The organism is Microbispora rosea, assembly GCF_900156315.1.
Classification (GTDB): domain Bacteria; phylum Actinomycetota; class Actinomycetes; order Streptosporangiales; family Streptosporangiaceae; genus Microbispora; species Microbispora rosea.
In genome coordinates this window covers 1-57671 of the sequence record NZ_FTNI01000003.1, presented here as the reverse complement: position 1 = coordinate 57671, position 57671 = coordinate 1, and the positions used below count along the sequence as shown (strand labels likewise).

The window sequence follows — 57671 nt, the reverse complement described above, 5'->3', positions numbered from 1 at the left end:
AAGCGCGACCACCGCAAGCTGGGCGCCGAGCTCGACCTGTTCTCGTTCCCCGACGAGCTGGGCTCCGGACTGCCGGTGTTCCACCCCAAGGGCGGCGTGATCCGCCGGGTGATGGAGGACTACTCCCGCCGCCGGCACGAGGAGGCGGGTTACTCCTTCGTCAACACCCCGCACATCACGAAGGACAACCTGTACAAGATCTCCGGCCACCTCGACTGGTACGCCGACGGCATGTTCCCTCCCATGGAGCTGGAGGGCGCGCGCTACTACCTCAAGCCGATGAACTGCCCGATGCACAACCTGATCTTCAGGGCGCGCGGGCGGTCCTACCGTGAGCTGCCGCTGCGGCTGTTCGAGTTCGGCACGGTCTACCGCTACGAGAAGTCGGGCGTCGTGCACGGCCTCACCCGCGTACGCGGCCTGACCCAGGACGACGCGCACATCTACTGCACCCGCGAGCAGATGCGCGACGAGCTCACCTCGCTGCTGCGGTTCGTGCTCGACCTGCTGCGCGACTACGGCCTGGAGGACTTCTACCTGGAGCTGTCCACCAAGGACCCGGAGAAGTTCGTCGGCTCCGACGAGACCTGGGAGGAGGCCACCCAGACGCTGCGGGAGGTGGCCGAGTCCGAGAAGTTGGAGCTGGTCCTCGACCCGGGCGGCGCGGCCTTCTACGGGCCCAAGATCTCGGTGCAGGCCCGGGACGCCATCGGCCGGTCCTGGCAGATGTCGACCATCCAGCTCGACTTCAACCTGCCCGAGCGCTTCGGCCTGGAGTACCAGGCTCCCGACGGCACCCGGCAGCGGCCCGTGATGATCCACCGCGCGCTGTTCGGCTCGATCGAGCGCTTCTTCGGCGTGCTGGTCGAGCACTACGCGGGCGCGTTCCCCGCGTGGCTCGCCCCGGTGCAGGTCGTCGGCATTCCGATCGCCGACGCCCACGCGCCCTACCTGCAGGACGTCGCCAAGCGGCTGCGTGAGCACGGCATCAGGGTCGAGGTCGACGAGAGCGACGACCGCATGCAGAAGAAGATCCGCAACGCCCAGAAGGCGAAGGTGCCGTACATGCTCCTCGCGGGCGACGACGACATCGCGGCCGGCGCGGTCTCCTTCCGCTACCGCAACGGCGAGCAGAAGAACGGCGTGCCGATCGACCAGGCGATCGACGAGATCGTCGACGCCATCCGCCGCCGCGTCCAGGTCTGACCGCTCACCACGTCGAACGCGGGTGCCCGCCACGGGCTCCCGCGTTCACGCTTCTCCGGCGCGTGAGGGGAGGTCAGGGGTCTCCCGCGCGTAGGGGGCGGTCAAGGGCAGCCCTCCGGCGCGGGCCGGCTCAGGACGTCGGGGTGGCCTCGGCGGGGGAGTCCTGACCGGGAAGGCGGACGTCGTCGACGGTCACGTTGACCTCGACCACGCGCATGCCGAGCATCCGGCTCACCGACCGGGCGACGTTGACCTTGACCTCGGTGGCGACGTCCATCACCACGTGGCCGTACACGATGACGAGGGTCACGTCGATCGAGACCTGCTGGTCCTGGATGCTGGCCTGCACACCCTGCGTCGCCCGCTTGGCGCCCACGCCGATGCGGTCGCGTACGGATTCGAAGGCGCGTTCGAGGTCGCCGCCCAGGTCGGCGACGCCGGGAATCTCCAGGGCGGCCAGCGCGGCGACCTTCTCCACGACCTCGTCGGCGACCTTGATCCGGCCCTTGAGCACGTCGACAGCCGGTGCCACGGGCCTCGGCGCCGGCGCGGGGAGCTCCGGCTCCGAACGATCGGCCGCCTCCACGTCCACCGGGTCGCCGAGGCTAACCTCGGCGTACGCGTCGGTCTGCTCTTCCACTCGCTCCTCGACGGCGGCGGCCTCGCTCATGTGACGACTCCTCGGGGGGGGGGGGGGTGGGCGTCCGGCAGGTGCATTCTGCCCCATGATCGAGCAGGCCGTCCGGCGTCCGCGCATATCGGCCGGCGCCGGTCGTGGCGCCGGTCGTGGCGTCGGCGCAACCCGGCCGGTGAGAGGAGATCCGCGAGGTCATATGCTGCTGCCGGTGTTGTTTTCGCGCCGGTGCCGACCTCGCGCTGCTGCGCGGTGCCGAGCTCGCGCCGGTGCGCTGGTGATGTCGCGCCGGTGCGCGTGCCGCCGGGGCGGAGGCGGCAGCACCTGGGACAACGGGAGCGGAGGAGATCGCGGACGTGGACTCAGAGCCGATCGAGCAGGCGGGCGCCGGGGTTCCCGACAGCTTCCAGCGCCTGTGGACCCCGCACCGGATGGCCTACATCAAGGGCGAGAACAAGCCCAGCGGCTCCGGCGCGGATGACGGCTGCCCGTTCTGCGAGATTCCCGGGCTCTCCGACGAGGACGGGCTGATCGTGGCCCGGGGGTTGGCCGTGTTCGTCGTGCTCAACCTCTACCCGTACAACTCGGGGCACCTGATGGTCTGCCCCTACCGGCACGTGTCCGACTACGCCGACCTCGACGGGCCCGAGACGGCGGAGCTGGCCGAGTTCACCAAGCGCGCGACGCAGGCGCTGCGCAAGGCGAGCGGGGCGCAGGGCTTCAACGTCGGCATGAACCTGGGCGGAGTGGCGGGCGCGGGCATCGCCGCCCACCTCCACCAGCACGTCGTGCCCCGGTGGGGCGGCGACACCAACTTCATGCCGGTGGTCGGACGCACCAAGGTGCTGCCGCAGCTGCTGCGCGACACGCGTGACCTGCTCGCCGACGCCTGGCCTGCCGCCTCCTGACCGCTTCCCGGCCGAGAGCCGGACGCCCGGACGGTGTCAGGCCGTCGCGGGGCTCGGAGGCGTGCCGGGGTATCCGGCGGCCGGGACCGGCTCGCCGTGCTGCAGGGCGCGGATCCCGGCGCTGAGGACGAGCGGCACGGCCAGGGCCAGCGCCATGGACAGCACCGCGGCTCCCGAGTCGTTGACGAGCATGCCGACCAGGCCGCTCACGAGCGCGCCGAGCAGGCCCGCCCTGAGCATGGGCGCCCGTTCGAACGCGATCGGCAGGACGCCGGCGCTCGCCGCGCCCGGCCGCAGCAGCGCGAAGACGAGGAACGCGAACGCGGCGAGCACCACGGGCATCAGGTTCGGGCTGAGCAGCGTGGAGAGCATCGCGCCGAGCTTGCGGGAGATCACCGGCAGGAACGTGCCGTCGGCCACCTGCCCCACGAAGCGGCCCAGGTGCGTCTGGCTGGCCGGGGGACGCAGGTAGTCGAGGTAGGCGATCGCCATCACCAGAACGCCGCCCGCGGCGCAGAACGCGCCAAGCTTGACGATCGACACCCGCCTGCCCGCCACGATCAGCGCGGTGACCGCGATGCCCGGGACGAAGGCGATGACGCCGCCGAAGTCGCTGCCCACGCCCGGCCAGCCGTCGAGCAGCATGGCGAAGGCCCCGAGCGCGGCGACCAAGGCCACCGCGAGGGCCTTGCGGCCCGCTCTGACCAGCCGGTCGGCGGCGGCCGTGGTGACGAGCAGCACGGCCGTGGCGAGCAACGCGAAGGGGATGTTCCCCAGGCCGTAGTAGCGGGCGCCGACCACGCCCGTGTAGCCCATCAGGCTGTTGAGCTGCAGGGGCGTTCCGGTCAGCAGGTCGCCGAGCAGCACGGCCGCGGTCACCGCCGCGATCACGGTCAGCGGCCCGAGCACGCCCCGCCGCCACGGCCCCGCGAGGGCCGCCACGGTCAGCGCCACGGCGATCGCCGCGATCGAGACGAAGAGCGTGACCGCGGGCTGTGCCGCACGGGCCCACGGGGTGAGGTTGACGAGGTAGGTCGAGACGGGGATCGAGGCGAGCGCCACGGCGGCGGCCCGAACGGCGGGCAGCCCGTCGCGGCGGCGCAGCAGCAGGAACGCGGTGATGTAGAAGACCACCTGGAGCACGGCGAGCGTGGTGAAGAAGACGCCGGTCGCGTCGCGGATCGTCTGCCCGGCGACGTCGGCGGTGCGCAGGGCCTCGACGCGTTCGTTCAGGTTCCCGCCCGTCGGGTGGGTGTCGACCGGCACGCCGACGACGGCCGGGGGAGCGGCCACCCCGGTCCTGGCCAGGATCGTGGCGGTGAGATCCGGAACGATGACCATGTCGTCCCGATGGGTGGACCGGGCGCCGAGCGTCCCGGCCGCACCGGTGCCAGGATCGCTGCCAGTCCCGCTGCCAGGGCCACTGCCTGGACCGCGCAGCATGGCGGTCCTGAGGTGGGGGACGGAACCGTGGTCGGACAGCCCGGCGACCAGCACCGTCGCCGATCCGAGCCGCGGCAGGAACGACCCGAGCTTCGCGTCGGCCGCCCGGGCCGCGGCTCGCCGCGCGCCCGCGGACAGGAGCTCGGGCACCTCGCTCAGCCCGTCGCCGGAGACGTAGGGCGCGACGAGGTCGGGGATCTCCACGGCGACCACGTCGCCGCGCGACCACTGCGTGACCTCGGCGGGGGAGGGGGCGTAGAGGTCCACCCGGCCCTCGCGGTCGGCCAGCGCGAGCGCCGCTCCGGGGCCGACGGCCATCGTCGTCCGACCGGCCGCGTGCAGGGCCTGCCCCAGCGTGCCCGCGTCGTCCTGCTCCCGCACCTCCCAGAGCCAGGAGAACTCGGGGACGACCGCCCCCTCGCCGTCGGCCTCGGGGGTGGGAGCCATGCCGCACGCTCCCCCCACCGCCGACCGCACCCCGGCCGAGACCGTGAGCCAGGCGTCGTACGGGCAGGTGTCCTTGCGTACGGCCCGCACCGACAGGGAACCGAGGGCGGACTCGCCGGCGAGCCTCCAGAGGTTCGGGGTGTCGGCCGGGGTGATGTCGCTCCACATCAGGCCGGGGATCCCGACGAGCACGATCCGTTCACCGGCCGCCGTCGCCGCCCCGGTCGCGAGCCCGGCGGCCGCGGCCGCCGAGGGAGCGGAGGCCACGACCGACACGCCGAACGCGACGGCGACGACCGCGCGCTTCACCCAGGTGCCTCTCACCGGCGACCCCCAGTCTCCGTATGCGCACTCTCCGTACGCGGAGTCCCCATACGTGATCTTGTAAAAACTCGCGACCACGCTATCGGACCCGCCGACGGCCGCGCAGCAATCCGCGGCGACCTGTTTTCCCGGAGGACGGGCTTCCGGCCGGGGTCAGGCGGCCCGGGTGGCCGGGCTCTCGTTGCCGAGGCGGTCGACGGCGGTGACGTAGTAGGCGCCGGGGGCCCCGGCGGCGTACGACGGGGCCTGGGACGCCGGCACGACGGCCACCAGGTTGCGCGCGTCCGCCGTGGCGCACGAGGCGTCCTTGCCCGTCACACGGTAGATCCCGTAGGACTGGGCGCCCGGCTGGGCCTGCCACCTCAGCGTCCCGCCGGCCGCCTTCACCCCGCGCGGGGCCGCGGGCGCGGACCCCTGCCTGAGCACCGGCGGCAGCGCCGGGCGGGCGTAGTGGCTCTTCACGATCCGGTCGAGCACGCCCAGCGGGTTCTTCACCAGTTGCGCGGCGCTGAAGTAGACGTCGCCCGCGATCTCCGGATATTTGCGATTCAGCGTGAGGTGGGCGGGCAGCTCGCCCGCCTTGGTCCACGCCGGGGTGTCGGCGGTGCCCACCCGATAGAGCGCCTGCCCGATGTAGAGGCCGACGTCGGTGCCCTTCACCGCGTCGGCCCACCACTTGGCGAGCACGGAGTAGTCGGCCGCGGCGAACCCGCGGGGCCAGTAGAGCTGGGGCATCACGTAGTCGACCGAGCCCGCCTTGATCCACGCCTTGGCGTCCGCGTAGATCGAGTCGTAGGCCGACATGCCCTTGGTGGCCGAGCCCGCCGGGTCCTCGGCCTTGTTGCGCCAGATGCCGAACGGGCTGATCCCGAAGGCGGCGTACGGCTTGGCCGTGTGCACCGCCCGCGAGACCTGGGCGACCAGCTGGTTCACGTTGCGCCGCCGCCAGTCGGCCAGCGTCAGGCCCTTGCCGTACTTCTTGTACGCGGCCTGGTCGGCGAACCGCGTGCCCTGGCCCGGATAGGGATAGAAGTAGTCGTCGAAGTGGACGCCGTCGACGTCGTAGCGCTTGACGACGTCCGTCACGACCTTGGTCACCCAGTCGCGCACCTGGGGCAGGCCCGGGTTGTAGTAGAGCTTGCCCTCGTGCTTGACGGTCCAGTCGGGATGCAGACGCGCCGGGTGCCCGTCGGGCAGCTTCGAGGAGGCCGAGTCGGCCGCCCGGTAGGGGTTGAACCACGCGTGGAACTGCAGGCCGCGCTTGTGGGCCTCGTCCACCAGGAACGGCAGCGGGTCCCAGCCCGGGTCCCTGCCCGCCGTGCCGGTGAGCCACTGGGACCACGGCTCCAGCGGCGAGCGGTAGACCGCGTCCGAGGCGGGCCGCACCTGGAAGAACACCGCGTTCAGGCGCCGCTTGACCGCGTTGTCGAGGATTTTCAGATATTCGGCCTTCTGCCGGTCCGGTGACAGTCCCGGCTTCGACGGCCAGTCGAGATTGTGCACGGTGGCGATCCAGACGCCGCGAAGCTGGCGCTTGGGGTAATTCACGCTGGTGGCACAGGTGTCCGCCGCCGTGAGCGTCTCCGCCTCGACCTGCTGCCGCGTCGCCTTCGGCACCGCCGTACGGCCGTCCTTCCCGGCGCCGACCTTCTCGGCCTGGGCGCCGGGGCCGAACGTGTAGGCGGCTCCGACGGCGGCGGCGGCGATGACGGCGGTCGCGATCAACGGGCGGACGACCTGTCTCCGCTCGGTCACGTGGCTACCCCTCTGATTTGCCAGTAAGTCCGGCCATAAGTCTTACATCGGCAAAAGAGCGGTTTAGCCAGAAAAACGAAATGAATTTGTGATACAGACGTGACGCGGGGCACCTTCTGGGGCTCCCCTTACCCGGGAGATGTGAAACCCGGCGTCGACGACGGCATGGGTGAGCTGCGAAAACCCCGGCGGCCGGGAGGCGGGCCGCCGGGGCTGCGAATCGCTTCGCTACTCGCCCGCCGCGGCCACCTTGTCGGCCAGGTGGGCGGGCAGCGGCTCGTACCGAAGGAAGGAGCGGCTGAACGTGCCCGCCCCGTGGGACAGCGAGCGCAGGTCGATCGCGTACCGTGTGATCTCCAGTTGCGGCACCTCGGCGCGCACCAGCGTGCGGCCCGTGCCGACCGGCTCGGTGCCGAGCACCCTGCCGCGGCGGGAGGACAGGTCGGACATCACGGCTCCGACGTAGTCGTCGGACACGAGCACCGACACCTCGTCCACCGGTTCGAGCAGGTGCGTCGCCACCTTGGACGCGGCCTCCTTGAGCGCGAGCTGCCCGGCGATCTGGAAGGCCATGTCGGAGGAGTCGACCGAGTGGGCCTTGCCGTCGTAGAGCGTGACGCGCACGTCGACCATCGGATAGCCGGCGACGACCCCGCGCTCCATCTGCGCCCGCACGCCCTTCTCCACCGACGGGATGAACTGCCGCGGCACCACGCCGCCCACGATCTTGTCGACGAACTCGAACCCGCCGCCCGACGGCAGCGGCTCGACCTCGATGTGGCAGATCGCGTACTGGCCGTGCCCGCCGGTCTGCTTGACGTTGCGCCCCAAGCCCTGCGCCTTGCCGGCGAACGTCTCCCGCAGCGGCACGCGCAGGTCGATCTTCTCGACCTCGACTCCGTGCCGCTTGGCCAGGCGGTCGAGCAGGACGTCGGAGTGCGCCTCGCCCATGCACCACAGCACGAGCTGGCGGGTCTCGGCGTTGTTCTCCAGCCGCAGGGTCGGGTCCTCCGCCACCAGGCGGCCCAGGGCCTGGCTGAGCTTGTCCTCGTCGGCCTTCGACTTGGCCCTGATGGCGACCGGCAGCAGTGGTTCCGGCATGGTCCACGCCTCGACCAGCAGCGGGTCGTCCTTGTCCGAGAGCGTGTCGCCCGTCTCGGTCCGCGACAGCTTGGCGACCGCGCAGATGTCCCCGGCGACGCACTTGCCCACGGTCCGCTGCGATTTGCCGAGCGGCGACGACAGCGCGCCCACCCGCTCGTCGACGTCGTGGTCCTCGTGCCCCCGTTCCGCCAGGCCGTGACCGGAGACGTGCACCATCATGTCCGGTCGCAGCGTGCCGGAGAAGACCCGGACCAGGCTGATCCGTCCCACGTACGGGTCGCTCGTGGTCTTCACGACCTCGGCCACGAGCGGGCCGTCCGGGTCGGCGGTGATCTCCCTGCACGGCTTGCCGTCGATCCCGGTGATCTTCGGCAGCGGGTGCTCCAGGGGCGAGGGGAAGCCCTGCGTGACGATCTCCAGCAGCTCCAGCATGCCGACGCCGGGCGCCGTGGCGAGGACCGGGTAGAAGCCGGCCCGCGCGACCGCCTTCTCCAGGTCGTCGATGAGCACCTTGGTGTCGATCGTCTCGCCGGAGAGGTAGCGGTCCATCAGGGACTCGTCCTCGCTCTCCTGGATGATCCCCTCGATGAGGTCGCCGCGATACTGCTCGATGAGCGCGAGCTGGTCGGCGTCGGGCTCCCGCTCGGTCCTGCGCCCGCCGCCGTAGTCGAACAGCCGGTGCGACAGCAGGCCGAGCAGCCCGGTGCCGTCCACCGGCAGGTAGAGCGGCGCCACGCCGTCGCCGAACGCGTCCTGGCAGGTGGCGAGGACCTCGTCGAAGTTGGCGCGCTGATGGTCGATCTTGGTGATGACCACGGCGCGGGGCATCCCGACGAGCGCGCACTCCTCCCAGAGCATGCGGGTGAGCCCGTCCACGCCCTCCGCCGCCGAGACGACGAACAGCGCCGCGTCGGCCGCGCGCAGCCCGGCCCTCAGATCGCCGACGAAGTCGGCGTACCCCGGGGTGTCCAAGAAGTTGATTTTGATGCCGTTGTGGACCACGGGGGCGACCGACAGGTTGACGGAACGCTGCTGGCGCACCTCCACCTCGTCGAAGTCGCTGACCGTGGTGCCGTCCTCGACCCGGCCGGGACGCTGGATGGTGCCCGTCTCCGCGAGCAGCGCCTCGACCAGCGTCGTCTTCCCGGCCCCGGAATGGCCGACCAGCACGACATTGCGCACCATGTCCGGCCGATCGGCCGCGGGTGCCCTGCCCGCGGCCCCTGTTGTCGCGCCGGTTGATCTTTCGGCCACATCGCCTCCCGAATCTCTGAGCGGTCGGGATGGGCACGTGGCACGCACCCCGCGCCGGCCGCTCGTGCCGTCGCTGTCCGCGCCCGGGGGCCTCGCCCTCTCACGACCGTGCGGCGGCTGACACGGCGGTTCACCTCCGTGACATCTCCGCGCGGCCCTGCGGGCGCGTGCTCTTCACCCTTTACCCATGTGGCGCATATCACAAGACTTTTCGGCGGAATGTGCTTGCGAGGTGCGGCGGCGCTGGATGGCCTACGATCGGACGGCGATGTTGAACATCCTGCGCCCCGCCGTCACCCGAGTCATGACCCCGCTGGGGCGAGCCCTCGCCCGCTGGGGGATCTCGCCCGATGTGATCACCGCGATCGGCACACTCGGAGTGGTGGCCTCCGCTCTCGTCTTCTACCCGCTCGGGCATCTGTTCGCGGGAACGCTCGTCATCACGTTCTTCGTGCTCGCCGACCTCCTGGACGGCGTGCTGGCCCGGATGACGGGCAAGGGGAGCACGTGGGGCGCCTTCCTGGACTCCACGCTCGACCGTCTCAGCGACGCCTCGATCTTCTCGGGGCTGATCCTCTACTTCGTCCTCAAGGACGACCCCGAGATCGTCCTCGCGATCGTCGCGCTCTTCTGCCTCGTCGCGGGAGCATTGGTCTCCTACGCCAAGGCCAGAGCCGAGGGCCTCGGCATGACCGCGAACGTCGGCATCGCCGAACGGGGGGAGCGTCTCGTGGTCGTGCTCGTGGCGGCCGGACTGTCCGGCCTCGGCGTGCCGTACGTCCTGGCGGCCGGGCTCTGGCTGCTCGCCGCCGCCAGCGCCGTCACGGTGGTGCAGCGGATGGTGCACGTCTACAGACAGGCGGTGGTCAGATGAAGGACACGGACGGCCCATCCCCGGGGCGGTCCGCGCGGTCCGCGCGACCCGCGCGACCCGGCGCGGCGCCGCTCGCCGACCGGCTGGTCGCGGCGGCCTACACCGTCGGCTGGGCCGTGGTCCGGTACGTGCCGGAACGGGTGGCCGCGTGGTTCTTCCGGGTCCTCGCCGACTGGCTGTGGCGCAGGCGTGGCAAGTCCGTGCGCCGCCTGGAGGCCAACCTGGCCCGCGTCGTCGGCGGCGACCCCGGCGACCCCGCCGTGCGCGAGCTGAGCCGGGCCGGCATGCGCTCCTACTTCCGCTACTGGATGGAGTCGTTCCGCTTCACCGCCTACACCCGCGAGCGCGTCCTCGACGGCACCCGGGCCACCGGCGGCGAGCACATCTTCGACAACCTCGCCCGAGGCAGGGGAGTGGTGGTCGCGCTGCCCCACATGGGCAACTACGACCTCGCCGGCGCCTGGCTGGTGCACATGGGCCACCCCTTCACCACCGTCCAGGAACGGCTGAAGCCCGAGTCGCTGTTCGAGCGCTTCGTCGCCTACCGCGGGCGGCTCGGCATGGAGGTGCTGCCGCTGACCGCCAAGGGCGGCGGCAGCGCGATGGCGTTCGGCACGCTCGCCAAGCGGCTGCGCGCGGGCAGGCCCGTCTGCCTGCCCGCCGAGCGCGACCTGACCGCCTCCGGCGTCGAGGTCGAGTTCTTCGGAGCCAGAACGCGCATGGTCGCCGGGCCCGCGCTGCTGGCGATCCAGACGGGAGCCGCGCTGCTGCCCGCCGTGCTCTGGTTCGAGGGGAACGGCTGGGGCATCCGCATCCACGAGGAGATCCCCGTGCCGCCCGAGGGGACCAGGCAGGAGAAGGTCGTGGTGATGACCCAGGCCCTGGCGGCGGTGTTCGAGAAGGGCATCGCCGAGCACCCGGAGGACTGGCACATGCTCCAGCGCCTGTGGCTCGACGACCTCGAGCCCCGCCCGGGGGCCGGGTCGTGAACGTCGGCATCGTCTGCCCGTACACCTGGGAGGTCCCCGGGGGCGTGCAGGCGCACATCAGGGACCTCGCCGAGGCGCTCATCGACGACGGGCACAAGGTGTCGGTCATCGCCCCCGCGGCCGACGACGCCGAACTGCCGGCGTACGTGACACCGGCGGGGCGCGCCGTGCCCGTGCCGTACAACGGGTCGGTCGCCCGGCTGGCGTTCGGGTTCCTGTCGGCCAACCGGGTGCGCAAGTGGATCAGGGAGGGCGGGTTCGACGTGCTGCACGTGCACGAGCCCGCCGTGCCGTCCCTCGGCGTGCTCGCCTGCTGGGTCGCCCGGGGGCCCATCGTGGCGACGTTCCACGCCTCCTATGAGCGGTCGCGGGCCATGTCGGTGGCCGCGCCGATGCTGCAGAGCGCGCTGGAGAAGATCACGGGCAGGATCGCGGTCTCCGACGCCGCCCGCAAGACGCTGGTGGAGCACCTCGGCGGCGACGCGGTGCTGATCCCCAACGGCGTGACGGTGCGCAGGTACGCCGAGGGGGAGCCGCTGCCGGGCTGGGGCCCCGACGGCAACGTGATCGGCTTCCTCGGGCGGATGGACGAGCCACGCAAGGGCCTGGCCGTGCTGCTGGAGGCCTTCGCCCTGCTGGCCCCCGAGCGGCCCGCGCTGCGCCTGCTGATCGCCGGGCCGGGCGACCCCGACGACGTGCTCGGGCGGGTGCCCAAGCAATATCGGGACAGGGTCGGGCTGCTCGGCATGGTCAGCGAGGCCGACAAGGTGCGCGCCTACCACTCCGTGGACGTCTTCTGCGCGCCCAACCTGGGCGGGGAGAGCTTCGGCATCGTGCTCACCGAGGCCATGTCGGCCGGGGCGCCGATCCTCGCCAGCGACATCCCCGCCTTCCGGCGCGTGCTGGGCGACGGGCAGGCGGGGGCGCTGTTCGCCACCGGGGACCCCGCCGCCCTGGCCGGGGAGGCCGCCCGGCTGCTCGACGACGCCGAGCGCCGCGCCAAGCTCTCCGACGAGGCTCGCCAGGCGGTGTGGAAGTACGACTGGTCGACGGTCGCGCGGGAGGTCGTGCGCGTCTACGAGACGGTCGCCCACGCCAGCGCGGGCGTGGTTGAGGACGCGCTGCCATGACGATCCGCAGCGATCGGGTCGCGTACGAGGAGGTGCCGGCGTGACCACGACCCTGATCCTCGTGGCGGCCGTGATCGTCGTGCTGTTCGCCGTCTACGTCTCCTGGCGGGCGGGGCGGCTCGACCGTCTCCATATCCGTCTGGAGACCGCCCAGGCCGCGCTCGACGCCGCGCTGCTGCGCCGCGCCGCGGTCTGCCTGGAGCTCGCCGGCTCGCGCATCCTCGACCCCGCCACCTCACTGGTGCTCGCCGCGGCCGCGCACGAGGCCCGTACGGCGGGGCCGGACGAGCGTGAGCACGCCGAGAGCGACCTGTCGAGGACGCTGCGGGCGGTGGTCGACCAGGAGCGGTTCCGGGAGAAGCTGGCCGAGCACCCCGCGGGGGCGGCCCTGCTGGAGGAACTGGACACGGCGGTCGCCAAGGTCGTCTACTCGCGCCGGTTCTACAACAACGCCGCCGGCGTCACCCGTACGGCGCAGCGGCGCTGGCTGGCCCGGTCGCTGCACCTGGCCGGGCACACCGATCCGCCCCGGTTCTTCGATATCGACGACGAACCGCCCGAATCACTCGCTACTGGATAGTCACTTTTTGTCGGGCATTTCGGGTCGATCCCGGTAAGCTCATGCCGTTTCATTGCCATGCTGGTCAACGGGTCCGCGTGGGCCAGGTCCGTCGTGCCTGGTGCCGGGGGCTTTCCATCGGGAGGAGCGGATACGGTGCGGGCAGGGATCGGCTTCACGCTGGCCATGGCGGTCGTCCTGGCCGGAACCGCGTGCTCGGGCGACGACAAGCCCACCGCCCAGTCCGAGGGAGCGAGCGTCGTGGCGTCCCCGTCGCCGACACCGCCTCCCGAGCATCCGTTCACCGGCCGCCCCGTCGCCGCCCGCAAGCCGGTCCTCGCCGTGAAGATCGAGAACACCCACGCGGGCAAGCCGCAGATGGGCCTGCGCAGTGCCGACATCGTCTTCGTGGAGCAGGTCGAGGGCGGGCTCACCCGGCTCATGGCGATCTTCTCCTCGAAGCTGCCCGCCCAGGTGGGACCGGTCCGCAGCGCCCGCATCTCCGACCTGCACATCCTCCCGATGTTCGGCAAGCCCGCCCTGGCCTACTCGGGCGTGCAGACGAAGATGATCCCCTATGTCCAGAAGGCTTCGCTGTTCGACGTGTCCGACAGCCGGGTCCCCGGCGCGTACACGCGCGCGGCCGGCCGGGTCGCGCCGTACAACCTGGTCGGCGCTCCCAGGAAGCTGCTCGCCGCGGCCCCGAAGGCGAGCAGGGCGGACGACATCGGGTTCGTCTTCTCCGACGAGCCGCCGGCCGGGGGCACGCCGCAGAAGAGCGTCAGCGTCCGCTATCCCGCGGCCCGCTTCACCTTCACCTGGTCGGCGGCGCAGAAGCGCTGGCTGGTGACGCAGGACGGCGAGAAGGACATGGCGGCCGAGGGCGGCCAGCAGGGCGCGCCCACGATCGTCGTCCAGTGGGTGAAGACCGACCGCTCGGAGTTCCACGACTTCACCGGCAGCTACACCCCGCTCGTGCACACGGTGGGCAAGGGCACCGGCGTCGTGCTCAGGGACGGCCAGGCCTACCGGGTGAAGTGGTCGCGCGCCTCGGAGAAGGAGGGCACCACCTACACCATGGCCGACGGCACGCCCATGCCGTTCGCCCGCGGTCAGGTCTGGGTCGTGCTCGCCTCGCGCAAGCCCGTCGCGCCGTGATGGACAAAAAGCGTGATCGACTCTGACGAACGGGTGCGTCGGGTGCGGGATCGGCCACCGCCTACCATGGAGAGGAATCCGTAGGCCCGCCGTCGTGAGGTAGCACCGTGTCCAGCAGCGTCCCCGAAGTCAACGAGACCACCGCCGTCGGCACCGCCCGCGTGAAGCGCGGCATGGCCGAGATGCTCAAGGGCGGTGTCATCATGGACGTCGTCACCCCGGAGCAGGCCAAGATCGCCGAGGATGCCGGAGCCGTCGCCGTGATGGCGCTGGAGCGCGTCCCCGCCGACATCCGCGCTCAGGGCGGCGTGTCCCGGATGAGCGACCCCGACATGATCGAGGGCATCATCAGCGCCGTCTCCATCCCGGTGATGGCCAAGGCCAGGATCGGCCACTTCGTCGAGGCCCAGGTGCTCCAGGCGCTCGGGGTCGACTACATCGACGAGTCCGAGGTCCTCACCCCGGCCGACTTCGCCAACCACATCGACAAGTGGCAGTTCACCGTCCCCTTCGTGTGCGGGGCCACCAACCTCGGCGAGGCGCTGCGCCGCATCACCGAGGGCGCCGCGATGATCCGCTCCAAGGGCGAGGCCGGGACCGGCGACGTCTCCAACGCCACCACCCACATGCGCAAGATCCGCGGCGAGATCAAGCGCCTCACCTCGCTGCCCGAGGACGAGCTGTTCGTCGCCGCCAAGGAGCTGCAGGCGCCGTACGAGCTGGTGGCCGAGATCGCCAAGACCGGCAAGCTGCCGGTGGTGCTGTTCACCGCGGGCGGCATCGCCACCCCGGCCGACGCCGCGATGATGATGCAGCTCGGCGCCGAGGGCGTGTTCGTCGGCTCGGGCATCTTCAAGTCCGGCGACCCCGCCAAGCGCGCCGCCGCCATCGTCAAGGCCACCACGTTCTACGACGACCCCGACGTGATCGCCAAGGTCTCGCGCGGCCTGGGCGAGGCGATGGTCGGCATCAACGTCGACGACATCCCCGTGCCGCACCGCCTCGCCGAGCGCGGCTGGTAGACGCCGGGAAAGCCAGGACGCGGACGCCCGGCTGGGGCCATCCCAGCCGGGCGTTCTCGCTGTTCGCGGGGCGGAACGTCCGCGTCGCCCCCCGGCGGCGACGTACGCGACCACGAGGGGCCGCGGGCGTGCCGAGGCGTGATCGGCCGGCAGGTCTTCTTCGCCCAAAGGCCGAGGAGGCGCCGGTGCGGCGACGACGCGGCGCGGCGAAGAGCGCCGGCCAGGGCGTGCGGGCGGCGTCCCCTTTCCGGGGCGCCGCCCGCTTCGTCTGCCCCGGCCCGGCCACCGTTATCGTGGCCTGCTATGACGACCGACGACACGGCACGGCTCGCCGAGAACCTGTCACGTGAGCTGCGCCACCTCGTGATGCTGCTGCGCCGGACGACGGCGGGGCAGCCGGTCACCGCCCAGCAATACTCCGTGCTCGGCTCCCTGGAGGACGGCGCGCGCCGGATGACCGACCTGGCCGAGGAGCACGGCGTGCAGCTTCCGACGATGAGCGTGCAGGTCAACCGCCTCGAGGAGGCCGGTCTCGTCGCGCGGGGCACCGACGCCTCCGACGCGCGGGTGCGCACCGTCGAGCTGACCGTCGAGGGCCGCGACCGCCTCCGGGCCGTACGGCGGGCCAGGATCGCCTACCTGTCCGGACGGCTGAGCGGGCTGACCGCCGAGGAGCGCGCGGCCATCGCCCGCGCCCTTCCCGCCCTCGCCAAGCTGGGTCGTGCCTGACCTATCGTTTTGGGCCCGCAAGACCGTGGCCATACCCTGAACAGGTCACCACAGGAAGGGAAATCGTGACGTCCGCACCCAAGATCGGCGTGCTCGCCCTGCAGGGCGACGTGCGCGAGCACATCCGCGCTCTGGAGGAGTCGGGCGCGACCGCCGTGCCGGTGCGCAGGCAGGAGGAGCTCGCCGCGGTGGACGCGCTGGTCGTCCCCGGCGGGGAGTCGACCACGATGTGGAAGCTCGCCACCACCTTCGAGCTGCTCGAACCGCTGCGGATGCGCATCAAGGAGGGCATGCCCGCCTACGGCTCGTGCGCCGGAATGATCATGCTGGCCGACCGGATCGAGGGCGGCATCGAGGGCCAGGAGACACTGGGCGGCATCGACATTGTGGTCCGCCGCAACGCCTTCGGCCGCCAGGTCGACTCGTTCGAGGCCGATCTCGACTTCGCGGGGCGCGGGACGATCAGGGCCGTGTTCATCCGCGCGCCCTGGGTCGAATCCGTGGGGCCCGACGTGGAGGTGCTGGGCCGCACCGAAGCTGGGGATAGGATCGTCGCGGTCCGACAGGGACCGTTGCTCGCGACGTCCTTCCATCCGGAGCTGACCGGCGACGCGCGGGTGCACTCGTATTTTGTCGAAATGGTGAGGGAGCTCTAGGCGATGTCCGGCCACTCCAAATGGGCGACGACGAAGCACAAGAAGGCGGCGCTGGACTCCAAGCGCGGCAAGCTTTTCGCCAAGCTCATCAAGAACATCGAGGTCGCGGCCAGGACCGGCGGGCCCGACCCGGACGGCAACCCCACGCTGTTCGACGCCATCACCAAGGCCAGGAAGAACTCGGTCCCGATCGACAACATCGAGCGGGCCCGCAAGCGCGGCGGCGGCCTCGAGGCCGGCGGCGCCGACTGGCAGACGATCATGTACGAGGGCTACGCCCCCGGCGGCGTCGCGGTCCTCATCGAGTGCCTCACCGACAACCGCAACCGCGCGGCGTCCGAGGTGCGCGTGGCGCTGACCCGCAACGGCGGCTCGCTCGCCGACCCCGGCTCGGTGTCGTACATGTTCAACCGCAAGGGCGTCGTGATCGTCCCCAAGGGGTCGCTGACGGAGGACGACGTGCTCATGGCCGTCCTCGACGCGGGGGCCGAGGAGGTCAACGACCTCGGCGAGAACTTCGAGGTGGTCTGTGAGGCCTCCGACCTGATCCCCGTGCGCAAGGCGCTGCAGGACGCCGGCATCGACTACGAGTCGGCCGAGATGAGCTTCGTTCCCACGCTCAACGTCCCCCTCGAGGAGGACGGCGCCCGCAAGATCTTCAAGCTCATCGACGCGCTGGAGGACAGCGACGACGTGCAGAACGTCTGGGCGAACTTCGACGTGAGCGACGAGGTCATGGAGAAGATCGAGGCCTGACGCCGGAGCCGGGCGCGGGCCCTTGCCGCCGGATCGGCACAGGGCCCTTGCCCTAATCGACGCAGGGCCCTTGCCCTCATCGACGCAGAGCCCCGGCCGCATTGAGGCAGCGCCTTGCCTCCGTTGACGCAGGGCCTCGGCCGGAGGGCGGCGCGGGGGCGGAAAACCGGTGGCAGCGGCGACCGGAGCCCGCATAGCCTGGCCGGTTGTGGAAATTCGTCATATCACGAGCGAGGACCTGGACGCCGTCCTCGACAACCGAAGGCGCGCCTTCGGCCCGCTGTCCGGCGGCGGCGCGGAGACCTGGCGCAAGCTCGTCTCCCCGATGCTGCCCGAGGGCCGCTATCTGGGCGCCTTCGACGGCCCGCGGCTCGTCGGCACGGCCAGGATCAACCCGTACGTCCAGTGGTGGCACGGCCGCCCCCTGTCCATGGGCGGTGTGGCGGGTGTGACGGTGGCGCCGGAGGACCGTGGCAGGGGCGTGGGCCGGGCGCTCACGCACGCGGCCATCGAGCGCTGCGCGGAGCTCGGTCACGCGGTCTCCGCGCTCTACCCGGCCACCACGCCGGTGTACCGGAGCGCGGGTTACGAGCACGCCGGCGTGCTCCAGCGGATCACCGTGCCCGCCGAGGCGCTGCGTACGCTGGGCGGCCCCGGCGGCGCGGCGGGCGGGGTCAAGCTCCGCCGGATGGGCCCCGCCGACGCGGCCGAGCTCGTCGCCCTGATCGGCAGGGTGCACGCCGCCGCCCGCGCGAGCGGGCCGCTGTGCTTCGACGAGCGGACCTGGCGGCTGTGGCTGGAGGACGACGACGACTTCTGCTACCTGGCCGAGGACGGGTTCGTCGTCTACCGCTGGAGCGACGGGGACATCGAGGTCGACAACCTGCTGGCGGGGTCGGAGGCGACGGCCAGGGCCCTGTGGTCGATGGTCGGCAGCGCGTCGACCGTCGCGAAGTCGGTGAAGGCCTTCGTGGACCCGGCCGACCCGATGCTCTGGATGCTCCGGGAGCGGTCGAAGGACGAGGTCAGCCAGACCCGGTGGATGTTCCGGCTGATCGATCTGCCCGCCGCGGTCGAGGGGCGCGGCTTCCCCGCCGGAGTTCGCGTCGAGACCCCCCTTGAGGTGACCGACTCCCCACGCCCGGGCAACGCGGGCGCGTGGCTGCTGCGGGTGGACGGCGGCGCCGGCTCCGTGACGCGGCGGGAGGCGGCGCGCGGTGAGAGCGCGGACGGGGACGCGACGCGGCTCACGATCGGCGGGATGTCGGCGCTGTTCGGCGGCGTGCCCACGGCCACCCTCCGCCGCGCCGGCCTCCTGAGCGGCGGCTCTGCCGACGCCGACGACGCGCTGGACGCCGCGTTCGGCTGCGCCGCGTACATGATCGACTACTTCTGACGCGCCCGCGCGGCCGCTGATCGCGATAGAGTGACCGACCGAACAGATGTTCGGCGCAGCGGTGGCCGCGCCGCCGGGATCAGGGAGGCGTGCCGGTGCGGATGCCCCAACTGCGGGTGATGGGCGTGGACCCGGGGCTGACGCGGTGCGGTCTCGGCGCCGTGGAGGGCCGTCCGGGCGCCCCGCTGAGCCTGCTGTCGGTCGGGGTGGTCCGCACCCCGCCCGACGACGACATCGGGTCCCGGCTGGTCGTCATCGAGGCGGAGATCGAGCGCTGGCTCGACGAGATCAAGCCCGACGCGGTCGCCGTCGAGCGGGTCTTCGCCCAGCACAACGTCCGTACGGTCATGGGGACGGCCCAGGCCTCGGCCGTCGCGATCGTCTGCGCGGCGCGGCGGGGGCTGCCGGTCGCGCTGCACACGCCCAGCGAGGTCAAGGCCGCGATCACCGGCAACGGCAACGCCGACAAGAAGCAGGTCGGCACGATGGTCACCCGGCTGCTGCGGCTCGACGCCATGCCCAAGCCGGCGGACGCGGCCGACGCGCTCGCCCTGGCCATCTGCCACGTCTGGCGGGGCGGCGTGCAGCACCGGCTGGCCGACGCCCTGGCCAGGGCCCGTTCCGGGGGTGCGGGCCCCGCGGCCTCTGGTAGGACTGGGAGACCCGGCGACGTCGCGGCCGGGCGTCCGGACCGGGGAGGGAGCACGCGGTGATCGCATCCGTTGCGGGGCAGGTGGCGGCGATCGGAGCCGACAGCGCCGTGGTCGAGGTGGGCGGCGTCGGGATGCTCGTCCACTGCGCCCCGGGCACCCTGGCCGGGCTGCGCATCGGCGAACCCGCCCGGCTGTCCACCTCGCTCGTCGTCCGCGAGGACTCGCTCACGCTGTACGGCTTCGCCTCCGACGACGAGCGGACGGTCTTCGAGCTGCTCCAGACGGCCAGCGGGGTCGGGCCGCGCCTGGCCCTGGCCATGCTCGCGGTCCACGCGCCCAACGCGCTGCGGGTCGCGGTGGCGAGCGCCGACATCAAGGCCCTGACGATGGTGCCCGGCATCGGCCAGAAGGGCGCCCAGCGCATCGTGCTCGAACTCAAGGACAAGCTCGGCACCCCGGCGGCGGCCGTCGACGCCGCGATCAACGGCGCGGCGGCGGCGCCCGTCTGGCGCGACCAGGTCCACTCGGGGCTCGTCGGGCTCGGCTACTCGTCCAGGGACGCCGACGAGGCGGTCGCGACGGTCACCGCGGAGGCCGAGGCGGAGCTCGCGGCCGGCCGCACCCCGCAGGTGGCGGCGCTGCTCAAGTCCGCCCTGCGCGCGCTGAGCGTGCGGTGACCTCGTGACGGGCCGCGCCTCGCCCGCCGTGCGGGGCGCGCGTCGGGCGAGGCGTTCGTTGAAAGTTTCACCGGGAATCGGACGGGTCCCGGCAGGCCGAGCGGATGGTGTCGAGTGAGCTTCGAGCGGGATCTCGTGTCGCCGGAACCGGAGGGCGACGAGCGGGCGATCGAGGCCGCGCTGCGCCCCCGGCGCCTGGACGAGTTCATCGGGCAGGGCCGGGTGCGCGAGCAGCTGTCGCTGGTGCTGGAGAGCGCCCTGCGCCGCAACCGCCCGCCCGACCACGTCCTCATGAGCGGCGGCCCCGGGCTCGGCAAGACGACGCTTGCCATGATCATCGCCTCCGAGCTCGGTGCGCCACTGCGGATGACCTCGGGCCCGGCGCTTGAGCGCGCGGGCGACCTCGCCGCGATCCTGTCCACGCTGACCGAGGGCGAGGTCCTGTTCATCGACGAGATCCACCGCATGGCCCGTCCCGCGGAGGAGATGCTCTACCTCGCGATGGAGGACTTCCGGGTCGACATCGTCGTCGGCAAGGGCCCGGGCGCCACCTCGATCCCTCTCGACATCGCTCCGTTCACGCTGGTCGGGGCCACGACCAGGGCGGGGCTGCTGCCGGCGCCGCTGCGCGACAGGTTCGGCTTCACCGCCCACATGGACTTCTACGAGGTGGCCGAGCTGGAGCGGGTGCTGCGGCGCTCCGCGAAGCTGCTGTCGGTCGAACTGCCGGACGAGGGCGCCTACGAGATCGCCCGCCGTTCACGCGGCACGCCCCGCATCGCCAACCGCCTGCTGCGGCGGGTGCGCGACTTCGCCGAGGTCCGCGCGGAGGGCGTGATCACCCGGGAGGTAGCGGCGGCGGCGCTCAACCTCTACGAGGTCGACGCCGAGGGGCTGGACCGGCTCGACCGGGCCGTGCTCGACGCGCTGCTGCGCAAGTTCGGCGGCGGTCCGGTGGGCCTGTCGACGCTCGCGGTGGCGGTGGGGGAGGAGCCGGAGACCGTCGAGGTCGTGGCCGAGCCCTTCCTGGTGCGGCAGGGGCTGCTGGCCCGCACCCCGAGGGGCCGCGTCGCCACCGCCACCGCCTGGGCGCATCTCGGACTGACTCCGCCTCCCGACGCGGTCGGCTCGGCGGCGGCGCCCACGCTCTTCGACGACGCCTGAACGCCGGCGCCGGGGCCGAAGCGGAAACTGGGGCAAAGAGGTAACAGACCGATTGCGAAGCCCATGAAACGGGAACTTTCCTGCCCGCCGAGCCGTGGGTTCGTTGCCGGGCTTCTGCGGGCTCGCATACACTGCGTGGCTTGACTGGCCGCACACGATAGAAGTCGCGGTGGCCCGCGTGTGAAGCGCACAAGACCTCCGGCGTCAGGCCGGTTCATCACGTTACGAAAGGGTGGCCCCCGTGGGTAACAACCCGCTTGGGACGTTCCTGCCACTGATCTTGTTGGTAGTGGTGTTCTACTTCCTCCTGATCCGCCCGCAGCGCAAGCGGCAGCAGGAGCAGATCCAGATGCAGAACTCCCTCGCCCCAGGCGCCCGGGTCATGACCACGACAGGGCTTTTCGCGACGGTCGTCGCGCTGCAGGACGACGACGTCGTGCTGGAGGTGGCCCCCGGTGTCGAGACCCGCTGGGCCAAGGCGGCGATCGGCCGGGTGGTCACCCCTGTGGACGAGGTGACGGGCGGGGAGGCCGAGGAGACCGTGGCCGACGGTCCCGACACGGGGAACGGTGACGACACGAGCACCAAGCAGTCCTGAGTAGGCTGATCACAACTTTTCGACGAAAGAACTGACCTCCAGTGGCCCCACCGACCAGTAGCCAGAGCAAGCCTGGACGCACACTCCTGCTGCTCCTTGCGCTCATTCTCGTCATGGGCGCGACGGTCGCCCTCCAGAAGGCGTTCGTCCCCAAGTTCGGCCTCGACCTCGCGGGCGGCACGACCGTGACGCTCTCGCCGGTCATGGCGAACGGGAAGACGCCGTCGCAGGAGAGCCTCGACCGAGCCGTGACGATCATCCGGCAGCGCGTCAACGGCACCGGCATCTCCGACGCCCAGGTCGCGAAGTCGAACGACAACATCGTGATCCAGATTCCGGGCGCGGGCCGGGACGAGGCGCTCCGGCTGGTGTCGACCACCGCCGAACTGCGCATGCGGCAGGTGCTCGCGGTGGCCGCCGCCACGAACCAGCCGGCTCAGGTGCCCACGGCGGCCCCGACGCCCAGCGGCTCGGCCGCGGCGACACCCGCCACCACTCCGGGCACGTCCGCGCCGGCCGGCGAGAGTGCGGCCCCCAACGGCAACGCGACTCCCGCGGGACGCGCCCTGTCGAAGGCGCTGACCGCGCCGTCGCCGGAGCCGACCACCTCGGAGAGGGCCGGGAACCACCGCAAGGCGGGGGCGGGAGCCGCCCGTGCCAACCGGGCGAAGGCGTCGCCCTCGGCGGCCGCTCCCAGTCCCACGCCGACGGCCGCTCCGCAGGACACTGGCGACCCACTGGCAGGTCAGGACACCAGCGGCATCGACCCGGCGCTGCTCACCGAGTTCCGCAAGATCGACTGCACCGCGAAGAACCGCGGCCAGGGCGCCATCGACGACCCGAACAAGCAGATCGTCGCCTGCAGCGACGACGGCTCGGCCCGCTACATCCTCGACAAGGCCGCGGTGCAGGGCACCGAGATCAGCGGGGCGCAGTCGGGCACCGACCCCACCACCGGTGAGTGGATCGTCCAGGTCGACTTCAAGTCGAAGGGCGCCACCCAGTTCGCCGACATCACCCGGCGCATCACGAGCCTGCCGGCCCCGCGCAACCAGCTCGCCAACGTGCTGGACGGCGTCGTCATCGTCGCTCCGACGATCGAGGAGGCCATCCCCGGCGGCAGTGCCCGCATCTCCGGCAGCTTCACGCAGACGACCGCCACCGAGCTGGCCGACCAGCTCAAGTACGGCGCGCTGCCCCTGAAGTTCCAGCAGAGCTCGGTCGTGTCGGTCTCCTCGACCCTCGGCCAGGACCAGCTCAAGGGCGGCCTCATCGCCGGCGCGCTCGGCCTGATCGTCGTCATGATCTACCTGCTGCTCTACTACCGCGGCCTCGGGCTCATCGGCATCGCGAGCCTGTGCGTGGCCACCGTGTTCACGTACCTGACGGTGGACGTGCTGAGCCACAACGCCGGCTTCCGGCTCTCGCTGCCGCACATCATCGGTCTGGTGGTCTCGATCGGCATCACCGCGGACTCGTTCATCGTCTACTTCGAACGGATCCGCGACGAGATCAAGGAGGGCCACCGCACGCTGCGCTCGGCGGTCGAGGTGGCATGGCGGCGCGCCCGGAGGACCATCATGGTCGCCGACGCCGTCATGTTCATCGCCGCGGTGGTGCTCTTCTTCCTCGCGGTCGGCGACGTGGCCGGCTTCGCGTTCGCGATGGGCCTGACGACGCTCATCGACATCGTGGTGGTGTTCCTGTTCACCAAGCCGCTGATGTCCCTCGTGGCGCGGTTGCGGTTCTTCTCCAAGGGCCACAAGCTGTCCGGACTCGACGCGGAGCGCATGGGTCGCACCAGCCCCGCCGATCAGACCCTGCAGGAGGCGTGATGCCGGGATTGATCAGCCGCCTCTACCGCGGCGACATCAACATCGACTTCGTCGGCAAGCGCAAGATCTGGTACGGCCTGTCGGTGTTCCTGCTGGCCGTCTCCATCCTCGGCCTGGCGCTGAACGGCCTGAACCTGGGCGTGGAGTTCCGCGGCGGCTCGGTGTTCGACTTCACGCGCACGCCCGGCTCCAGCATCGAGCAGGTCCGCGAGACGGTCGCGGACGCCGGAGTCCACCAGGTGATCGTGCAGCAGGCCGGTCCGAACTGGCGCGTCACCACCGAGAGCCTCGGCAGCGGCGAGGTGACCAAGGTCCAGAGCACGATCGCCCAGAAGTACGGCATCGAGGAGGACCAGGTCAGCTCGCAGGTCATCGGCGCGACCTGGGGTGGCGAGGTCTCGCAGAAGGCCTGGATCGGCCTCGCGGTCTTCATGATCGCGATCATGCTGTACCTGTCGGTGGCCTTCGAGTGGCGGATGGCCCTCGCGGCGATCGTCGCCCTCGTCCACGACCTCGTGATCACCGCGGGCGTCTACGCCTGGTCGGGCTTCGAGGTCACCCCGGCGACCATGCTCGGCTTCCTCACGATCCTCGGTTACTCGTTGTACGACGCCGTCGTCGTCTTCGACATGATCAAGGAGGTCACGGGCAAGCTCGGCACGAGCGCGAAGATGACCTACACGCAGGCCGCCAACAACGCGCTCAGCCACACGCTGATCCGGTCGCTGAACACCTCGCTGGTGGCGATCCTGCCGGTGGCGGCGATCCTGTTCATCGGCACCACGCTGCTCGGCGCCGGCACGCTGAAGGACCTGTCGCTGGCCCTGTTCGTCGGCATGATCGTCGGCACCTACTCGTCCCTGTGCGTGGCGACGCCGATCCTGGTCACGCTGAAGGAGCGGGAGCCCAAGTGGCAGGCGCTGGCCCAGCGGGTGCACGCCAAGCAGGTCTCGGCGGCCAAGACCGCCACGAAGGAGCCGGTCCCGGCCGGCTCGCAGAAGGTCACCGCCACGGAGAAGCGCAAGAAGCGCTGATCCCGGCTCGTCGCAGGCGCCCTCGGAACCCGTCGGTTCCGGGGGCGCCTTCGCGTACCTCTGGTCCCGTTAGGCTTGGGCGTCGTGACTGACTGGACGGCTCTCATCAGGGATGTCCCGGACTACCCCAAGCCCGGCATCCTCTTCAAGGACATCACGCCGCTGCTGGCGGACCACGCGGCCTTCACGCAGGTCGTGGACGAGCTCGGGGACGGCTTGGCCTTCGACAAGGTGGTGGGCATCGAGGCGCGGGGCTTCATCCTCGCCGCGCCGGTGGCCTACCGCAGTGGAGCGGGGTTCGTACCGGTGCGTAAAAAGGGCAAATTGCCCGCCGGCACGTACGAGGCGTCCTACGACCTGGAGTACGGCTCCGCGACGATCGAGGTGCACGCCGACGCCTTCGACCCCGGCGACCGGGTTCTGATCGTGGACGACGTCCTCGCCACGGGCGGCACGGCCAGGGCGGCCGTGGAGCTGGTCAGAAGGACGGGCGCGGAGGTCGTGGCCGTGTCCTTCCTGATGGAGCTGTCCTTCCTGTCCGGCCGCGAGCGGCTGCCGGGCCTGGACGTCCGCGCCCTGCTCACCGTCTGAGCCCGACGGGCCGGTCGGGGGGCACTCGGCCGAGAGTGCTGTGGCAGCACGGATACACTGTGGACTCTGGACTCGACGTGAGGAGTCTGTGTGCCCCGTGATGTGGTCGTGCCCGACAGCGCGCGGGTCGATCGCGGAGTGATCTCCCGCGACGCCCCCGAGCCCGTCGCAGACGTGCCCCCCGACGCGGCACGCGACCCCGCGGCGGTCCCGGAGGACAAGCCGGCGTCGCCGGCCACGCGACGGAGGCTCGCCCGTTTCGGGGGGCAGTGGGGTGCTATGAATCCGGTGTTGGAACCGCTCTTCAAGACGGTCCGTGCCACCCATCCCAAAGCAGACCTGCGGCTGATCGAGCGGGCGTACGACGTCGCCGCGTATCACCACCGCGATCAGAAGCGCAAGAGCGGCGACCCGTACATCACCCACCCGCTCGCGGTCGCGACGATCCTGGCGGAGCTGGGCACGGACGACGAGACGCTGTGCGCCGCCCTGCTGCACGACACGGTGGAGGACACCGCCTACAGCCTCGACGAGTTACGAGCCGACTTCGGCGACAACATCGCGTTGCTCGTCGACGGCGTGACCAAGCTCGACAAGGTGAAGTTCGGCGACGCGGCGCAGGCCGAGACCGTGCGCAAGATGGTGGTCGCGATGTCGCGCGACATCCGCGTGCTGGTCATCAAGCTGGCCGACCGGCTGCACAACATGCGGACCATGCGCTACATGCCCGAGCACAAGCGTCAGCAGAAGTCCCGCGAGACGCTGGAGATCTTCGCGCCGCTGGCCCACCGGCTCGGCATGAACACCATCAAGTGGGAGCTGGAGGACCTCGCGTTCGCCATGCTCTACCCGAAGCGGTACGACGAGATCGCCCGGATGGTGTCGGAGCGCGCGCCGCGCCGCGACCTGTTCCTGCACGAGGTCATCGAGAAGGTCTCCGCCGACCTGCGCGAGGCGAAGATCAAGGCGACCGTGCGCGGGCGGCCCAAGCACTACTACTCGATCTACCAGAAGATGATCGCCAAGGGCGTGGCCTTCGACGACATCTACGACCTGGTGGGCATCCGCGTACTGGTCGACACGGTCCGCGACTGCTACGCCGCGCTCGGAACGATCCACGCACAGTGGAAGCCGGTGCCGGGGCGGTTCAAGGACTACATCGCCATGCCCAAGTTCAACATGTACCAGTCGCTGCACACGACGGTCATGGGACCCGAGGGCAAGGCCATCGAGCTGCAGATCCGCACGCGGGCCATGCACAACCGCGCCGAGTACGGCGTGGCCGCGCACTGGAAGTACAAGGAGGAGATGGTCGGGGCCGGGCCCGGCAAGGTCAAGCAGGTCAACGACATGGCCTGGCTGCGCCAGCTGCTCGACTGGCAGAAGGAGACCTCCGACCCGGGGGAGTTCCTGGAGTCGCTGCGCTTCGACCTGTCGGTCTCGGAGGTGTTCGTCTTCACCCCGCGCGGCCAGGTGATCGCCCTGCCCGAGGGCGCCACCCCGGTCGACTTCGCGTACGCCGTGCACACCGAGGTCGGCCACCGATGTATCGGCGCGCGGGTCAACGGCAGGCTGGTCCCGCTGGAATCCCGCCTCGGCAACGGCGACACCGTGGAGATCTTCACGTCGAAGTCGCCGGACGCGGGACCGTCGAGGGACTGGCTGAAGTTCGTCAAGAGCGGCCGGGCCCGCAACAAGATCCGCCAGTGGTTCACCAAGGAGCGCCGCGAGACCGCCATCGAGGCGGGCAAGGAGGCGATCGGGCGGGCCATGCGCAAGCAGGGCCTGCCGCTGCAGCGGCTGATGTCCGGCGAGGCGCTGCTGGCTCTGGCCAGGGACCTGCGGTACGCCGACGTGTCCGCCCTCTACGCGGCGGTCGGCGAGGGGCACCTGACCGCACAGTCGGTCGTGGACAAGCTCGTACAGGCCCTGGGCGGCGTCGAGGGGGCCGAGGAGGACATCGCCGAGGCCCAGGTCCCCACGCGGCTCAAGGGCCGTCTCAGGGCCAACTCGAACGCCGGCGTGATGGTCGCGGGCGACCCGGACGTGTGGGTCCGCCTGTCGCGCTGCTGCACCCCGGTGCCGGGGGACGAGATCGTCGGGTTCGTCACGCGGGGGCACGGCGTCTCCGTGCACCGCACCAACTGCCCCAACGTGGAGCAGCTCAACGCCCACCCCGACCGGCTGGTGGAGGTCGCCTGGTCGCCCGGGGACGACTCGGTCTTCCTCGTCGCCATCCAGGTGGAGGCCCTCGACCGGCCCCGCCTGCTGTCGGACGTCACGCGGACCCTGTCCGACCAGCACGTGAACATCCTGTCGGCGTCGGTGACGACCAGCCGCGACCGGGTGGCGATCAGCAAGTTCACCTTCGAGATGGGCGATCCCAAGCACCTCGGCCACGTGCTCAAGGCGGTGCGCAACGTCGGGGGCGTCTACGACGTCTACCGCATCACCAGCTGACCCCCTCCACGGACGTGATCTTGTAGTTTGTCGCAGGGGTAGCGCGCGACGTGCGCGGACGCACTTCGTGATCTTGCACTGAACGTGTTCACAGCATGAACGAGCTGCGGACACGCTGTGCGTGATCGTGTAATCGACGGGCGTGCAGCCGCGCGTCCCGACCTCGATGCATGATCACGAAGGCTGTTCGCCCAGGTCGGGGCCGAGTGAGCCGAATCCCTGCAGGATCACGGAATGCGTCCGCCCACCTCGGCCCCCGGCGTGCGACAAACTCCAAGATCACGCCGAGGGGGAGAGGGGTGGAAGGGGGGTTAGGAGAACTCGGCGAGCGTGCGCTCCGCCTCCTGGAGCCAGGAGCGGCGGGCGGCAAGCGCCTCCTCCGCCTCCTTGACGTCCTTGTCCCGGCCGGCCGCCTGGGCCTTGCCCAGCCGCGTCTCCAGCTGGTCGATGGACCTGCGGAGCTGGTTGACCGTGTCCTGGGCGCGGGCCCTGGCCTCGGGGTTGGAGCGCTTCCACTCGTTGTCCTCGGCCCTGCGGACCGCGTCGTCGACCTTGCGCAGCCCGCCCTCCAGACGGTCACGCTGGTCGCGCGGCACCGGGCCCGCGGCCTCCCAGCGCTCCAGGATGCCCCGCAGCGCCGCACGCGCGCCACGCGCGTCGGTGACCGGCAGCAGCTTCTCGGCCTCGGCCAGCAGCGCCTCCTTCACCTCCGCGTTGGCCGCGAAGGAGGCGTCCCGCTCCGCGAACACCGCCGAGCGGGCCTGGAAGAACTGGTCCTGGGCGCCCTTGAAGCGTGCCCACAGCTCGTCCTCGACCTCGCGGGAGGCACGCCCGGCGGCCTTCCACTCGCGCATCAGCTCGCGGTAGGCCGCCGCGGTGGCGTTCCAGTCCGTCGAGTCCGCCAGCGCCTCCGCCTCGCTCACGATGCGCAACTTGGTGCCGCGCACCGCGTCGCGCTGCTGGTCGAGCGAGGAGAAGTACGCCTTGCGCCGCTTGGCGAAGGCCGTACGCGCCGTGGACAGCCTCTTCCACAGCGTCGCCTCGGTGGCCCGGTCGACCCGCTCGGCGGCCTTCCACTCCTCGACGAGCTGCCGCAGCCGCTCGCCGCCGGACTTCCAGTGCGTCGTCTCCTCGGCGATGCGCTCGGCCTCGGCGACGATGCGCTCCTTCACCTCGCGGGCGTGCGCCCGGGCCTGGTCGCGCGCCGCCCGCAGCTCCTCGCGGCGCTTGCCGACCAGCTCGGTGAGCGCCGACAGCCGGTCCTGCAGCGAGCCGAGGTCGCCGACCGCGTGCGCCTCGGTCACCGACTCCCGCAGCTTGGCGATGCTCGCCTCGGCCTGAGCCGGAGCGAGATCGGTGCCGCGCACCCGCTGCTCCAGGAGCTGCACCTGGCCCGCCAGCTCGTCGAACTTCCGGCGGTAGTAGGCCAGCGCCTCCTCCGGCTCACCGGCCTGCCAGGACCCGACGGCCCGTTCTCCCTCAGCCGTACGCACGTAGACGGTGCCGTCCTCGTCTACCCGGCCCCACGGGTCGGTGCTCACCGTGTCCTCCCGCACTTGAATCAGCCTCCAGGGCTCGATGTGCCCTTGGTTGTATTACGTCAGCTCTTGCTGGTGATTGTCACGTCTTTGATGACCACGGGCTGCTTCGGAGCACCAGTGCCGTCCCCGCCGGCGCTGGCGATGACGCCCTTCTTGGCGACCTTGTCCACGATTTCGAGTCCTTTGGTCACCGTACCGAAAGGCGTGTAGTCGGGCGTCAGCCCGGTGTCCCCGAACACGATGAAGAACTGGCTTCCGTTGGTGTTCGGACCGCTGTTCGCCATCGCGAGCACGCCCCGCGTGTACTTCGCGCCCGCCAGGTTCTCGTTCGCGAAGCGATAGCCGGGGCCGCCCTGGCCGTCGGTCGGGTTCTTGCCGTCGGCCTTGGCCAGCGGGTCGCCGCACTGCAGGATCGGGAAGTCCGTGCCCATCCGGTGGCACTTCGTTTCGTCGAAGTAATCCTTGGACGCCAGGAACTTGAACGAGTTGACCGTGCAGGGCGCCTTCTCGCTGTCCAGCCTCGCGACGATGTCGCCGAGGTTGGTCTTGATGGTCATGGTCGCCGGGGCGGTGCTCACCTTCTCCGGCGGCATGCCGACGTTCTTGACCTGGCCGCTGCCCTCGTCGGCGACATAGCCGCAGGTGCCCTTGGCCGGGTCGTACGGCTTGGGGTCGTTCGCGAGCGGCTGGCTGCTCGCCGACGCCGACGCCGACGCCGACGCGGACGCCTTGGCGTCGCCGTCGTCGCTGCCGAGAAGGGTCGTCGCCGCGACCACTCCGCCGATCACCACCACCACGGCCGCGGTGGTGCCTATGATCGCGGTGCGCCGTGACTTCTGCTCCCGCTCCGTGCGCGCCCGCAGCTGCCGTTCGTAGTGTTCCCGGGCCAGCTGCTTCTGCCGGTCCTTGCCGGTGACCACTTCGACCTCCCGACTCGTCCTGTTTCCCATGGTCGTACGCCCGGACGCGGTCACGCCGGTGCGTACCCGCCACACCCGGGAGGTGCTCCGGGAACGGCGGCCTGTTCTATAGCATCCGGCTCGACTGCTCCAAGAATGACTATTGAGGTGGGCGAATCGTATCGGCTGACGGGTATTGGTTCGCAGCCTGCCGACCCGCACCGGTACCCTTCGGTTACATTCGCTCGCGCAATCCTTGATTGATCCGTAGAGACGCAGAGGCCGCTTCCGTGCTCGTCGCCGGGTTTCCCGCAGGGTCGTTCCAGACCAACTGTTACATCGTCGCTCCCGCAGCAGGCGAGGAGTGCGTGGTCATCGACCCAGGTCAGGATGCCGTGGAGGATCTCGACGCGCTGTTGCGCGAGCACCGGCTGAAGCCGGTCGCGGTGCTGCTCACCCACGGTCACATCGATCACGTGTGGTCGGTGGCCCCGGTGTGCGGCGCCCGCGACGTGCCCGCGTGGATCCACCCGGAGGACCGCGATCTGCTGTCGGACCCGGCGAAGGGATTCCCGCCGCAGGCGGGCGAGGTGTTCGGCGGTCTGAAACTTTCCGAGCCCGACGACGTGCGGGAGCTGGCCGACGGGGCCGTGCTGTCGCTGGCCGGGCTCGAGCTCACGGTCGAGCACAGGCCAGGCCATACCAGGGGGTCGGTGACATTCCGGACACCCGTCGAGGACTCCCAGGTCCTGTTCGCGGGCGATCTGCTGTTCGCCGGCTCCATCGGCCGTACCGACCTGCCCGGCGGCGACTACGCCGCCATCCTGCGCAGCCTCGCCAAGACGCTGACGCTGCCGGACGAGACCACGGTCCTGCCCGGCCACGGACCTCAGACGACCATCGGCCGCGAGCGCGCGACCAACCCCTTCCTCAGGGACGTCGCGCCGCACGCAGGCCCGACCAGGGGATTGTGATGACCTTTCAGGCGCCCAAGGGCACCTTCGACTGGATGCCGCCGCGTTCGGAGTGGGCTCTCGCCGTACGGGACGCCCTGGCCGAGCCGGCCCGCCGCGCCGGCTACGGCTACATCGAGACACCGGCCTTCGAGGACACGGCGCTGTTCTCGCGCGGGGTCGGCGAGTCGACCGACATCGTGACCAAGGAGATGTACACGTTCACGAGCCGGGGCGGCCAGTCGCTGACGCTGCGCCCCGAGGGCACCGCGAGCGTGATGCGGGCCGTGCTCGAACACGGCCTGTACGGCGGCCCGCTGCCGATCAAGCTCTGGTACTCGGGCAGCTACTTCCGCTACGAGCGCGCCCAGGCGGGGCGCTACCGCCACTTCTCGCAGGTGGGGGCGGAGGCCCTGGGGGCCGAGGACCCAGCGCTGGACGCCGAGCTGATCGTGCTGGCGATGGACGGCTACGCCTCGCTGGGCCTGCGCGGTGTGCGGCTGCTGCTGAACTCGCTCGGCTGCAAGGAGTGCCGCCCGGCCTACCGCGCCGCGCTGCAGGACTTCCTGCGCGGCCTGGACCTCGACGAGCCCACCCGCAACCGGATCGAGATCAACCCGCTGCGCGTGCTCGACGACAAGCGTCCCGAGGTGCGCGCGCAGCTGGAGAACGCGCCGCTCGTCACCGATCACCTGTGCGGGGCCTGCAAGGCCTACCACGAGGAGGTCAGGGGCCTGCTGACGGCCGCCGGCGTGGCGTACGAGGACGACCCCCGGCTCGTGCGCGGCCTGGACTACTACACGCGCACGACCTTCGAGTTCCTGCACGACGGCCTGGGCGCCCAGTCGGCGGTCGGCGGGGGAGGACGTTACGACGGGCTGAGCGAGCAGATCGGCGGCCCGGCGCTGCCCAGCGTGGGCTGGGCCCTCGGGGTGGACCGCACGGTGCTCGCGATGGAGGCCGAGGGCCTGCTGGCCGAGCGGCCCCGCGGCGTCGAGGTGTTCGCGGTGCCGCTCGGCGAGGACGCCAGGCGGCGCGTGTTCCCGCTCGTGAGCGAGCTGCGCAGGGCCGGCCTCGCCGTCGACATGGCCTTCGGCGGCCGTGGCGTCAAGGGCGCGATGAAGGCCGCCGACCGCAGCGGCGCGCGGTACGCGCTCATCCTCGGCGACCGAGATATCGAGGCGGGCGCCGTGCAAGTGAAGGACCTGACCACAGCCGACCAGACCGCGGTTCCGCTCGCGGAGGTCGTCCAGTTCTTGAAGGGGAAACTCTCGTGATCCGCACCCACGAGGCAGGCACGCTCCGCAAGGAGCACGCGGGCCAGAAGGTGACGCTGGCCGGATGGGTGGCGCGCCGGCGCGACCACGGCGGCGTGGTCTTCATCGACCTGCGCGACGCCTCCGGCTCGGCCCAGGTGGTCTTCCGCGAGGAGGACCACGCCCACGACCTGCGCTCGGAGTACTGCGTCAAGGTCACAGGCGAGGTACGCCAGCGTCCGGCCGGCAACGAGAACCTCGATCTGCCCACGGGTGAGATCGAGGTCGTCGCCTCCGAGGTGGAGGTGCTGAGCGAGTCGGCGCCGCTGCCGTTCCCGATCGAGGGCAGCTCGGGCGTGTCGGAGGAGGCGCGGCTGAAGTACCGCTACCTCGACATCCGCCGTCAGAAGATCGCCGACGCGCTGCGGATCCGCTCCCAGGCGACCTACCTCGCCAACGAGGTCATGCGCGAGCGCGGGTTCGTCTACGTCGAGACCCCGAGCCTGACCCGCTCGACGCCCGAGGGCGCCCGCGACTTCCTGGTGCCCGTGCGGCTTCAGCCGGGCAACTGGTACGCCCTGCCGCAGTCGCCGCAGCTGTTCAAGCAGCTCCTCATGGTCTCCGGCCTGGAGCGCTACTACCAGCTCGCCCGCTGCTTCCGCGACGAGGACCTGCGGGCCGACCGGCAGCCCGAGTTCACCCAGATCGACATCGAGATGTCGTTCGTCGACCAGGACGACGTGATCGAGCTGGGCGAGGCGCTCATCGGTCGGATCTGGAAGGAGACGATCGGCTACGAGCTGCCCACGCCGCTGCCGCGGATGACGTACGCCGAGGCGATGGCGCGGTACGGCTCGGACAAGCCCGACCTGCGCTTCGGCGTCGAGCTGACCGACCTCACGGACTACTTCTCCGGCACCTCGTTCCGCGTCTTCCAGGCGCCGTACGTGGGCGCGGTCGTGATGCCCGGCGGCGCCTCGCAGACCCGCAAGGAGCTCGACGCCTGGCAGGACTGGGCCAAGTCGCGCGGCGCGCGCGGCCTGGCGTACGTGCTGGTCCAGGAGGACGGCACGCTGGGCGGCCCGGTGGCCAAGAACCTGTCGGAGACCGAGCTCGCCGGCCTCGCCGGGAAGACCGGCGCCAAGCCCGGCGACGCGATCTTCTTCGCGGCCGGCGCGCCGGCGGCCTCCCGCGACCTGCTCGGCGCGGCCCGCCTGGAGATCGGCCGCCGCTGCGACCTGATCGACGAGTCCCAGTGGTCGTTCCTGTGGATCGTCGACGCGCCGATGTTCGAGCCTGTGTCTGACGAGAATGGCGGCGAGGGCGGCTGGACCCCGGTCCACCACCCGTTCACCTCCCCGAAGCCGGAGTGGGCCGACAACTTCCAGGACAACCCGGGCGAGGCCCTGGCCTACGCGTACGACATGGTCTGCAACGGCATGGAGATCGGCGGCGGCTCGATCCGTATCCACCGCGCCGAGATGCAGCAGCGCGTGTTCGACGTGCTCGGCATCTCCAAGGAGGAGGCCGAGAGCAAGTTCGGCTGGCTGCTGGAGGCGTTCAAGTACGGCCCGCCGCCGCACGGAGGCATCGCCTACGGCTGGGACCGCGTCTGCATGCTGCTGGCCGGCGGCGAGTCGATCCGGGACGTGATCGCGTTCCCGAAGACGGCGTCCGGCTACGACCCGCTGAGCGGGGCGCCCACCCCGATCAGCCCGGACCAGCGCAAGGAGGCCGGCGTGGACGCCACGCCCAAGGCCGAGAAGGGCGAGTCCGACAAGGGCGAGTCCGCGCCCGCGCAGTAGAACGGCGGTAGAACGCGAGACGGCCCCCGCGACACCGGTCGCGGGGGCCGTCCTGTGTCCGGGACCGGTCAGACGATGGCCACGTCCTTGATGACGACCTTCTTCTTCGGCGCGTTGGAGCCCTCGCCCCGCACGTCGGCGGTGGGGTCGCCGTTGAAGGGGATGATGCCGCCCCTGGCGATCTTGTCGATGACGTCCATGCCCCGGGTGACGACACCGATCATCGTGAAGGCCGCGCCCATGGCGGTCAGCTGGGTGTTCTCGTCCGTGAACGAGATGAAGAACTGGCTGCCGTTGGAGTTGGCGTCCTCCGTGGCCTGCGCCAGCCCGACCGTGCCGCGGGCGAGCGGCAGCCCGCCGAGGTTCTCGTCGTTGAACAGGTATCCCGGGCCGCCCGCGCCGTCGTTCTTGTTCTTTCCGTCGCCCTTGGCCAGCGGGTCGCCGCACTGCAGCATGCCGAGGCCGACGGTCTCCACCGTCGCGAGGCGGTGGCAGACGGTGTTGTCGAAGAAGTTCTTCTTGGCCAGGAACGCGAAGGAGTTCACCGCGCACGGCACGTCCTTCGTGGCCAGGTCGATGACGATCCGGCCCTGGTTCGTGGTGATGACCATCTTCTTGGCCGCGATGACCCCCCTGCTCAGCTTGCTGGGGGGGAAGCCCACGAACTTCGACGGGGCGCCCGTGTCGTCCTTGCGGTACTCGCAGGTGACCTGACGCAGGCTGGTGGGCGCGGCCGACGGCGTCGGCTGCGTCAGCTCGGTGTGCGTCACCTGGGGGCCCGTGGAATCGGAGGACGACGGTGAGGCCGATGGGGTGGCCTTCGCTGTGTTGTCGGCCGAGCCGTCACTGCAGGCCACCAGGCTGCCCGCCAGCGCGAGAAGCCCCAGCCCGGCGCCGAGGGTGCCACGCAGGCGGCGACGGGGGGTGGTCGCGCGCCCGGTCGTGCTCACGCGCGAAGCCGGTTGCTTCTGCCGATCAGTGTCGGTCACCGCTATGCCTTCCCTTTCCCCTTTTGTTACGACGAGCCGCCACTCTATCCGTGATCCCGTCGGCTTCGTGTAAAACGGACGTCCCAGGGGTATCACGACGGTTTGCGCTCATCTTGCTCTCAGATCTGCCTGGGAACCTCCTGCCGAGCGAATCCGTAGACCGGGGGACAACCCGCGATCCGTGCCCCGGCCGCCGTCTCCAGGAGCGATGCACGATGTTCGACCAGGTCCTCGGGCTTCCGGCCCATGCTCTCATCGTCCACGCGGCAGTGATCTTCGTGCCGCTGCTCGCGGCGCTGTCGATCGCGTACGCCGCGCTGCCCCGCCTGCGGCACAAGCTCGACTGGGCCCTGGTGGCGACCGCCGTGGTGGCACTCGGCGCGGCGTTCGCGGCCAAGGAGAGCGGGGAGGCGCTGGAGGCCCGGATGTTCCAGGGCCGGCCCTCCCCGGCGATCGAGGTCCACAGCGGGTTCGCGGACGTTCTCGTGCCGGTGACCGCGCTGCTGACCGTCGCGTCGCTGCTGATGGTGTGGCTCACCCGGGCCCGCCGCGCCCCCGAGGGCGGCCGCTCGCGGGCCGTCGCCCTGGTGGTGTCGGCCGTCGCCGTGATCCTCGCCGTGGTCGTCGGCTACTACGTCGTGCGGACTGGGCACACGGGTGCGACGGCCGTGTGGGGCGCCTGACGGTAGTGTCGGCGATGTGGAGAGCCTGTTCGATTCGGCCGCCGAGGAGGCGCATCGGGGCCAGGAGCCGCTGGCCGTGCGGATGCGGCCGCGCTCGCTGGAGGAGGTGATCGGCCAGCGGCACCTGCTGGGGCCCGGCACGCCGCTGCGCCGGCTGGTGGAGAGCGACGCCCCGATGTCGCTGTTCCTGTGGGGACCCCCGGGCACCGGCAAGACCACGCTGGCGTACGTCGTGGCGGGCGCGACCAAGCGGAGGTTCGTGGAGATCTCGGCCGTCTCCGCCGGGGTCAAGGACGTGCGCGCCGCCATCGACCAGGCCCGCCGCGAGCTCGGCATGACCGGCAGGCAGACCGTGCTGTTCGTGGACGAGGTCCATCGGTTCAACAAGGCGCAGCAGGACGCGCTGCTGCCGGCGGTGGAGAACCGCTGGGTCACCTTCATCGGCGCGACCACCGAGAACCCGTTCTTCTCCGTCATCTCGCCGCTGCTGTCCCGGTCGCTGCTGCTCACCCTCGAACCGCTGGCGGAGGACGACGTCCGCGGCGTCCTGGAGCGCGCGGTGGCCGACCCACGCGGCCTCGGCGGGCGCGTCACGCTGCACCCCGACGCCCTCGACCAGCTCGTACGGCTGGCCGGCGGCGACGCCCGGCGCTCGCTCACCTACCTGGAAGCCGCCGCGATGCTGGCCGACGAGGTCACCGCGGAGGTGACGGTCGAGGTCGTGGAGAAGGCCGTCGACAAGGCGGCCGTGCGCTACGACCGCCAAGGCGACCAGCACTACGACGTGGTCAGCGCGTTCATCAAGAGCATGCGGGGCTCGGACGCCGACGCGGCGCTGCACTACCTCGCCCGCATGGTGGAGGCGGGGGAGGACCCGAGGTTCATCGCCCGCCGGATCGTGATCTTCGCCAGCGAGGACGTGGGCATGGCCGATCCCACGTGCCTGCAGGTCGCGGTGGCCGCCGCCCAGGCCGTGGAGTTCATCGGCCTGCCCGAGGGCAGGATCAACCTCGCGCAGGCGGTCGTCCACTGCGCGCTGGCGCCCAAGTCGAACGCGGTCGTGAAGGCGATCGGAGCGGCCTCCGACGACGTGCGGCGCGGAATGGTGGGCCGCATCCCCGACCACCTGCGCGACGCCCACTACCCGGGGGCGAAGAAGCTCGGTCACGGCAAGGGCTACCAGTACCCGCACGACTTCGAGCACGGCCTCGTCCGCCAGGACTACGCGCCGGAGGAGCTGCGGGAGCGCCGCTACTACGAGCCGACCACCCACGGCGCGGAGGCGCGGTTCGCCGAGCGCTGGGCGAAGATCCGGAGCTTCCTGCGCGGCGGCTGAGCACCGCCGCCGTGCGGTCCGCCGCGTGTGACGCGGACCGGCACGGTGTGTGATGCGGAGCGGCCAGGGTGTGTGATGCGGAGCAGCCTGGGTGTGTGGTGCGGAACGGCGGGCAGGTCGTTCGCGATAAGGTCTTGCCATTCCAGCTCCGTTGATCTAGGGAGATCGGCACATGCTTACCGCGGGAGAGCTGGCGGGCCTCGTGGTCGCCATTTTCTGGGTGATCCTGGTCTGCTTCATGGTCGTCGTGCTGGTCAGGCTGGCCAGACTGCTGACCGAGACCCGCAAGTCGGTGGCCGAGCTGAGCGACCGGATCGCCCCGCTCCTCGACGACATGAGCCAGACCGTCTCCGAGGCCAACCGGCGGCTGGCGGCGGCCGAGGAGATCACGGACAACATGCGTGACGTCAGCGGCAACATGGTCAAGATCACTGGGGTGGCGTCCACGCTGTTCGCCGGTCCGGTGCTCAAGATCTCCGCCTTCAGGGACGGCGTCCGCCTGGCGCTGGCCCGGCGCGCCGCCCGCGGCGTTCCGGCTCGGCGTGCCGCCCACGGCGGCCCCCGTACCGGCCCCCGCACCGGCCCGAGGACCGCGGACAGGATCAGCGAGCGGCACGCGGCCGAGCGCGCCGTGGAGCGCCGGGCCATCGGGAGGGGACGCGGATGATCCGGCGGCTCTTCTACATGTCCCTGGGCGTGTTCCTCGCGGTCTGGACCATGCGTAAGCTTCAGTCGTTGCGGCCCGACCACGTGGCCAGGCGCACCGCCGACCGCGCGGTGAGCCTCACGGATCAGCTCAGGGACTTCGCCGGCGAGGTGCGCCGGCTGTCGGCGAGCAGGGAAACCGAGTTGCGCGCCGAGTTCGGGCTCGAGACGGTTGATGGAAGCACCACAAGCAAGAACTCAATCTACGACGTAAAGGACGGCCGCTGAAATGGAGTCGGCAGAGATCGCGCGCCGCTTCCTGCGCTTCTTCGAGGAGCGCGGGCACACAGTCGTGCCCTCGGCCAGCCTGGTCGCCGAGGACCCGACACTGCTTCTCGTGAACGCGGGGATGGTCCCGTTCAAGCCCTACTTCCTGGCGCAGCAGACGCCGCCGTACCGGCGGGCGACCAGCGCGCAGAAGGTCATGCGCACCCTCGACATCGACGAGGTCGGCAAGACCACCCGCCACGCCAGCTTCTTCCAGATGCTCGGCAACTTCTCCTTCGGCGACTACTTCAAGGAGCAGGCGATCCCGTTCGCCTGGGAACTGCTGACGCGGCCCGAGTCCGACGGCGGCTTCGGCTTCCCGGAGGAGCGCCTGTGGGCGACCGTCTACCTGGACGACGACGAGGCCCAGGACATCTGGCACCGCAAGGTGGGCCTGCCGCTCGACCGCATCCAGCGCCGTGACCTGGCCGACAACTACTGGCACATGGGCGTCCCCGGGCCGGGTGGCCCCTGCTCGGAGATCTACTACGACCGCGGCCCCGAGTACGGCCGCGAGGGCGGGCCGATCGCCGACGAGAACCGCTACCTCGAGGTGTGGAACCTCGTCTTCATGCAGTTCCAGCTCAGCGCGGTCCGCAGCAAGATCGACTTCGACGTGGCGGGCGAGCTGCCGGCCAAGAACATCGACACCGGCATGGGCCTGGAGCGCATGGCGGCCATCCTGCAGGGCGTCGACAACATCTACGAGATCGACACCACGTACAAGATCCTCGACACGGCGGCCGATCTGACCCGGTCGCGCTACGGGCGCGACAAGCGCGCCGACGTGTCGCTGCGGGTGATCGCCGACCACATGCGGGCGGGCGTCATGCTCGTCGGCGACGGCGTGCTGCCGTCCAACGAGGGCCGGGGCTACGTGCTGCGCCGCATGCTGCGCCGCGCGATCCGCAACCTCCGCCTGCTCGGCGCGGGCGAGGAGCGGCACATGCACCCGCTCACCGCCGTCACCATCGACGTGATGGGCGAGCAGTACCCCGAGCTCAAGGCCGACGCGGCCAACATCCACACGGTCATCGACGCCGAGGAGGCGTCGTTCCTCGGCACGCTGCGCACCGGTACGGCGATCTTCGACGTCGCGGTGGAGGAGACCAAGCGCAAGGGCGCCTCGACGCTCGGCGGCGACCAGGCGTTCCAGCTCCACGACACCTACGGCTTCCCGATCGACCTCACCCTGGAGATGGCGGCCGAGCAGGGCCTCCAGGTGGACGAGGAGGGCTTCCGCCGGCTCATGAAGGAGCAGCGGGACCGCGCCAAGGCGGACGCCGCGGCGAAGAAGACCGGCAACGCCGACATCTCGGTGTTCACCGGCATCCTGGAGAAGTCCGGGAAGGTCGACTTCCTCGGCTACGACCACACCACCGCCGAGGCCAACGTCATCGGCCTGCTCGTCGACGGCGCGTCGGTTCCGGCGGCGGGCGCGGGGACCACGCTGGAGGTCGTGCTCGACCGCACCCCGTTCTACGCGGAGGGCGGTGGTCAGCTCTCCGACCAGGGCCTGATCCGCACGGGCGGCGCGGAGATCGAGATCGTGGACGTCCAGTCCCCGGTGTCCGGCCTCGTCGTGCACCGCGGCAAGGTGCGCACCGGCGAGGTGCGGGTCGGCGACCAGGCGCAGGCCGACATCGACCTGGAGCGGCGCCGCGCGATCTCCCGCAGCCACACCGCGACCCACCTGGTCCACCGGGGGTTCCGCAACGCGCTCGGCGAGTCGGCGGCCCAGGCGGGCTCGGAGAACTCCCCGGGCCGCTTCCGCTTCGACTTCACCGCGGCCGGGGCCGTCTCCCCGTCGATGCTGCGCGACGTCGAGGACGAGGTGAACGCCGTCCTGATCAACGACCTCAAGGTCAACGCGTTCTACACCAGCCAGGCGCAGGCCCGCGCGATGGGCGCGCTCGCGCTGTTCGGCGAGAAGTACGGCGACGAGGTCCGGGTCGTCGAGGTCGGCGACTACTCCCGCGAGCTGTGCGGCGGCACGCACGTGGCCAGCTCCGGCCAGCTCGGTCTCGTGAAGGTGCTGGGCGAGTCGTCCATCGGCGCGGGAGTGCGCCGCGTGGAGGCGCTCGTCGGCATCGACGCGTTCCGGTTCCTGGCCCGCGAGAGCGTGCTGGTCGCCCAGCTCAGCGAGCAGCTCAAGACGCGCCGCGAGGAGCTGCCCGAGCGCATCGAGGGCATCGTCACCCGGCTGCGTACGGCGGAGAAGGAGCTGGACAAGCTCCGCTCGGCGCAGGTGCTCGCGGTGGCCGGCGAGCTCGCCGCGCAGGCCCGCGACATGCAGGGCGTCTCCGTGGTGACGCACCGCGCGCCTGATGGCACCACCGCCGACGACCTGCGTAAACTCGCCCTCGATGTGCGCGGCAGGTTCCCTGGCGACCGCGCCGCGGTCGTCGTCGTCTCCGGCGTCCCCTCCGACCGGCCGGTCGTCGTCGCCGCGGTCAACGAGGCGGGACGCGAGCGGGGCCTGAAGGCGGGCCGGCTTGTCGGCGTCGCCGCCAAGGCACTCGGGGGTGGCGGTGGCGGCAAGGACGACGTGGCCCAGGGCGGCGGCACGCGGCCCGAGGCGATCGGCGACGCGCTTCGCGCGGTCGAGGAGGCAATCTCCTCCGCGGTGGCGTGAGCGGCCGATGAGGCACGGCGTCAGGATCGGGGTCGACGTCGGCTCCGTCCGCATCGGCGTGGCCCGCAGCGACCCGTCGGGTCTGCTGGCCACGCCGGTGGAGACCGTACGGCGCGGCCGGGGCGACCTGGCGAGGATCGCGGAGATCACGGCCGAGCACGAGGCGATCGAGATCGTGGTCGGGCTGCCCACGTCGCTGTCGGGGAAGGAGAGCCACGCCGCCGGGGCGGCGCGCGAGTTCGCCGCGCGGCTGGCCCCGCGGGTGGCTCCGGTCCCGATCCGGCTGGTGGACGAGCGGCTCACCACGGTCAGCGCCCAGCAGGGCCTGCGTTCCAGCGGTGTGAAGGCCCGCAACCAGCGTGACGTGATCGATCAGGCGGCGGCCGTCGTGCTGCTGCAGGCCGCGCTCGACGGCGAGCGGGCCACCGGCAATCCCCCCGGCAGACCTCTCGAACCACCGCGGCCCGGCGCCGGGCCCGGTGAGGAAGCGAGCGGCGGGACCGGACGGTGAGGCGGACCGCGGCCGCCGTGGCCGGGGGACTCGCCCTGGTCGCGGTGGCGGTGGCGTACGGCGTGCACCAGGTGGTCGGGCAGCCCGACGAGGCCCCCGACTTCTCCGGCGGCGGCTCGGGGACGGTCACGATCGAGATCACGCCGGGGGCGAGCGCCGCCGAGATCGGCAAGACGCTGGAGCGGGCCGGCGTGGTGGCCAGCGCCCAGTCGTTCGTGGAGCAGGTGATCACGCGCTCCAAGGAGAGCGGCCTGCACCCGGGCCGTTACACGCTGCGGCGGCGCATGGCCGCCGCGAGCGCCCTCGACCTGCTGCTCGCGCCCGCGAGCAGGGTCGTGCGCACGGTCACCGTGCCCGAGGGGCTGCGTACGAGCGAGGTGCTGCGCATCCTCGCGGACCGGACCGGCATTCCCGCAAAGGACTTCGCCACCGCCGTCGCCGAGCCCCGGCGCCTGCGCCTGCCCGCGTACGCCGAGGGGACGGCCGAGGGGTTCCTGTTCCCCGCGACGTACGAGATCGAGCCGGGGATGACCGCCGTCGATCTGCTCAGGAAGATGACGGCCCGGTTCCGCGTCGCCGCCGCGAAGGTGAAGCTGGAGGACCTGGCGCCGCGGATGCGGCTCACGCCCAGGCAGGCGGTGACGGTCGCCAGCATCGTGCAGGCCGAGGGCGGTGTCCCGGCCGACTACCCCAAGATCGCCAGAGTGGTGTACAACCGTCTCGCGCGCGGCGCGAAGCTGGAGATGGACAGCACCATCAACTACGCGCTGAACCGCCACACCCTCAAGGTCAGCAACGAGGACACGCGGGTCGACTCGCCGTACAACACCTACGCGCGCCCCGGGCTGCCGCCCGGGCCCATCGGCAATCCGGGGGAGAGCGCGCTCACGGCCGCCCTCCACCCCGCCGAGGGCACGTGGTACTGGTTCGTCACCACAGATCCTCGTCGTAAAATCACCAAATTCACAGACAAAGAGGCGGAGTTCAGGAAATATCGGGAGGAGCTGAACAGGTATCTCGGGACGAACTGATCGTCTCCTGAGGCATCCGCGCGGCGCCGCCCCCGCGGATTCCGGAGCACGCTCGGTGCGTCCGTACGGCCCCGCCGCCCCCGGGCGGGGCTCCATATATCGGGAACGCCCCCCGCGGAACCCCCTGTCCCGAACCCCCTCGGTTTGGCACACCCGCTTGACGGGAGGCCTCTCGTACCGAGAGATTGGCCAGCGCACTATGAATGATCTGGACATGGACTTCCTGCTCGGCGCCGAGGACGACGACGGTTCTCCCCGGCGCCGGTCCTCTGGCAGCCGGACCCAGCAGCGGCGCAGCCGCAGACGCCGCAAGAGACAGCGGCGCAAGGGCAGGGTCGCCACGCTGTTCGCCGTCGTGATCATCGTCGCGGTCCTCGGAGGCCTCGGCTACTTCGGATTCACCTGGGCGCGCAGCGTGATGATCCCCAAGGACTTCACCGGGGAGGGGCGCGGAGAGGTCGTCGTCGAGATCGAGGAGGGCGCGAGCGCCACCGACGTCGCCCAGATGCTGGAAGACGAGGGCGTCGTGGCCAGCGCGCGGGCGTTCGTCAACGCCATCGGCGCGGCCGGAAAGAGCTCCTCGCTCCAGCCGGGCCAGTACGAGATGCGCAAGGGCATGTCCGCCGCGTCGGCCCTGGCCCTGCTCGACCCCAAGAACCGGGTGCTCAACCGGCTGACCATCCGCGAGGGGTTGCGGCTCAGCAAGATCTACGAGGAGCTGTCCACCGCCACGGGCAAGCCGGTCGAGGACTTCAAGAAGGCCGCTCGTGCCGACATCGGGCTTCCCTCGTACGCCAAGGGCCGTCTGGAGGGCTTCGCGTTCCCGGCGACGTACGAGATCAGCAGCAAGCTCACCCCGCAGCAGATCCTCACCAAGATGGTCGACCGGTTCAACCAGACCGCGGACCGGGTCGACCTGGAGGGCCAGGCGAAGCAGCTCGGCTTCAGCGCCAAGCAGATCGTCACCATCGCCAGCATCGTGCAGGCGGAGTCGGGCAGCGCCGAGGACATGCCGAAGGTCGCCCGGGTCATCTACAACCGGCTGACCTCCAACCCGCAGATGAAGCTGGGCATGGACAGCACGGTCATGTACGGCCTGAACAAGTACGGCATCGCGGCCTCGCACGCCGACCTGGAGAGCACCTCGCGCTACAACACGTACAAGTACTTCGGCCTGCCGCCCGGTCCGATCAGCAACCCCGGCGACCACGCGATCGAGGCCGCGCTGCACCCGGCGGACGGCAACTGGCTGTACTTCGTGACGGTCGACCCCAAGCGGGGCATCACCAAGTTCACCGACAAGGAGTCGGAGTTCTGGAAGCTCCGCGACGAGTTCAACAGGAACAACAAATGACCGTGACCGGCCAGGGGACCGGTCGTCGCGCCGCCGTGCTGGGCTCCCCGATCGCGCACTCGCTCTCCCCGGTCCTGCACCGGGCGGCGTACGCGGCGATGGGACTGCACGACTGGCGGTACGACGCGATCGAGTGCGCCGAGGACGGGCTGGCCGATCTGATCGGCGGGCTCGGTCCGGAATGGGCGGGGCTGTCGCTCACGATGCCGCTCAAGCGCGCCGTGCTGCCGTTGCTCGACGTCGTCTCCGACCTCGCGCTGGCGGTCGGCGGCGCCAACACGGTGGTGTTCCGCGACGGCGCGCGGTACGGCGAGAACACCGACGTGTACGGCATCGTCCGGGCGCTCGCGGAGGCGGGCGTGCCCGCGCCGGCCTCCGCGGTCGTCCTCGGCGGCGGCGCCACCGCCGCCTCGGCCGTCGCCGCTCTGCGAGAGATGGGCCTCGCGGAGGTCACGCTGGTCGTGCGCGATCCGAGCCGGGCGGGAGAGACCCTGAGAGTCGCCGAGCGCCTCGGCGCGACCGTGACCCTGCGCTCCTTCGGCGACTTCGATCCCGAGGCCGACCTGGTGGTCTCCACGCTGCCGTCCGGCGCGGCCGACGCGCTGGCCGAGCGGGTCGCGGCCCGTCTGTCCGAGAAGGCGGCGCTGTTCGACGTCGTCTACGCGCCCTGGCCGACGCCGCTGGCGACTGCGGCGGGGAGGCGGGGGCGCACCGTGATCGGCGGCCTGCCGATGCTGCTGCACCAGGCCGTGCGGCAGGTCGAGCTGATGACCGGCCGCACGGACGTGCCGGTGGAGGCCATGCGTGCCGCCGGCGAGGCCGAGATCGCCCGGCGCGCCGCCTCCTGAGCGGCCCCCTGGGGCTCCCGTGGCACCCCCACGGGAGCCCCAGGAATACATCGGAGGGCCTTCCGGTTTGTGGTAGCGTAGGAACTCGATCGGTCCGGCATGAGCTGGACGCGCAAGCGGAGGTCCTCCTCCCACCTGCTCCGCCGAAAGGCGGGCGGGTTAAGGATCACACCGGAGTTTTCGGCAGGAGAGCTCAGTGACCCCGCATGCGTGACGTGCGGGGTTTTGTTTTTCGCCCGCACGGTCGAGACAAGCGGAAGTCTTTTGGAGGTCCCATCAGCACCGAGCCCCGCATCAACGACCGTATTCGCGTGCCCGAGGTGCGCCTCGTCGGCCCGAACGGCGAACAGGTCGGCATCGTCTCCATCGGCGATGCACTGAAGCTGGCGCAGGAGAGCGATCTCGACCTGGTGGAGGTCGCGGCGACGGCCCGCCCGCCCGTCTGCAAGCTCATGGACTACGGCAAGTTCAAGTACGAGTCGGCCATGAAGGCACGCGAGGCCCGCCGCAACCAGGCGCACACGATCATCAAGGAGATCAAGCTCCGGCCGAAGATCGACCCGCACGACTACGAGACCAAGAAGGGTCACGTCGTGCGCTTCCTGAAGGCCGGAGACAAGGTCAAGGTCACGATCATGTTCCGGGGCCGCGAGCAGTCCCGGCCCGAGCTGGGCTTCCGGCTCCTGCAGCGCCTCGCCGAGGACGTCACCGACCTGGGGTTCGTCGAGTCGCAGCCGAAGCAGGACGGTCGCAACATGATCATGGTGATCGGGCCGCACAAGAAGAAGGCCGAGGCGAAGGCCGAGAAGGCCGCCGCCAAGGCCCGCGGCACCGGCGAGCAAGAGGCGGAGCCCCTCGAGGAGCAGGCCGCACAGCCGCAGTGACGCCCGCCTGCACCACCCGGCGGGACACCGCAGACGTACACGGAAACCGAGACCGGGGCGGTCTCGCGGAGTAAGGCAGGCCGCCGGCCCGGGCTACGAGCCTGGGCCGTCGGCACGGACGAAAGAGGAGAGACGGCTGAGATGCCGAAGATGAAGACGCACAGCGGTGCGAAGAAGCGGTTCCGGCTCACCGGATCCGGCAAGGTTGTCCGCCGCCGCGCCAACCGGCAGCACCTGTTCGAGCACAAGCCGTCCACTCGCACGCGCCGTCTCGAGGGTGTCGTCGTCATGTCCGACGCCGACACCAAGAAGATCAAGAAGCTGCTCGCGAAGTAACGACCCGGGGAGATAGAACAACATGGCACGCGTGAAGCGGGCGCTCAACGCCAAGAAGAAGCGCCGGGTCGTCCTCGAGCGGGCAAGTGGTTACCGCGGGCAGCGGTCGCGGCTCTACCGCAAGGCCAAGGAGCAGATGCTCCACTCGATGACCTATGCGTACCGGGACCGCAAGGACAAGAAGGGCACGTTCCGCCGGCTGTGGATCCAGCGGATCAACGCCGCCGCCCGCGCGAACGGCATCACCTACAACCGGTTCATCCAGGGCCTGCGCCTGGCCGGCATCGAGGTGGACCGCAAGATCCTCGCGGACCTCGCGGTGAACGACGCGCAGACCTTCGCCACGCTGGTCGAGTCCGCCAGGAAGGCGCTCCCGTCCGACGTGAACGCGCCGGTCGCCTGACACCTGCGCACAGACGAGGGCCCGCCGCCTGCGGCGGGCCCTCATTCACGTCAAGGGGGGACAAGCGGGCATGGCGGAGCTCACCAACATCAAGTCGCCGCGCGTCAAGGCGGCCCGCAGGCTGACCAAGCGGGCTTTCCGGGACCGCGACCGGGCGTTCCTGGCGGAAGGGCCGCAGGCGGTCCGCGAGGCCCTCGCGCTCAAGGACGTCACGGTCGAACTGTTCACGACGGTCGAGGCGGAGACGCGGCACGCCGACATCGTGGCCGCCGCCCTCGCGGCGGGCGTCCCGGTCCACCGCGCGAGCGGCGAGGTCATGTCGGAGCTGACCCAGACGGTCACCCCACAGGGCCTGCTCGCCGTGTGCCGGTTCGTGCACGTACCGCTGGCCGAGGCGGTGCCGCGGGGGGCCCGCCTGGTGGCGATCCTCGCCCACGTGCGCGATCCCGGCAACGCCGGGACGGTCCTGCGCACCGCCGACGCCGCGGGCGCCGACTCGGTGGTGTTCACCGACGCGTCGGTGGACCCGTACAACGGCAAGTGCGTGCGGGCCAGCGCGGGCAGCCTGTTCCACCTGCCTGTCGTGACCGGCACTTCCGTGGCGGACGCCGTACGGCACGCGCGGGAGGCGGGGCTGCGCGTGTTCGCGGCCGACGGCGCGGGCACCCGGACGCTCGACGAGGTCGCCCTGGACGCGCCCGCCGCCTGGCTGTTCGGCAACGAGGCGTGGGGACTGCCACCCGAGCTCCTCGCGCTGGCCGACGAGGTGGTGCGCGTCCCGATCTACGGCCGGGCGGAAAGCCTGAATCTCGCCACCGCCGCCGCGGTCTGCCTGTACGCCTCCGCGCGCGCTCAGCGGCAGACCTTACATTCCGTGGAAGATCCCACTACCCCGGCGCTCTGAGGCTGCTGCCGAGCCCGGGAAACCCGCTATTGTCGGCGAAGGAGTCGCGCAGGACGTCGGCGGCGCGCGCAGTTCCGGAGCTCGAGGAGGCGGTCTCGTGCGAGGTGACGACACCCCCGGCGGCGCCCTTGAGGGGGACGCCGGAGGGCGGGCGCACATCGACGTCGACGACCTTCCCGACGGCCTCGTCGCCACCGACGCCGACGGCCTGATCCTGATGGTCAACCGGGCCGCCGAGCGCCTGACCGGGGTGGCCCGCGAGGCGGCGGTGGGCAGGCCCATCGGCGACGTGCTGCCGATGCGCGACCAGGACGGCCGCGACTGGTGGAAGTGGCTCGACCCGCAGGGCGGGTTGTCCACCCGCAGCCGCCAGCCGGAACGGCCGCTGCACCTGCCCGGACGCCAGGAGATGCTGGTCGCCGCGCGTTTCGTCCGCACGCCGCCGCGCGGCGGCCGCGTTGAGCGCGTCGTGATCACGCTGCGCGACGCCTCGGCGCGCGCTCGGATCGAGCGCAGCCGCGCCGACCTGGTCTCGACCGTGGCCCACGAGCTGCGCTCGCCGCTGACCAGCGTCAAGGGGTTCACCGCGACGCTGCTGGCCAAGTGGGACCGCTTCACCGACGCCCAGAAGCGCGTCATGCTGGAGACGGTCAACGCGGACGCCGACCGGGTGACGCGGCTGATCACCGAGCTGCTCGACGTCTCGCGCATCGAGTCCGGCAGGCTGGAGATCCACCGCCAGATCGTGGACGTGCCGGCCCGGGCCCGCAGGATCATCGCCGGCAGGGTGGCGGCGGGGGAGCCGGAGGACCGTTTCCGGCTGGAGGTCCTCGGCGAACTGCCGGAGATGTGGCTCGATCAGGACAAGATTGACCAGGTTCTCGCGAACCTGGTGGAAAACGCGGTGCGCCACGGACGCGGTACGGTGACCATAGTGGTGGAGCCGGTCGAATGGGGAGTGGCGGTGTCGGTGCGGGACCAGGGTGAGGGCGTGGCCCCCGAGCTGGTCGGCCGCGTCTTCCGCCAGTTCTGGCGGGGCAACGGCCGCCGCCGAGGAGGGACCGGCCTCGGTCTGTTCATCGTCAAGGGCCTCGTCGAGGCCCACGGCGGCACCATCAGCGTGCAGCGCGCGCCCGGCGGCGGCGCGGAGTTCCGATTTACCTTGCCCACCGGCACCCCTGATTTCGCCTGAGCCTTTTCCACAGGCCGATCGCGCGGAGGACGGCCCGGTGGGCTGATCGGACTAAACTGACCACGCTGAGCGCAGGGCGCTCGCAGCCCCTGGATACGGAGCTCTCTCTTGTCGAACACCTATGACCCGGTCGAGGTGACGCCGCTGCACGCCGACGAGGTCGTGCAGGCGCAGGCCGACGCCCTCGCCGCCATCGCCGCGGCGCGCGACCTCGACGATCTGAAGCAGGCCAGGCTCGCCCACGCGGGCGACCGCTCGCCGATCGCACTGGCTAACCGTGAGATCGGCGCACTGCCGCCGGCGGCCCGCGCCGAGGCGGGCAAGCGGATCGGCGCCGCGCGCAAGGCCATCGGTGAGGCGCTCGCCGCCCGCCAGGCCGAGCTGGAGGCCGAGCGGGACGCGCGGGTCCTCATCGAGGAGACCGTCGACGTCACGCTGCCCTGGGACCGCGCGCCGCGAGGCGCCCGGCACCCGCTGACCACCTTGCAGGAGCGCATCGCCGACGCGTTCGTGGCGATGGGTTACGAGATGGCGGAGGGCCCCGAGCTCGAAGGCGAGTGGTTCAACTTCGACGCGCTGAACATCGCCCCCGATCATCCGGCCCGGTCCGACCACGACACGTTCTTCGTGGAGAGCGTCGATTCGGGGAAGGTGCTGCGCACCCAGACCTCGCCGGTGCAGATCAGGGCCCTGCTGTCGCGCCCGCTGCCCGTCTACGTGGTGTCGCCGGGCAAGACCTTCCGCACCGACGAGCTGGACGCCACGCACACGCCGGTCTTCCACCAGGTCGAGGGCCTGGCGATCGACAAGGGGCTGACGATGGCCCACCTCAAGGGCACGCTCGACCGGTTCGCGGAGGTGATGTTCGGCGCCGGGATCACCACCCGGTTCCGGCCGCACTACTTCCCGTTCACCGAGCCGTCGGCCGAGCTCGACCTGCGCTGCTTCGTCTGCCGCGGCTCCTCGGCGGTGCCGGGCAACCCGCCCTGCCGCACCTGCAAGTCGGAGGGCTGGATCGAGTGGGGCGGCTGCGGCATGGTCAACCCGCGCGTGCTGCTGGCCTGCGGCGTCGACCCCGCCGTCTACTCGGGATTCGCCTTCGGCATGGGCGTGGAGCGGACGCTGATGTTCCGCCACAACGCCGAGGACATGCGTGACATGGTCGAGGGCGACATCCGGTTCACCCTGCCGTTCGGGATGGAGGTCTGATGAAGGTCCCGCTTTCATGGCTGCGGGAGTACGTCGATCTCCCCGCGGTCACCGCCCAGGAGGTGGCCGACCGGCTCACCGCCGCCGGCCTCAAGCTGGAGGCCATCCACTCGCACGGCCACGAGATCAAGAACGTCGTGGTCGGCCGGGTCCTCGAGATCGAGGAGCTGACCGGGTTCAAGAAGCCCATCCGGCACTGCAAGGTCGAGGTGGGGGAGGCGACGCCGCGTGAGATCGTCTGCGGCGCGACGAACTTCTCCGTGGGCGCCGTGGTCCCGGTCGCGCTGCCCGGCGCGGTGCTTCCCGGCGGTTTCGAGATCGGCTCCCGCAAGACCTACGGGCGCCTGTCCGACGGCATGATCTGCTCGGAGGCCGAGCTCGGCATCGCCGAGTCGTCTCCGGGCATCCTGCTGCTGCCGCAGGGCACCCCGATCGGCGCCGACGTGGTCGAGCTGCTCGGCCTGCGTGACGACGTGCTCGAACTGGAGGTCGCCACCGACCGCGGATACGCCCTGTCGATCCGCGGCGTCGCCCGCGAGGCGGCCATCGCGTTCGGCGTGCCGTTCCGCGACCCGGCCGCGACCGAGGCGGAGTCCGGCGGCGGCGAGTCGTGGCCCGCGTCGATCGCCGACCCCTCCGCCTGCGACCGCTTCGTGCTGCGCTCGGTCACCGGGTTCGACCCGGCCGCGGAGTCCCCGCTGTGGATGCGGGTGCGGCTGGACCGCGCCGGCATGCGTTCGGTCTCGCTGGCCGTCGACATCACCAACTACGTGATGCTGGAGCTCGGCCAGCCCCTGCACGCCTTCGACCGGTCGCGCCTGTCCGGCCCGATCGTCGTACGGCGGGCCAGGCCGGGGGAGACCCTGGAGACGCTCGACCACGTGGTGCGGACGCTCCACGACGAGGACATCCTCATCACCGACGACTCGGGCCCGATCTCGATGGCCGGCACGATGGGCGGCCTGCACACGGAGATCTCCGAGGTCTCGACCGACATCGTCATCGAGGCGGCGCACTTCTCCGCCACCGGCATCGCCCGCGAGTCGCGGCGGCACAACCTTGTGAGCGAGGCGTCCAAGCGCTTCGAGCGCGGCGTCGACCGCGAGCTGCCGCTGGCCGCGTCGTGGCGTGCCGTCCAGCTCCTCGTCGAGCTGGGCGGGGCCGTCGCCGGCCCCGGAGTGACCCACACCCAGGTGGAGGTTTCGCCGGTGCGGATCACCATCCCGGCCGACCACCCCAGCCGTGTGGCGGGCGTGACGTACGAGCGGGAGACCGTGATCCGCAGGCTGGAGCAGATCGGCTGCACGGTGACGGAGGGCGCCACCCCCGCAGCCTCGGCCGGGCACGGCGTCGCGGCCACCGGGGTGCTCGCCTCCGGCGACCTCGCCGACCGGCTGACCGCCCACGGCGACGACCTGATCACGGTCACACCGCCGACGTGGCGCCCCGACCTGACCGACCCGAACGACCTCGCGGAGGAGGTCATCCGGCTGGAGGGGTACGACCGCATCCCGTCGGTCCTGCCGCCCGCCCCGGCCGGGGGCGGGCTGACCGAGGCGCAGCGGATGCGCCGCCGAGTGGGCCGCGCCCTGGCCCACGCGGGATACGTGGAGGTGCTCGCCTACCCGTTCATGGGGCCGCGCGACCTCGACAACCTGCTGCTGCCCGAGCAGGACCCCCGCAGGCGGGCGACCCGGCTGGTCAACCCGCTCAGCGAGGACGAGCCGTACATGCGGACCACGCTGCTGCCGGGCCTGCTGAAGACCCTGGTGCGCAACGTGGGCCGCGGCCACGCCGACGTGGCGCTGTTCGAGTCCGGGCTGGTCTACCGGCCCGAGCCGCAGGCCCCTGCGACGGCTCCGGTCCTCCCGGTCGACCGCAGGCCCACGGAGGAGGAGCTGGCGGCGATCGAGGCGGCGCTGCCGAGGCAGCCGCTCCGGGTGGCCGTGGTGCTGGCGGGAGAGTTCGAGCGCTCCGGCTGGTGGGGCGAGGGCCGGCAGGCGTCCTGGGCCGACGCGGTCGAGGCGGCTCGCACGGTCGCGCGCGCGGCGGGCGTGGAGCTCGGCGTCCGGGCCGATCAGCACGAGCCGTGGCATCCCGGGCGATGCGCCGCGCTGACCGTCACCGACGCCGAGACCGGTGAGACGGTGCTTGCCGGTCACGCCGGCGAGCTGCACCCCCGGGTCGTCGAGGCCTACGGGCTGCCGCCGCGCACCTGCGCGATGGAGCTGGAGCTGTCGCTGCTCAGCCCTGACGGGCCGGTGCAGACGCCCGCCGTGTCCGCCTACCCGGTGGCCACGCAGGACGTCGCGCTGACCGTCGCCGTCTCCACCCCGGTCGCCGAGGTCGAGGCCGCCCTCCGGGCGGGGGCGGGCGAGCTGCTGGAATCGATCAGGCTGTTCGACGTCTACACGGGCCCGCAGGTGGGCGAGGGCAACAAGTCCCTGGCCTACACGCTGCGGTTCCGGGCGCCCGACCGCACGCTCACGGCGGAGGAGACCACGGCGGCGCGCGACGCCGCCGTCGCCCTCGCCGCCGAGCGCACCGGAGCCCAGCTCCGCGGCGCCTGAGCGATGATCACCTGGGCATGATCGCCTGAGCGGGTGCCGGCCGGTGTGAAGCCACGCCGTGCGGATGCACCGGGCCGGCACCCGCGGTCGTCTCTCCCGGAGGAGCGTTGCGTCACCTGCTGGTGTTCCCCGAGCGGGACAGCGCGGAGGAGTCCGCCGAGACCGTCGCCGAGCTGTTCCCGGCACTCGGCGTTCCCGGCGTCCTCCGTGAGTTGCTCGCGGGCGAGGACGACGCCGAGGACGCCCAGTGGGTGGTCGTCGTGGACGACCCGCACGGCGCCCTCGGCCCGGACGACCTCGCCCGGCTCGACGCCCTCGCCGAGGAGGGCGAGGGCTGGCGCGAGCCGGGCTGACCGCCGTCCTACCTGCCGTACACCTCGAAGGAGTACAGCGAGTAGCCGTAGCCGGTGCCGCGTTTTACGCCCTGCATCCGCACGTACCGCGCGCCGGTCGGCGCGAACGTGACGTTGTCCACGCCGCCGTCGCCTGTGGTCGTCTGCGCGACGGTGGTCCACGTGGCGCCGTCCGGCGAGGTCTGGATCCGGTACGACGAGCCGTAGGCCGTCTCCCAGCGCAGGATCACCCGTCCCACGGTCTTCGCCGAGCCTAGATCGACCTGGACGTACTGGTTGTCGCTCCACCCGCTCGCCCACCGGCTGGCCGGGTCCCCGTCGACGGCCTTGGCGGGGGTGTAGGAGCCCTGTGTGCTCGACGCGCTCGCCGTACGGCCAAGGGCGAGGTCGGTCACGTCGTCGCCTCGGTGGGCCGGGAACGAGACCACCTGCTGGTAGGTCGGCCGGTTCTGCCAGGAGATCAGCGAGTGCTTGACGCCGCCGAGCGGCGACTGCCGGACGGCGTCGGCGCACCACTGGTCGCCCGCCGAGCAGGAGTCGTCACCCGGGTAGGTCGTCGCCGCCGGTTCGGCGAGCGCAGCCGACAGGCTGTCCAGCAGGACCGTACGGCAGGCCGCCACGGTCGCCCCGCAGTACTTCGCCGGCAGGGGAGCGGCCACCGGGTCGCCCAGCACGGCCCGGATGTCCTTGTCCACGTAGCCCCACCAGCCGTACTGGAACGACGACCCCTTGTGGGCCTGCGCCTCGTTGGCCGAGCCGGGCAGCGAGGAGACGTCGCCCTGCTGGTGCCCGGACGGCGACTCGTTGATCTGCAACGCGTTGACCAGCGACTGGTAGAGCCCGTCGCCCAGTCCGGGCCGGAACTGCGCCCGCACCAGCTTCGGCCACCAGGCGTCGAAGATCCGGATGGCGTCAGCATGGGCGTAGGTCTTGCTGCCCTTGGCGGTTTCCTCCCGCCTGGCGCCGGCGGCGGCCCAGGCCGACAGCTTGGAGACGGCCGAGGCCAGGGCGGGGTCGGACACGGACGCGCTGTCGATCACGCGCAGCAGCTTGGGGAGCACCTTCCACCCGCGCAGGTCGGTCGTCGCCGCCGCTGCCATGATCTTCACGACCCCGGCGCGGTCGAGGGTGCCCGAGGACAGGGCCGCCTTGACCGGCGCGTCGAGCAGGTCGGCCCGGTGGACCGCCCCGAAGCTGAAGTTGCCGTCGGACGCGCCGAAGTCCTTGGCCTGCTTGTTGTTCCAGCTCACGAAGTAGTCCTGGTTGACCGCCTGCGGGTGCGTCGAAGGCGGAACGTAGGACGCCGTGTTGGCCGCGGGGTCGAAGCCGCTCCACTCGTGCGCGGCGTCGCCCGTCATGGGCAGGTTCGGGTCGGACACCGCCGACCGCACGGGGACGTTGCCGGACATGAAGTACGCCGCGTCGGTGGAGTTCACGTAGAACCAGTTGAACGCGAAGCCGATGGTGGAGGCCGAGTCACGGAAGGCCGCCGCCGAGCCCATCTCCGCCGGGTCGTTGAACATCTGGAAGCCGATCGCGGAGTCCGCCTCGTGCTGGTAGGTCGAGCGCAGCGTGGTGAAGGCCGTCGGCACGCCGCCGACCGTGCCCCGCCAGGTGACCAGGCCATACTTGGTGCGCTCGACGACCAGGTCGTACGACCCGGCCGCGGTGGAGTCGGCCGTGCTGGGCTTCCAGGAGTTGGTCTTCTTCAGCGTCTCCATCGGCGTGCAGACGCCGTGGTAGAGGTAGTGGTCGCCGGCGACCGTGGGCGTGCCGCCGTTCGGGTCGCAGAGCGTCACTGCGTAGGTGTCGGTGATGTCCTCGGCCGCGGAGGTGGCGCTCCAGGCGTAGTCGGTGCCGCGTCCGAGCAGCACGTAGAGGTTGAGCCCGGCGAAGGCCGCGCCGCGTGCCCGGACACCGGGCCCGGACAGCTCTTCCAGCATGAGCAGTTGCGGCGCGAAGTAGCCGGTCTGCGGGCCGAACACGGCGATCGGGTGGCCGCCGGTCGCCTTGGCGGCCGAGACCACGATGGCGTTGGACATGTCCGGCTTGGAGCTGTCCACGGTGAGCCCGGTCAGCGCGCTCGTGACCTGCGTGGTGGCGGACCTCGCGGTGCCGGTCTCGTTGGCCGTGATGTCGACCGGCGCGGTCGTGCCCGCGTCGGGCAGCACCACTCCGGTCGCGCCGGCCGGGGCCGTCCCGAAGGGGAAGCTCTGGTCGCTGTGCAGGGTCAGCACGGTCTCCGGGTCGTTCTGCGAGCGCAACGACGCCCACGCCTGGTCGCCCGCGGCTGTGCCGTACCTCGCCCGCGCGGCCACGCGTACGAGGGCGGACTGCATCTCGGCGCCGCCCCCACCGCCGAAAAGGCCGCCGATCACGCCGGAGATCGCGATCAGGTCGGTCATCCGGAAGTCCTCAGGGCCGCCCTTGTTCGTGATCGCGTCGAGATGGCCGGTGAGCACGTACTCACCCGGGCAGTTGCGGCCGGCCATGCAGTGGTCGATGTACGCGTTGATGCCGGCGACGTAGTTCTGCACGTCCGCATAGAGCTGGGCGCCCCGGGTCCCGGCCGTCTTCAACCGGTCGATCTGGGCCTGGAGGTCGGCCTCGGTGTAGGGGGAGTTGCGCCAGACGCTCTGCTCCAGCTCCCTGTTGCCCGCGGCGCCGCCGGCGAACGGCGTCAGCTCGCCGCGGCCGACGTGGCGCATGAGGTCCATCAGCCACAGCCGGTCCTGCGCGCCGGCATAACCCGCGCCGAACATGGTGCCCTCGCGGGTGGTGCCGGTGACGTGCGGGACGCCGGTCGCCTTGTCGCGGACGATGGTGACGTCCGAGCGCGGGCTCACCGTGCTCTCGACCTGGTTCGCCGGCACGCCGAACGCGCTGTCGTTGAAGAACGCGGAGATCTGCTCGTCGGTCAGGCCGGTGTAGCCCGAGAGCAGGTCGGCGTACTTGCCGAGCTGGTCCTTACTGTGGGCCGGATACGTGCCGAGGGCCTGGTTGCCCAGGATGTCGACGAGTGTGGCGTTGCCGTTCTGGCCGGGCGGCAGGATGTCGGCGCACTGGCCGAGGCAGTAGTCGTCGGACGGGTAGTAGGGGGCCGCGGCGGCCGGCGCCGCCGGCAGGCCGACGGCGACGAGGGCCAGCGCGGCGGCAGCGGTGATCGCCCGTCGAAGGCGCGCGTGCATGGGGGAACTTCCCTTCGCGATGTCGGGGGGTGAAGGGACCGAGGGCGGTGCTGTTCACGCGCGCGAACGTGAGCGAGGCTCGACTCTGGACGATACGCGCGGGTAACCAGAGGATCAATGCCCATTTCACGGTGATCGCCTCCGCGCGCCTGACCGCCACCGGTGTGCCGGGTGCCGGGAGAGCGGGGAGGGTGGCTGCTTCCCGAGTTCGGCGCGCGCCATTCCCGCCGTGTCTTCTCGGTGAGATCTAGAGAAAAGATGGATTTCCTCAATGGTGCAGATCACATTGGTTGCGATGGACGTCGATGATCTCGTGCCGGTAAATTCCGATTGGTTGCATGGACACCGTTCCCGCACCCCGAGAATGGTGACGACCGCGACGACACCATGGTCTCCGGGGCCACCAGCGGCGCGGCCGGCGCGGACACCAAACGCCGGGATGTGTCGGCGGTACGGCGGGACGCCTGCATGACGGCCTACGGCCCGAGGCTCGACGACAGCCGGCTCGACCTGATGGGGAAGACACACGCGATGTTGATGAGCCGCCTTCTCCCCGTCGTCGCGGCCGCCTTCACGCTTGTGGCCGTACTCGCGGCCTGCACGCAACGAGAGGGGGCGCGGTCAGCATCATGCGGTCCAACGACGGCGCCCCCTCCGTCACCTGGTGCGACGACTCCCCGCCCCGCCAGATCACGGTTTTCATCGAGGAGAGAGAGTCGGAGAAGCCGGTGGCGAAGTTCACCACCGCGAAAGGCCGCGACCATTTCACGTGGCTGGATCCGAAGTCGCCGGGATCGGACTGGATCCTGCTTTCCGGTGACGCCCTGCTGGTGCCCGGCGTCACCTACCGCCTCATGGCGTGGCCTGATGCGGGCAAGGACATGTCCTACGGTCAGGTGTCTTTCACGCTGGCGGATTTCGACGACCTGAAGCCGGGCCAGATCGCCGGCGGGTATCCGGGGGAGAGCTTCACGAGGAGCGGATTCATTAGATACGCGCAGGACGTCTGCCGCTGAACATTCGTCACCGTCCCCCGGTCGTGCTGACGTTTTCGAGGCCGGAGAGCGCCCGGCCCGTCGTGGGCGGAGTTCAGAGAGCGTCGATCTCGGTGAGGTCGATGTCCACGTCGAAGGGCACCGCCAGCTTGAGCCGGTCGTGGTGGATCCCGGTCAGCGCGTATGCCGTGGTGGCCGGGTCGAGTTCGTACACGTAGACCGTGGGCCGCCCCGCCTGGTTCTCAATGCGCCAGAAGTGCGCGATCCCCGCCTCGGCGTAGAGCTGCGGCTTGCGCTTGCGATCCCGCTCCTCCGAGTCCGGCGAGACGACCTCGATGACCAGAAGCACGTCACTCGCCTCGTAGGCCGTCTGTTCCGGTGCCTGGTCCGCCTCGGCGCGGATGACGCAGACATCCGGTTCCGGCCGTTGGCGTGGGCCAAGTATCACGCTCATCTCGCGGCGTGCGCGCAGCCCCCGGGGCAGATGACGCCGCAGTCCCGCTGTGAGGAGATCGACAGCTCGCGTGTGAAAGGAGGCTTGGGGGCTCACGAAGACCAAGCTTCCATCAATCAACTCTGTGTGCGCAGGAAGTTGCGGCATGTGATCGAGGTCGGCCGCCTTGAAACCTTCCGCCGGAGGAAAGATCCAGCTCGGGAGACCGTGCGTGTCACTCAATGGCGCTTCGCTCCATGCCTCTGCCGTCATGCGCTCACCGTAGCAACGCGTGAGCGCCTCGCGATGTGTTTCCCCGGCTGGCGGGGTGCGCGAACACTCGTACGTTCGCAATAGGACGAGCGGACGACAAGGGGTGCGGCGCTCCGGGAGAGCGCCGCACCGTTCCCGGCGGTCGGCCCACGCGGCGGGAGACCGACGGCCAGGTTCATACGATCAAGGGGTGGCCGGGTCGTGGCCCGCGGTGCGCCGGGGGTGTTCCGCACGTGTTCCGCACTACGGGCCACAGGTCGGGCTATCTGTTCCAGGTCCACTTCTGGTTGGCGCCGCCGTGGCAGGCGTACAGCTGGATCTGGGTGCCGTTGCCGGTGCCCTGCCCGACCGCGTCCAGGCACAGCCCGGACTGGACGCCCTGGATGCTGCCGTCGGAGTTGACGCGCCACTTCTGGTTGTCGCCGCCCCAGCAGCTGTAGATCTGCACCTTGGCGCCGTTGCCGGTGCCGGCCGCGTCCAGGCACTTGTTGCCGTACACGCGGATCTCACCGGCAGAGGTGGAGCTCCAGGTCTGGTTGGTCTGGCCGTTGCAGTCGTACAGCTGCACCTGGGTGCCGTCGGAGGTGCTCGCGTTCGGCACGTCCACGCAGCGGCCTGAGGCGACACCCCTGATCGACCCGCTGCCACCACCGGAGGTGGGGGTCGCGCTGGGCGACTGGGGGTTTGTGGGGGATGGGGAGGTGGGTCCGCTGCCGTCGGGGGCGATGGCGCGTCCGGTGGTGGGGGAGATCATGCCGGCGC

At 71.0% G+C, this 57671-nt stretch carries 51 protein-coding genes (1 of these 51 running past the window's edge); 41 read left to right on the top strand and 10 right to left on the bottom strand.

Annotation, left to right across the window (positions count from 1 at the left end):
- Positions 1 to 1206 carry the 3' portion of a threonine--tRNA ligase gene (thrS, locus tag BXA11_RS05455; protein ID WP_030504976.1) on the top strand. The gene continues 771 nt to the left of window position 1, outside the view, so 1206 of the gene's 1977 nt are visible here — the last part of the coding sequence; its start codon lies beyond the left edge, outside the window; the stop codon is at positions 1204 to 1206.
- 130 nt (positions 1207 to 1336) lie between these two features.
- Here thrS and BXA11_RS05450 read toward each other — a convergent pair whose 3' ends face one another.
- Positions 1337 to 1876: an Asp23/Gls24 family envelope stress response protein gene (locus BXA11_RS05450; protein WP_083743979.1), complete on the bottom strand. Its 540-nt coding sequence runs from the start codon at positions 1874 to 1876 to the stop codon at positions 1337 to 1339.
- Between the two features lie 320 nt (positions 1877 to 2196).
- Here BXA11_RS05450 and BXA11_RS05445 point away from each other — a divergent pair, with 320 nt between their 5' ends.
- A complete protein-coding gene (locus tag BXA11_RS05445; protein WP_239104888.1) occupies positions 2197 to 2748 on the top strand; it encodes an HIT family protein in 552 nt (183 codons plus the stop codon).
- Positions 2749 to 2784: 36 nt separating this feature from the next.
- Here BXA11_RS05445 and BXA11_RS05440 read toward each other — a convergent pair whose 3' ends face one another.
- From BXA11_RS05440 to BXA11_RS05430, 3 genes are all read right to left on the bottom strand, one after another.
- Positions 2785 to 4962 (bottom strand): thioesterase domain-containing protein, encoded by a 2178-nt coding sequence (locus BXA11_RS05440; protein ID WP_083743978.1) that lies wholly within the window; start codon positions 4960 to 4962, stop codon positions 2785 to 2787.
- Between the two features lie 153 nt (positions 4963 to 5115).
- Positions 5116 to 6717: a glycoside hydrolase family 10-like protein gene (locus BXA11_RS05435; RefSeq protein ID WP_030504972.1), complete on the bottom strand. Its 1602-nt coding sequence runs from the start codon at positions 6715 to 6717 to the stop codon at positions 5116 to 5118.
- A gap of 228 nt (positions 6718 to 6945) precedes the next feature.
- Complete coding sequence (locus BXA11_RS05430; protein WP_076433259.1) at positions 6946 to 9075, bottom strand: elongation factor G-like protein EF-G2; 2130 nt, start codon at positions 9073 to 9075, stop codon at positions 6946 to 6948.
- A 268-nt stretch (positions 9076 to 9343) separates the two neighbouring features.
- On the opposite strand from BXA11_RS05430, the gene pgsA reads away from it, so the two are divergent.
- The 18 genes from pgsA (at position 9344) to BXA11_RS05340 (ending at position 27356) form a co-directional block, all read left to right on the top strand.
- Positions 9344 to 9949, top strand: coding sequence for a phosphatidylinositol phosphate synthase (gene pgsA, locus BXA11_RS05425; RefSeq protein WP_076433781.1), 606 nt, complete (start codon positions 9344 to 9346; stop codon positions 9947 to 9949).
- Entirely contained in the window at positions 9946 to 10938 is a 993-nt protein-coding gene (locus tag BXA11_RS05420) for a phosphatidylinositol mannoside acyltransferase (protein WP_083743977.1), read from the top strand. The genes pgsA and BXA11_RS05420 overlap by 4 nt, the downstream gene beginning before the upstream one ends.
- On the top strand, positions 10935 to 12068 hold the full coding sequence (locus tag BXA11_RS05415) for a glycosyltransferase family 4 protein (protein ID WP_076433258.1): 1134 nt from the start codon (positions 10935 to 10937) through the stop codon (positions 12066 to 12068). The genes BXA11_RS05420 and BXA11_RS05415 overlap by 4 nt, the downstream gene beginning before the upstream one ends.
- Before the next feature lie 40 nt (positions 12069 to 12108).
- Entirely contained in the window at positions 12109 to 12648 is a 540-nt protein-coding gene (locus BXA11_RS05410; RefSeq protein WP_076433256.1) for a hypothetical protein, read from the top strand.
- A 135-nt stretch (positions 12649 to 12783) separates the two neighbouring features.
- Complete coding sequence (locus BXA11_RS05405; RefSeq protein ID WP_030504966.1) at positions 12784 to 13785, top strand: DUF3048 domain-containing protein; 1002 nt, start codon at positions 12784 to 12786, stop codon at positions 13783 to 13785.
- A gap of 107 nt (positions 13786 to 13892) precedes the next feature.
- A complete protein-coding gene (gene pdxS / locus BXA11_RS05400; protein ID WP_076433254.1) occupies positions 13893 to 14807 on the top strand; it encodes a pyridoxal 5'-phosphate synthase lyase subunit PdxS in 915 nt (304 codons plus the stop codon).
- A gap of 303 nt (positions 14808 to 15110) precedes the next feature.
- Entirely contained in the window at positions 15111 to 15536 is a 426-nt protein-coding gene (locus BXA11_RS05395) for a MarR family winged helix-turn-helix transcriptional regulator (RefSeq protein WP_030504964.1), read from the top strand.
- 65 nt (positions 15537 to 15601) lie between these two features.
- Positions 15602 to 16192: a pyridoxal 5'-phosphate synthase glutaminase subunit PdxT gene (pdxT, locus tag BXA11_RS05390; protein WP_030504963.1), complete on the top strand. Its 591-nt coding sequence runs from the start codon at positions 15602 to 15604 to the stop codon at positions 16190 to 16192.
- 3 nt (positions 16193 to 16195) lie between these two features.
- A complete protein-coding gene (locus BXA11_RS05385; RefSeq protein ID WP_030504962.1) occupies positions 16196 to 16948 on the top strand; it encodes a YebC/PmpR family DNA-binding transcriptional regulator in 753 nt (250 codons plus the stop codon).
- A gap of 208 nt (positions 16949 to 17156) precedes the next feature.
- Complete coding sequence (locus BXA11_RS05380) at positions 17157 to 18344, top strand: GNAT family N-acetyltransferase (protein WP_076433252.1); 1188 nt, start codon at positions 17157 to 17159, stop codon at positions 18342 to 18344.
- A gap of 110 nt (positions 18345 to 18454) precedes the next feature.
- A complete protein-coding gene (gene ruvC / locus BXA11_RS05375) occupies positions 18455 to 19057 on the top strand; it encodes a crossover junction endodeoxyribonuclease RuvC (protein WP_030504960.1) in 603 nt (200 codons plus the stop codon).
- Positions 19054 to 19674 carry a Holliday junction branch migration protein RuvA gene (gene ruvA, locus BXA11_RS05370; protein ID WP_030504959.1) on the top strand — a complete coding sequence of 207 codons (621 nt, stop codon included), beginning with the start codon at positions 19054 to 19056 and terminating at the stop codon, positions 19672 to 19674. Before ruvC ends, ruvA begins: the two co-directional genes overlap by 4 nt.
- A 114-nt stretch (positions 19675 to 19788) precedes the next feature.
- A complete protein-coding gene (ruvB, locus tag BXA11_RS05365; RefSeq protein WP_076433250.1) occupies positions 19789 to 20838 on the top strand; it encodes a Holliday junction branch migration DNA helicase RuvB in 1050 nt (349 codons plus the stop codon).
- Positions 20839 to 21079: 241 nt separating this feature from the next.
- The gene (yajC, locus tag BXA11_RS05360; RefSeq protein WP_036404336.1) at positions 21080 to 21436 is read left to right on the top strand and encodes a preprotein translocase subunit YajC; all 357 of its coding nucleotides are present in this window, start codon (positions 21080 to 21082) and stop codon (positions 21434 to 21436) included.
- Between the two features lie 113 nt (positions 21437 to 21549).
- Positions 21550 to 23271 (top strand): protein translocase subunit SecD, encoded by a 1722-nt coding sequence (gene secD, locus BXA11_RS05355; RefSeq protein ID WP_083743976.1) that lies wholly within the window; start codon positions 21550 to 21552, stop codon positions 23269 to 23271.
- Positions 23271 to 24305 carry a protein translocase subunit SecF gene (gene secF / locus BXA11_RS05350; protein ID WP_076433246.1) on the top strand — a complete coding sequence of 345 codons (1035 nt, stop codon included), beginning with the start codon at positions 23271 to 23273 and terminating at the stop codon, positions 24303 to 24305. The genes secD and secF overlap by 1 nt, the downstream gene beginning before the upstream one ends.
- A gap of 84 nt (positions 24306 to 24389) precedes the next feature.
- Positions 24390 to 24896, top strand: coding sequence for an adenine phosphoribosyltransferase (locus BXA11_RS05345; RefSeq protein ID WP_083744027.1), 507 nt, complete (start codon positions 24390 to 24392; stop codon positions 24894 to 24896).
- Between the two features lie 279 nt (positions 24897 to 25175).
- Positions 25176 to 27356: a RelA/SpoT family protein gene (locus tag BXA11_RS05340; protein ID WP_143734128.1), complete on the top strand. Its 2181-nt coding sequence runs from the start codon at positions 25176 to 25178 to the stop codon at positions 27354 to 27356.
- Between the two features lie 311 nt (positions 27357 to 27667).
- Here BXA11_RS05340 and BXA11_RS05335 read toward each other — a convergent pair whose 3' ends face one another.
- Complete coding sequence (locus BXA11_RS05335) at positions 27668 to 28897, bottom strand: DUF349 domain-containing protein (RefSeq protein ID WP_076433775.1); 1230 nt, start codon at positions 28895 to 28897, stop codon at positions 27668 to 27670.
- 59 nt (positions 28898 to 28956) lie between these two features.
- Complete coding sequence (locus BXA11_RS05330; RefSeq protein WP_143734097.1) at positions 28957 to 29817, bottom strand: peptidylprolyl isomerase; 861 nt, start codon at positions 29815 to 29817, stop codon at positions 28957 to 28959.
- Positions 29818 to 30086: 269 nt separating this feature from the next.
- On the opposite strand from BXA11_RS05330, the gene BXA11_RS05325 reads away from it, so the two are divergent.
- Genes BXA11_RS05325 through aspS form a run of 3 tightly spaced genes read left to right on the top strand, consistent with a single transcriptional unit; the run spans position 30087 to position 33810 of the window.
- Complete coding sequence (locus BXA11_RS05325) at positions 30087 to 30770, top strand: MBL fold metallo-hydrolase (RefSeq protein WP_076433242.1); 684 nt, start codon at positions 30087 to 30089, stop codon at positions 30768 to 30770.
- Positions 30770 to 32026: a histidine--tRNA ligase gene (gene hisS, locus BXA11_RS05320; RefSeq protein WP_030504949.1), complete on the top strand. Its 1257-nt coding sequence runs from the start codon at positions 30770 to 30772 to the stop codon at positions 32024 to 32026. Before BXA11_RS05325 ends, hisS begins: the two co-directional genes overlap by 1 nt.
- Positions 32023 to 33810 (top strand): aspartate--tRNA ligase, encoded by a 1788-nt coding sequence (aspS, locus tag BXA11_RS05315; protein ID WP_076433240.1) that lies wholly within the window; start codon positions 32023 to 32025, stop codon positions 33808 to 33810. The genes hisS and aspS overlap by 4 nt, the downstream gene beginning before the upstream one ends.
- Positions 33811 to 33878: 68 nt before the next feature.
- Here aspS and BXA11_RS05310 read toward each other — a convergent pair whose 3' ends face one another.
- Positions 33879 to 34760: a peptidylprolyl isomerase gene (locus BXA11_RS05310; protein WP_231513661.1), complete on the bottom strand. Its 882-nt coding sequence runs from the start codon at positions 34758 to 34760 to the stop codon at positions 33879 to 33881.
- Positions 34761 to 35014: 254 nt separating this feature from the next.
- Between BXA11_RS05310 and BXA11_RS05305 the strand changes: the two genes are divergently transcribed.
- The 17 genes from BXA11_RS05305 to BXA11_RS05225 all read left to right on the top strand — a co-directional run bounded on the left by BXA11_RS05305 (position 35015) and on the right by BXA11_RS05225 (position 52020).
- Positions 35015 to 35482 (top strand): DUF2231 domain-containing protein, encoded by a 468-nt coding sequence (locus BXA11_RS05305; protein WP_030504946.1) that lies wholly within the window; start codon positions 35015 to 35017, stop codon positions 35480 to 35482.
- A 16-nt stretch (positions 35483 to 35498) separates the two neighbouring features.
- Positions 35499 to 36818, top strand: coding sequence for a replication-associated recombination protein A (locus BXA11_RS05300; protein WP_030504945.1), 1320 nt, complete (start codon positions 35499 to 35501; stop codon positions 36816 to 36818).
- Positions 36819 to 36990: 172 nt separating this feature from the next.
- Positions 36991 to 37485: a DUF948 domain-containing protein gene (locus BXA11_RS05295; protein WP_076433238.1), complete on the top strand. Its 495-nt coding sequence runs from the start codon at positions 36991 to 36993 to the stop codon at positions 37483 to 37485.
- Positions 37482 to 37751, top strand: a complete 270-nt coding sequence (locus BXA11_RS05290) for a hypothetical protein (RefSeq protein WP_076433236.1) — start codon at positions 37482 to 37484, stop codon at positions 37749 to 37751. Before BXA11_RS05295 ends, BXA11_RS05290 begins: the two co-directional genes overlap by 4 nt.
- A gap of 1 nt (position 37752) precedes the next feature.
- On the top strand, positions 37753 to 40425 hold the full coding sequence (gene alaS / locus BXA11_RS05285; protein ID WP_076433233.1) for an alanine--tRNA ligase: 2673 nt from the start codon (positions 37753 to 37755) through the stop codon (positions 40423 to 40425).
- 7 nt (positions 40426 to 40432) lie between these two features.
- A complete protein-coding gene (ruvX, locus tag BXA11_RS05280) occupies positions 40433 to 40936 on the top strand; it encodes a Holliday junction resolvase RuvX (protein ID WP_076433231.1) in 504 nt (167 codons plus the stop codon).
- On the top strand, positions 40933 to 41967 hold the full coding sequence (gene mltG / locus BXA11_RS05275; protein ID WP_076433229.1) for an endolytic transglycosylase MltG: 1035 nt from the start codon (positions 40933 to 40935) through the stop codon (positions 41965 to 41967). Before ruvX ends, mltG (BXA11_RS05275) begins: the two co-directional genes overlap by 4 nt.
- A 199-nt stretch (positions 41968 to 42166) precedes the next feature.
- A complete protein-coding gene (gene mltG / locus BXA11_RS05270) occupies positions 42167 to 43321 on the top strand; it encodes an endolytic transglycosylase MltG (RefSeq protein WP_076433227.1) in 1155 nt (384 codons plus the stop codon).
- The gene (locus BXA11_RS05265) at positions 43318 to 44169 is read left to right on the top strand and encodes a shikimate dehydrogenase (RefSeq protein ID WP_076433225.1); all 852 of its coding nucleotides are present in this window, start codon (positions 43318 to 43320) and stop codon (positions 44167 to 44169) included. The genes mltG (BXA11_RS05270) and BXA11_RS05265 overlap by 4 nt, the downstream gene beginning before the upstream one ends.
- 206 nt (positions 44170 to 44375) lie before the next feature.
- Positions 44376 to 45053 (top strand): translation initiation factor IF-3, encoded by a 678-nt coding sequence (gene infC, locus BXA11_RS05260; RefSeq protein ID WP_076433223.1) that lies wholly within the window; start codon positions 44376 to 44378, stop codon positions 45051 to 45053.
- Positions 45054 to 45194: 141 nt separating this feature from the next.
- Positions 45195 to 45389 (top strand): 50S ribosomal protein L35, encoded by a 195-nt coding sequence (gene rpmI / locus BXA11_RS05255; protein ID WP_030504936.1) that lies wholly within the window; start codon positions 45195 to 45197, stop codon positions 45387 to 45389.
- A gap of 22 nt (positions 45390 to 45411) precedes the next feature.
- Complete coding sequence (rplT, locus tag BXA11_RS05250) at positions 45412 to 45792, top strand: 50S ribosomal protein L20 (RefSeq protein ID WP_030504935.1); 381 nt, start codon at positions 45412 to 45414, stop codon at positions 45790 to 45792.
- A 70-nt stretch (positions 45793 to 45862) separates the two neighbouring features.
- Positions 45863 to 46696, top strand: a complete 834-nt coding sequence (locus tag BXA11_RS05245) for a TrmH family RNA methyltransferase (protein ID WP_076433221.1) — start codon at positions 45863 to 45865, stop codon at positions 46694 to 46696.
- Positions 46697 to 46793: 97 nt separating this feature from the next.
- Positions 46794 to 47888 (top strand): sensor histidine kinase, encoded by a 1095-nt coding sequence (locus tag BXA11_RS05240; protein WP_076433219.1) that lies wholly within the window; start codon positions 46794 to 46796, stop codon positions 47886 to 47888.
- Positions 47889 to 47996: 108 nt separating this feature from the next.
- A complete protein-coding gene (gene pheS, locus BXA11_RS05235; protein WP_030504932.1) occupies positions 47997 to 49097 on the top strand; it encodes a phenylalanine--tRNA ligase subunit alpha in 1101 nt (366 codons plus the stop codon).
- Positions 49097 to 51667, top strand: coding sequence for a phenylalanine--tRNA ligase subunit beta (locus tag BXA11_RS05230; RefSeq protein ID WP_076433217.1), 2571 nt, complete (start codon positions 49097 to 49099; stop codon positions 51665 to 51667). Before pheS ends, BXA11_RS05230 begins: the two co-directional genes overlap by 1 nt.
- A gap of 107 nt (positions 51668 to 51774) precedes the next feature.
- The gene (locus BXA11_RS05225) at positions 51775 to 52020 is read left to right on the top strand and encodes a hypothetical protein (protein ID WP_030504930.1); all 246 of its coding nucleotides are present in this window, start codon (positions 51775 to 51777) and stop codon (positions 52018 to 52020) included.
- Between the two features lie 8 nt (positions 52021 to 52028).
- On the opposite strand, the gene BXA11_RS05220 is transcribed toward BXA11_RS05225, so the two are convergent.
- Positions 52029 to 55208 carry a penicillin acylase family protein gene (locus BXA11_RS05220; RefSeq protein WP_076433215.1) on the bottom strand — a complete coding sequence of 1060 codons (3180 nt, stop codon included), beginning with the start codon at positions 55206 to 55208 and terminating at the stop codon, positions 52029 to 52031.
- Between the two features lie 728 nt (positions 55209 to 55936).
- Between BXA11_RS05220 and BXA11_RS05215 the strand changes: the two genes are divergently transcribed.
- Positions 55937 to 56224, top strand: a complete 288-nt coding sequence (locus BXA11_RS05215; protein ID WP_143734096.1) for a hypothetical protein — start codon at positions 55937 to 55939, stop codon at positions 56222 to 56224.
- Between the two features lie 73 nt (positions 56225 to 56297).
- Here BXA11_RS05215 and BXA11_RS05210 read toward each other — a convergent pair whose 3' ends face one another.
- Together BXA11_RS05210 and BXA11_RS05205 are read right to left on the bottom strand one after the other, a co-directional pair.
- Entirely contained in the window at positions 56298 to 56909 is a 612-nt protein-coding gene (locus tag BXA11_RS05210) for a Uma2 family endonuclease (protein WP_076433211.1), read from the bottom strand.
- A 262-nt stretch (positions 56910 to 57171) separates the two neighbouring features.
- Positions 57172 to 57671, bottom strand: a 500-nt coding sequence (locus tag BXA11_RS05205; protein WP_143734095.1) for an RICIN domain-containing protein, incomplete at its 5' end; no start/stop codon positions are given.

What these genes read in the sequence shown, in the direction of transcription:
- BXA11_RS05450 (WP_083743979.1), bottom strand. Translation starts at nt 1,876, where the DNA reads ATGAGCGAGGCCGCCGCCGTCGAGGAGCGAGTGGAAGAGCAGACCGAC.
- pgsA (WP_076433781.1), top strand. Translation starts at nt 9,344, where the DNA reads ATGTTGAACATCCTGCGCCCCGCCGTCACCCGAGTCATGACCCCGCTG.
- BXA11_RS05420 (WP_083743977.1), top strand. Translation starts at nt 9,946, where the DNA reads ATGAAGGACACGGACGGCCCATCCCCGGGGCGGTCCGCGCGGTCCGCG.
- BXA11_RS05395 (WP_030504964.1), top strand. Translation starts at nt 15,111, where the DNA reads ATGACGACCGACGACACGGCACGGCTCGCCGAGAACCTGTCACGTGAG.
- BXA11_RS05385 (WP_030504962.1), top strand. Translation starts at nt 16,196, where the DNA reads ATGTCCGGCCACTCCAAATGGGCGACGACGAAGCACAAGAAGGCGGCG.
- secD (WP_083743976.1), top strand. Translation starts at nt 21,550, where the DNA reads ATGGGCGCGACGGTCGCCCTCCAGAAGGCGTTCGTCCCCAAGTTCGGC.
- secF (WP_076433246.1), top strand. Translation starts at nt 23,271, where the DNA reads ATGCCGGGATTGATCAGCCGCCTCTACCGCGGCGACATCAACATCGAC.
- BXA11_RS05340 (WP_143734128.1), top strand. Translation starts at nt 25,176, where the DNA reads ATGAATCCGGTGTTGGAACCGCTCTTCAAGACGGTCCGTGCCACCCAT.
- hisS (WP_030504949.1), top strand. Translation starts at nt 30,770, where the DNA reads ATGACCTTTCAGGCGCCCAAGGGCACCTTCGACTGGATGCCGCCGCGT.
- BXA11_RS05305 (WP_030504946.1), top strand. Translation starts at nt 35,015, where the DNA reads ATGTTCGACCAGGTCCTCGGGCTTCCGGCCCATGCTCTCATCGTCCAC.
- BXA11_RS05295 (WP_076433238.1), top strand. Translation starts at nt 36,991, where the DNA reads ATGCTTACCGCGGGAGAGCTGGCGGGCCTCGTGGTCGCCATTTTCTGG.
- BXA11_RS05290 (WP_076433236.1), top strand. Translation starts at nt 37,482, where the DNA reads ATGATCCGGCGGCTCTTCTACATGTCCCTGGGCGTGTTCCTCGCGGTC.
- alaS (WP_076433233.1), top strand. Translation starts at nt 37,753, where the DNA reads ATGGAGTCGGCAGAGATCGCGCGCCGCTTCCTGCGCTTCTTCGAGGAG.
- ruvX (WP_076433231.1), top strand. Translation starts at nt 40,433, where the DNA reads ATGAGGCACGGCGTCAGGATCGGGGTCGACGTCGGCTCCGTCCGCATC.
- mltG (WP_076433227.1), top strand. Translation starts at nt 42,167, where the DNA reads ATGAATGATCTGGACATGGACTTCCTGCTCGGCGCCGAGGACGACGAC.
- BXA11_RS05265 (WP_076433225.1), top strand. Translation starts at nt 43,318, where the DNA reads ATGACCGTGACCGGCCAGGGGACCGGTCGTCGCGCCGCCGTGCTGGGC.
- infC (WP_076433223.1), top strand. Translation starts at nt 44,376, where the DNA reads ATGCGTGACGTGCGGGGTTTTGTTTTTCGCCCGCACGGTCGAGACAAG.
- rpmI (WP_030504936.1), top strand. Translation starts at nt 45,195, where the DNA reads ATGCCGAAGATGAAGACGCACAGCGGTGCGAAGAAGCGGTTCCGGCTC.
- rplT (WP_030504935.1), top strand. Translation starts at nt 45,412, where the DNA reads ATGGCACGCGTGAAGCGGGCGCTCAACGCCAAGAAGAAGCGCCGGGTC.
- BXA11_RS05245 (WP_076433221.1), top strand. Translation starts at nt 45,863, where the DNA reads ATGGCGGAGCTCACCAACATCAAGTCGCCGCGCGTCAAGGCGGCCCGC.
- BXA11_RS05230 (WP_076433217.1), top strand. Translation starts at nt 49,097, where the DNA reads ATGAAGGTCCCGCTTTCATGGCTGCGGGAGTACGTCGATCTCCCCGCG.
- BXA11_RS05220 (WP_076433215.1), bottom strand. Translation starts at nt 55,208, where the DNA reads ATGCACGCGCGCCTTCGACGGGCGATCACCGCTGCCGCCGCGCTGGCC.
- BXA11_RS05210 (WP_076433211.1), bottom strand. Translation starts at nt 56,909, where the DNA reads ATGACGGCAGAGGCATGGAGCGAAGCGCCATTGAGTGACACGCACGGT.